The 48154-nt window shown below is 56.1% G+C and carries 43 protein-coding genes and 3 pseudogenes (1 of these 46 only partly in view); 22 read left to right on the forward strand and 24 right to left on the reverse strand.

The genetic code is table 11. The features are described 5' to 3' along the window. A protein-coding gene (gene kdpD / locus AC07U6_RS02125) for a two-component system sensor histidine kinase KdpD (protein WP_494761177.1) crosses the window boundary here: on the forward strand, positions 1-2455 show its 3' portion. 227 nt of this gene lie to the left of the window's left edge; only the last 2455 of its 2682 coding nucleotides appear in the window; its start codon lies beyond the left edge, outside the window; its stop codon occupies positions 2453-2455. Between the two features lie 169 nt (positions 2456-2624). Here the strand turns inward: kdpD and AC07U6_RS02130 are convergent, their stop codons facing one another. The 3 genes and pseudogenes from AC07U6_RS02130 to AC07U6_RS02140 all read right to left on the reverse strand — a co-directional run. Further along, a complete protein-coding gene (locus tag AC07U6_RS02130; RefSeq protein WP_123334356.1) occupies positions 2625-2840 on the reverse strand; it encodes a YdgH/BhsA/McbA-like domain containing protein in 216 nt (71 codons plus the stop codon). A 356-nt stretch (positions 2841-3196) separates the two neighbouring features. Then, complete coding sequence (locus tag AC07U6_RS02135) at positions 3197-3802, reverse strand: alpha/beta hydrolase (RefSeq protein WP_494761178.1); 606 nt, start codon at positions 3800-3802, stop codon at positions 3197-3199. 20 nt (positions 3803-3822) lie between these two features. Continuing rightward, a pseudogene (locus AC07U6_RS02140) lies at positions 3823-4014 on the reverse strand (glutathione S-transferase family protein); the annotation flags it as partial. 251 nt (positions 4015-4265) lie between these two features. On the opposite strand from AC07U6_RS02140, the gene AC07U6_RS02145 reads away from it, so the two are divergent. Further along, positions 4266-6098 (forward strand): ABC transporter ATP-binding protein, encoded by a 1833-nt coding sequence (locus AC07U6_RS02145; RefSeq protein WP_494761179.1) that lies wholly within the window; start codon positions 4266-4268, stop codon positions 6096-6098. Positions 6099-6100: 2 nt separating this feature from the next. Here the strand turns inward: AC07U6_RS02145 and AC07U6_RS02150 are convergent, their stop codons facing one another. After that, on the reverse strand, positions 6101-7228 hold the full coding sequence (locus AC07U6_RS02150; protein ID WP_494761180.1) for a GNAT family N-acetyltransferase: 1128 nt from the start codon (positions 7226-7228) through the stop codon (positions 6101-6103). Positions 7229-7432: 204 nt separating this feature from the next. On the opposite strand from AC07U6_RS02150, the gene AC07U6_RS02155 reads away from it, so the two are divergent. Further along, positions 7433-8338 (forward strand): siderophore-interacting protein, encoded by a 906-nt coding sequence (locus tag AC07U6_RS02155; RefSeq protein WP_494761181.1) that lies wholly within the window; start codon positions 7433-7435, stop codon positions 8336-8338. Between the two features lie 8 nt (positions 8339-8346). On the opposite strand, the gene AC07U6_RS02160 is transcribed toward AC07U6_RS02155, so the two are convergent. Next, entirely contained in the window at positions 8347-9249 is a 903-nt protein-coding gene (locus AC07U6_RS02160) for a LysR family transcriptional regulator (protein WP_494761182.1), read from the reverse strand. 218 nt (positions 9250-9467) lie between these two features. Here AC07U6_RS02160 and AC07U6_RS02165 point away from each other — a divergent pair, with 218 nt between their 5' ends. Both AC07U6_RS02165 and AC07U6_RS02170 read left to right on the forward strand, forming a co-directional pair. Next, positions 9468-9800 (forward strand): helix-turn-helix domain-containing protein, encoded by a 333-nt coding sequence (locus AC07U6_RS02165; RefSeq protein ID WP_200563158.1) that lies wholly within the window; start codon positions 9468-9470, stop codon positions 9798-9800. 158 nt (positions 9801-9958) lie between these two features. Further along, positions 9959-10468, forward strand: a complete 510-nt coding sequence (locus tag AC07U6_RS02170) for a TIGR00645 family protein (protein ID WP_494761183.1) — start codon at positions 9959-9961, stop codon at positions 10466-10468. Positions 10469-10498: 30 nt separating this feature from the next. On the opposite strand, the gene AC07U6_RS02175 is transcribed toward AC07U6_RS02170, so the two are convergent. Then, entirely contained in the window at positions 10499-12487 is a 1989-nt protein-coding gene (locus AC07U6_RS02175) for a sigma-54-dependent Fis family transcriptional regulator (protein ID WP_494761184.1), read from the reverse strand. Positions 12488-12673: 186 nt separating this feature from the next. On the opposite strand from AC07U6_RS02175, the gene AC07U6_RS02180 reads away from it, so the two are divergent. The 5 genes from AC07U6_RS02180 (at position 12674) to AC07U6_RS02200 (ending at position 17116) form a co-directional block, all read left to right on the forward strand. Beyond that, the gene (locus AC07U6_RS02180) at positions 12674-13687 is read left to right on the forward strand and encodes a Gfo/Idh/MocA family oxidoreductase (RefSeq protein ID WP_494761185.1); all 1014 of its coding nucleotides are present in this window, start codon (positions 12674-12676) and stop codon (positions 13685-13687) included. Between the two features lie 11 nt (positions 13688-13698). Beyond that, positions 13699-14475 carry a TIM barrel protein gene (locus AC07U6_RS02185; RefSeq protein WP_494761186.1) on the forward strand — a complete coding sequence of 259 codons (777 nt, stop codon included), beginning with the start codon at positions 13699-13701 and terminating at the stop codon, positions 14473-14475. Positions 14476-14586: 111 nt separating this feature from the next. Beyond that, complete coding sequence (locus AC07U6_RS02190) at positions 14587-15510, forward strand: substrate-binding domain-containing protein (protein ID WP_105593570.1); 924 nt, start codon at positions 14587-14589, stop codon at positions 15508-15510. A gap of 198 nt (positions 15511-15708) precedes the next feature. Next, complete coding sequence (locus tag AC07U6_RS02195; RefSeq protein ID WP_494761187.1) at positions 15709-16605, forward strand: alpha/beta hydrolase; 897 nt, start codon at positions 15709-15711, stop codon at positions 16603-16605. Between the two features lie 193 nt (positions 16606-16798). After that, positions 16799-17116, forward strand: coding sequence for a CopG family ribbon-helix-helix protein (locus AC07U6_RS02200; RefSeq protein ID WP_494761188.1), 318 nt, complete (start codon positions 16799-16801; stop codon positions 17114-17116). 133 nt (positions 17117-17249) lie between these two features. On the opposite strand, the gene AC07U6_RS02205 is transcribed toward AC07U6_RS02200, so the two are convergent. From AC07U6_RS02205 to AC07U6_RS02245, 9 genes are all read right to left on the reverse strand, one after another. Next, positions 17250-19691: a patatin-like phospholipase family protein gene (locus AC07U6_RS02205; RefSeq protein WP_494761189.1), complete on the reverse strand. Its 2442-nt coding sequence runs from the start codon at positions 19689-19691 to the stop codon at positions 17250-17252. Positions 19692-19848: 157 nt separating this feature from the next. Then, positions 19849-21336 (reverse strand): FGGY-family carbohydrate kinase, encoded by a 1488-nt coding sequence (locus AC07U6_RS02210; RefSeq protein WP_494761190.1) that lies wholly within the window; start codon positions 21334-21336, stop codon positions 19849-19851. Next, positions 21333-22226, reverse strand: a complete 894-nt coding sequence (locus tag AC07U6_RS02215) for an L-ribulose-5-phosphate 3-epimerase (RefSeq protein ID WP_494761191.1) — start codon at positions 22224-22226, stop codon at positions 21333-21335. The genes AC07U6_RS02210 and AC07U6_RS02215 overlap by 4 nt, the downstream gene beginning before the upstream one ends. Further along, the gene (locus AC07U6_RS02220) at positions 22226-23272 is read right to left on the reverse strand and encodes an ABC transporter permease (RefSeq protein WP_494761192.1); all 1047 of its coding nucleotides are present in this window, start codon (positions 23270-23272) and stop codon (positions 22226-22228) included. The genes AC07U6_RS02215 and AC07U6_RS02220 overlap by 1 nt, the downstream gene beginning before the upstream one ends. Positions 23273-23285: 13 nt before the next feature. Beyond that, entirely contained in the window at positions 23286-24272 is a 987-nt protein-coding gene (locus AC07U6_RS02225; protein WP_494761193.1) for an ABC transporter permease, read from the reverse strand. Continuing rightward, entirely contained in the window at positions 24265-25779 is a 1515-nt protein-coding gene (locus tag AC07U6_RS02230) for a sugar ABC transporter ATP-binding protein (RefSeq protein WP_494761194.1), read from the reverse strand. The genes AC07U6_RS02225 and AC07U6_RS02230 overlap by 8 nt, the downstream gene beginning before the upstream one ends. Before the next feature lie 67 nt (positions 25780-25846). After that, the gene (locus tag AC07U6_RS02235) at positions 25847-26851 is read right to left on the reverse strand and encodes a substrate-binding domain-containing protein (RefSeq protein WP_494761195.1); all 1005 of its coding nucleotides are present in this window, start codon (positions 26849-26851) and stop codon (positions 25847-25849) included. A 278-nt stretch (positions 26852-27129) separates the two neighbouring features. Then, positions 27130-27939 carry a DeoR/GlpR family DNA-binding transcription regulator gene (locus AC07U6_RS02240; protein ID WP_494761196.1) on the reverse strand — a complete coding sequence of 270 codons (810 nt, stop codon included), beginning with the start codon at positions 27937-27939 and terminating at the stop codon, positions 27130-27132. Positions 27940-28089: 150 nt separating this feature from the next. Beyond that, positions 28090-28293: a hypothetical protein gene (locus AC07U6_RS02245; RefSeq protein ID WP_494761197.1), complete on the reverse strand. Its 204-nt coding sequence runs from the start codon at positions 28291-28293 to the stop codon at positions 28090-28092. A gap of 85 nt (positions 28294-28378) precedes the next feature. Between AC07U6_RS02245 and araD the strand changes: the two genes are divergently transcribed. Next, entirely contained in the window at positions 28379-29074 is a 696-nt protein-coding gene (araD, locus tag AC07U6_RS02250; RefSeq protein WP_494761198.1) for an L-ribulose-5-phosphate 4-epimerase, read from the forward strand. A gap of 137 nt (positions 29075-29211) precedes the next feature. Here araD and AC07U6_RS02255 read toward each other — a convergent pair whose 3' ends face one another. The 4 genes and pseudogenes from AC07U6_RS02255 to AC07U6_RS02270 form a co-directional block, all read right to left on the reverse strand. Further along, positions 29212-29481 (reverse strand): helix-turn-helix transcriptional regulator, encoded by a 270-nt coding sequence (locus AC07U6_RS02255; RefSeq protein WP_494764409.1) that lies wholly within the window; start codon positions 29479-29481, stop codon positions 29212-29214. Positions 29482-29493: 12 nt separating this feature from the next. Next, positions 29494-29820, reverse strand: a complete 327-nt coding sequence (locus AC07U6_RS02260; RefSeq protein WP_494761199.1) for an autoinducer binding domain-containing protein — start codon at positions 29818-29820, stop codon at positions 29494-29496. A gap of 560 nt (positions 29821-30380) precedes the next feature. Beyond that, a complete protein-coding gene (gorA, locus tag AC07U6_RS02265) occupies positions 30381-31733 on the reverse strand; it encodes a glutathione-disulfide reductase (RefSeq protein WP_494761200.1) in 1353 nt (450 codons plus the stop codon). A 222-nt stretch (positions 31734-31955) separates the two neighbouring features. Further along, positions 31956-32279: pseudogene (locus AC07U6_RS02270) on the reverse strand (RtcB family protein); the annotation flags it as partial. Positions 32280-32504: 225 nt separating this feature from the next. Between AC07U6_RS02270 and AC07U6_RS02275 the strand changes: the two are divergent. The 3 genes and pseudogenes from AC07U6_RS02275 to rnz form a co-directional block, all read left to right on the forward strand. Beyond that, positions 32505-32768, forward strand: a pseudogene (locus AC07U6_RS02275) (RNA repair transcriptional activator RtcR family protein); the annotation flags it as partial. A 35-nt stretch (positions 32769-32803) separates the two neighbouring features. Then, complete coding sequence (locus AC07U6_RS02280; RefSeq protein ID WP_494764410.1) at positions 32804-32920, forward strand: hypothetical protein; 117 nt, start codon at positions 32804-32806, stop codon at positions 32918-32920. Positions 32921-32980: 60 nt separating this feature from the next. Beyond that, a complete protein-coding gene (gene rnz, locus AC07U6_RS02285) occupies positions 32981-33895 on the forward strand; it encodes a ribonuclease Z (protein ID WP_494761201.1) in 915 nt (304 codons plus the stop codon). Between the two features lie 140 nt (positions 33896-34035). On the opposite strand, the gene AC07U6_RS02290 is transcribed toward rnz, so the two are convergent. Together AC07U6_RS02290 and AC07U6_RS02295 are read right to left on the reverse strand one after the other, a co-directional pair. After that, complete coding sequence (locus AC07U6_RS02290; RefSeq protein ID WP_105595722.1) at positions 34036-34878, reverse strand: 23S rRNA (adenine(2030)-N(6))-methyltransferase RlmJ; 843 nt, start codon at positions 34876-34878, stop codon at positions 34036-34038. 139 nt (positions 34879-35017) lie between these two features. Beyond that, the gene (locus tag AC07U6_RS02295; RefSeq protein ID WP_494764411.1) at positions 35018-35842 is read right to left on the reverse strand and encodes a CPBP family intramembrane glutamic endopeptidase; all 825 of its coding nucleotides are present in this window, start codon (positions 35840-35842) and stop codon (positions 35018-35020) included. Positions 35843-36068: 226 nt separating this feature from the next. Here AC07U6_RS02295 and prlC point away from each other — a divergent pair, with 226 nt between their 5' ends. Both prlC and rsmJ read left to right on the forward strand, forming a co-directional pair. Further along, on the forward strand, positions 36069-38111 hold the full coding sequence (gene prlC, locus AC07U6_RS02300; protein ID WP_494761202.1) for an oligopeptidase A: 2043 nt from the start codon (positions 36069-36071) through the stop codon (positions 38109-38111). Positions 38112-38117: 6 nt separating this feature from the next. After that, positions 38118-38870: a 16S rRNA (guanine(1516)-N(2))-methyltransferase RsmJ gene (gene rsmJ, locus AC07U6_RS02305; RefSeq protein WP_494761203.1), complete on the forward strand. Its 753-nt coding sequence runs from the start codon at positions 38118-38120 to the stop codon at positions 38868-38870. 88 nt (positions 38871-38958) lie between these two features. On the opposite strand, the gene AC07U6_RS02310 is transcribed toward rsmJ, so the two are convergent. Further along, positions 38959-40155, reverse strand: a complete 1197-nt coding sequence (locus AC07U6_RS02310; RefSeq protein WP_494761204.1) for an NAD(P)/FAD-dependent oxidoreductase — start codon at positions 40153-40155, stop codon at positions 38959-38961. 133 nt (positions 40156-40288) lie between these two features. On the opposite strand from AC07U6_RS02310, the gene AC07U6_RS02315 reads away from it, so the two are divergent. Then, positions 40289-40789, forward strand: a complete 501-nt coding sequence (locus tag AC07U6_RS02315) for an RrF2 family transcriptional regulator (protein ID WP_494761205.1) — start codon at positions 40289-40291, stop codon at positions 40787-40789. 41 nt (positions 40790-40830) lie between these two features. Here the strand turns inward: AC07U6_RS02315 and uspA are convergent, their stop codons facing one another. Next, complete coding sequence (gene uspA, locus AC07U6_RS02320; RefSeq protein WP_494761206.1) at positions 40831-41268, reverse strand: universal stress protein UspA; 438 nt, start codon at positions 41266-41268, stop codon at positions 40831-40833. Positions 41269-41598: 330 nt separating this feature from the next. Here uspA and uspB point away from each other — a divergent pair, with 330 nt between their 5' ends. After that, positions 41599-41934, forward strand: a complete 336-nt coding sequence (gene uspB, locus AC07U6_RS02325) for a universal stress protein UspB (protein ID WP_314427108.1) — start codon at positions 41599-41601, stop codon at positions 41932-41934. A gap of 81 nt (positions 41935-42015) precedes the next feature. Here uspB and pitA read toward each other — a convergent pair whose 3' ends face one another. Further along, positions 42016-43515, reverse strand: coding sequence for an inorganic phosphate transporter PitA (gene pitA / locus AC07U6_RS02330; RefSeq protein ID WP_494761207.1), 1500 nt, complete (start codon positions 43513-43515; stop codon positions 42016-42018). 242 nt (positions 43516-43757) lie between these two features. On the opposite strand from pitA, the gene AC07U6_RS02335 reads away from it, so the two are divergent. The 4 genes from AC07U6_RS02335 to AC07U6_RS02350 all read left to right on the forward strand — a co-directional run bounded on the left by AC07U6_RS02335 (position 43758) and on the right by AC07U6_RS02350 (position 48046). Then, a complete protein-coding gene (locus AC07U6_RS02335; protein WP_494761208.1) occupies positions 43758-44942 on the forward strand; it encodes a BaiN/RdsA family NAD(P)/FAD-dependent oxidoreductase in 1185 nt (394 codons plus the stop codon). Positions 44943-45003: 61 nt separating this feature from the next. Continuing rightward, positions 45004-45639: a hypothetical protein gene (locus AC07U6_RS02340; RefSeq protein WP_494761209.1), complete on the forward strand. Its 636-nt coding sequence runs from the start codon at positions 45004-45006 to the stop codon at positions 45637-45639. 195 nt (positions 45640-45834) lie between these two features. Further along, the gene (locus AC07U6_RS02345) at positions 45835-47553 is read left to right on the forward strand and encodes an ABC transporter ATP-binding protein (protein WP_494761210.1); all 1719 of its coding nucleotides are present in this window, start codon (positions 45835-45837) and stop codon (positions 47551-47553) included. A gap of 40 nt (positions 47554-47593) precedes the next feature. Continuing rightward, positions 47594-48046 carry a hypothetical protein gene (locus AC07U6_RS02350; protein WP_494764784.1) on the forward strand — a complete coding sequence of 151 codons (453 nt, stop codon included), beginning with the start codon at positions 47594-47596 and terminating at the stop codon, positions 48044-48046. The last annotated feature ends 108 nt before the right edge of the window (positions 48047-48154 follow it).

The following is a 48154-nucleotide window of genomic DNA, read 5'->3' on the forward strand; positions in this document are numbered from 1 at the left end:
CGTACTGCCGCGTCGTGCCACCGGGCCGCAGCGCTACCCGGAGTTCGACCTTGATGCCGCGCTGGCCCGCCATCCGGCGGTGATCCTGATGGACGAACTGGCGCACAGCAACGCCCGCGGATCGCGGCACCCCAAGCGCTGGCAGGATATCGAAGAGCTGCTGGACGCGGGCATTGACGTGATGACCACGGTTAACGTGCAGCACCTTGAAAGCCTGAACGATGTGGTGGGCGGCGTGACCGGCATTCGGGTACGGGAAACGGTGCCGGACCCGTTCTTCGACGCCGCCGACGAAGTGGTGCTGGTAGATCTGCCGCCGGACGATCTGCGCCAGCGGCTGAAAGAGGGCAAAGTTTATATCGGTGCGGGGGCAGAGCGCGCCATCGAAAACTTCTTCCGCAAGGGCAATCTGATCGCCCTGCGCGAGCTGGCGCTGCGCCGTACCGCCGATCGCGTTGACGACCAGATGCGCGCCTGGCGCGATACCCAGGGCCGTGAAAAAGTCTGGCACACCCGCGATGCGATCCTGCTGTGCATCGGCGACAACGGCGGCAGCGAAAAGCTGGTGCGCAGCGCCGCCCGGCTGGCAGGCCGTCTGGACTGCGTCTGGCACGCGGTATACGTGGAAACGCCGCGCCTGTATCGCCTGCCGGAAGCCCGGCGGCGCGGCATTCTGCGCACGCTCCAGCTGGCGCGCGATCTCGGTGCGGAAACCGCCACCCTCTCCGACACCCGCGAAGCCCGCGCGGTACTGCGCTACGCCCGCGATCATAATCTTGGCAAAATTATCCTTGGACGCCGCCCCAGTAAGCGCTGGTGGCGCGAACGCTTTGCCGATCGTCTGGCGGAGATGGGGCCGGATCTCGATATTCTGATCGTCGCCCTCGACGATCCGCCTGTGGATGTTGGCCCGCCGCTGGCAAGACAGAACGCGGCGAACGATGGCCGCTGGCGTGCGCAGTTGCACGGCTGCGTGGCGGCGCTGCTGCTGTGCGTCGTGGTGACGCTGGCGGGGCGCTGGCTGCTGCCGCGCGTTGATTCCGTCAACCTGGTGATGGTCTACCTGCTGGCGGTGGTGGTGGTGGCGCTGCGCTACGGCCGCTGGCCGTCGGTGGTGGCCACCGTGCTGAATATTATTGCCTTTGACCTGGTGTTTGTTGCCCCTACCGGCACCATGGCAGTGTCGGACGTGCAGTATCTGGTGACCTTTGGCGTGATGCTGGCAGTGGGGGTGATCGTCGGCAATCTGACGGCGGGCGTACGCTATCAGGCGAGGGTAGCGCGCTATCGCGAACAGCGGGCGCAGCACCTGTACGGTATGGCAAAAGCGCTCAGCCGGGCACTCAGCCAGCAGGATATCGCGGCCATCCTGCAGCGCAGCCTGGAAAGCACCCTACAGGCGCGTAGCGAGCTGCATCTGCCGGATGAACAGGGCGCGCTGAAGGTGGTGGGCGAAACGCACCTCAGCACCCAGCCGGATCGCGCCATCGCCCACTGGAGTTTTAACAAGGGCCAGCCCGCCGGAGCCGGAACCGATACGCTGCCCGGCGTGCCCTGGCAGATGCTGCCGTTAAAAAGCGGTAGCGAAACCCTTGGACTGCTGATTCTTGAACCGCTGAATCTGCGTCAGCTGATGATCCCGGAGCAGCAGCGGCTGGTGGAGACCTTTACCGTGCTGATCGCTAACGCACTGGAGCGCATGGCGCTCAGCCAGCGTGAGGCGGCTTCCCGGCTGGCGGCGGAGCGCGAGCAGCTGCGCAACGCGTTACTGTCCGCGCTTTCCCACGATCTGCGTACGCCGCTGACGGTGCTGTTTGGCCAGGCGGAAATCCTGACCCTGGATCTGGCCAGCGAGAACTCGCCGTATGCACCGCAGGCCAGCGCGCTGCGTGAGCAGACGCTGAACACTATCCGGCTGGTCAATAATTTGCTGGATATGGCGCGGCTACAGTCCGGTGGCTTCCACCTTAAGCGCGAGTGGATGGCGCTGGATGAGCTGATTGGCAGCACGCTGCGCACCATGAACGCCTCGCTGGCCGACCGTACCGTTCAGCTGGATCTGCCGCCGGAGCTGCTGCTGATTGACGTGGACGCGCCGCTGATGGAGCGGGTGCTGGCGAATCTGCTGGAGAACGCGCTGAAATATGCCGGGGCGGATGCCGAGCTGGGCATTCGCGCTCGCAAGATTGGGGGGGCGGTATCACGGCTGGAGATTATCGTATGGGACAGTGGTCCGGGGATACCTGCCGGGCAGGAGCGGAAGATTTTTGAAAAATTCTCTCGCGGGAATAAAGAATCATCGGTGCCGGGCGTTGGGCTGGGATTAGCGATTTGTCAGGCGATTGTAGCGATGCATGACGGGGACATTTATGCGGAAAATCGCCCGCAGGGTGGCGCAAGTTTTGTTATTTTGCTGCCGATGACGGCACCGCCGGAGCTTGAGGATTATGAGTGAGCTTGAGGATGAAGAAGAATGTGGACGAATAAGGTGAATGAAGCAACGTACCAGTTTTTATCCTCGCTGAGCACGGCATGACTCTCGTTTAAAACATTTCCGAACGCTGAAAACCAGAAGAGGCCTCCCAACGGGCGGCCTCTTCTGGCATATCCTTATGCGACCATTTTTATTTGATCAATTCCGCAGATACGTAAGCGCCGTTTTCAACGCGTGCGCTGGTGATTTTGTAACCGGCACCCGCCTGCTGAGCCTGAGCGGCGATTTTCGCTTCAGCGCCGTCAAGGGTAGAGGAGGTGGCAGTAACGCTCTGAGCGAAGCTACCGAATGACATCAGTGAAAGAGCAGCAACGGCAGCAACAGACAGTGTTTTGATAGTTTTCATGGTCGTATTCCTTCATTTGTATGGTGAGGAGGTTGTTTGCCTCCGATGAATGAATAGTAACTTAAGTTACTATAATTTGATTAACAGTTAGTGCGATAATTGTGATCTTGCTAATTTTTCGATAAACAGATGATATCGGTCAGTCCTTGTTCAGTCAGTGAAAAAGGAGGAGTGGCTGTCGTCAGGAAAGGGTCAGGTGATGGAAATGTCAGAAGGTAAGCGTGATGCAGGGTGTGAGGCGGTAGTGATAAGACGAAAAAAAACCGACGGATGAGGTCGGTTTCTTTCCGGTTCAGAAGAGGTAACTCTGACCATAGAGGGACTATCCTCTGTTGACATCAGGATGATACATCCGCTCAGCTTAACTTCAAACGCCCGGCAATAAACTCCACCGCAAGCTGCGCACCGCGTGCCGAAATGGTGTGTCCGGTCCCCGGCTCGAAGTCGCTGCGGGCGCTGACGCCCAGATCGCGCAGCGTCTCCGCCGCCACTTCGCTCTCTGTCACCGGGATCACGCCGTCGGCCATACCGTGGATCAGCAGCACCGGGGTATTCAGCGCCGGTGTGAACGGCTGCGGTGAGGCAAGGCGACCGGAGAAGGCCACAATCCCGGCGACCGGCCAGCGCCCGGACACCAGTGTATCCAGCGCCATAATCGAGCCCTGCGAGAAGCCGACCAGCACAACCTTGTCGAGCTTATCGGTCATCTGATGCTGTTCCAGAATTGCCGTCAGTTCGCGGTCAAATGCCTCCCGCGCTTCGGCCACGCGCGCCGGGCGGTTAGCCGGCGTGATGCCGGCCAGGCTGAACCACTGATAGCCCGCGCCGTGCTCAAAATGGAACGGCGCGTCAGGGCTGGCGAAACTCACACCCGGCAGGATCGGTGCCCAGTGGCGGCCCAGCCCGGCGAGATCGTTGCCGTTGCTGCCCACGCCGTGCAGTAAAATAACCAGACCTGTCATGACATTTCTCCTGATGCAGATTACACACCGTACGCGGTCATATCGGGACCGGCAGGCACAATTCCATTCGAGTTCAGGCTCTTGATCGAGTAATAGCCCTGTTTAATATGGTCGATACTCACTGTTTCGCGCACCCCCGGCAGCGCCAGCATACGCAGCAGATAGCCGTTAAGCGCCGGGTAATCACGCAGCTGCCGCTGATTACACTTGAAATCGCAGTCCAGACGTTCCACATGCTTTTCCTGAGTTCGATGGGCTAATTCCCTGCGGGTACGATTTCCCCTGCCGCAGGTGCTGGCGTTATTAAAGCAGCCTTTGCGGCCGTTGTGCATCCATCAGCCACATTTCATCGTTCGGCCGCCGCGTCGTTGGATTTTTTACGGCATAAAGGCACTGACTGACGCCTGACCGACAATAAGATGCACTAAGCTTCAGGGTTCTGTTGGTCAACTGAGCCTGTCTTATGTTTTATCACCGTGTTGAAAGGATGATCGATACCTTCAGGGAAGCCCGGGGTACCACGCCGCCCGACAGCGTGTGGCCCTTCTATCTGTTCTATCTGCGCCAGGTGTGGCCGGTTTTTGCGCTGCTGCTGGTGATTGGCCTGGTGGCCTCGCTGATTGAGGTTTCGCTGTTTCGCTATCTCAGCCGGATAATTGATCTGGTGAACACGACTCCAGCCGCCAGTTTCTTTCAGGATCACTACGGCGAACTGCTGTGGATGGCGGCGGTGGCCATGCTGTTCCGCCCGCTGTTTATCGGGCTGCACGATCTGCTGGTGCATCAGACCATTAACCCCGGCATGACCAACATGATCCGCTGGCAGCATCATAACTACGTGCTGCGTCAGAGCCTGAACTTCTTCCAGAACGACTTTGCCGGGCGCATCGCCCAGCGGATTATGCAGACCGGCAGCGCACTGCGCGATTCGGCAGTGCAGATGGTGGATGCGCTGTGGCACGTGGTGATCTACGCGGTGACCACGCTGGTACTGTTCGCCGAAGCCGACTGGCGGCTGACTATTCCGCTGATTATCTGGATTATCGGCTACGTACTGTGCCTGAAGTATTTTGTGCCGAGGATTAAAGCGCGCTCGGTGGCCTCATCTGATTCCCGCTCGCGGCTGATGGGCTTTATTGTGGATGGCTACACCAATATCGCCACCCTCAAGCTGTTTGCTCATGGCGATCTGGAGCGCCGCTACGCGCGGGAAGCGCTGGACGATCAAACGCAGAAAACCCGCAGCCAGGGGCGGATGGTCACCGGAATGGATGTGGTGGTGACCACATTGAACGGCCTGCTGATCGTCAGCACCACCGGACTGTCGCTGTGGCTGTGGGGTCAGTCGCTGATCAGCGTTGGCGCCATTGCGCTGGCCACCGGGCTGGTGATTCGCATCGTCAATATGTCCGGCTGGATCATGTGGGTGGTCAACGGCATCTTTGAGAATATCGGTATGGTGCAGGATGGACTGCAAACCATCTCCCAGCCGCTGAGCGTACGCGATAAACCTGATGCGGTGGCGCTGAATGTCAGCCGTGGTGAAATCCGTTTTGATGGCATTACCTTCAATTACGGCGGCGAGCGGCGGGTGATTGACGATCTGCAGCTGGACATTCGTCCGGGCGAGAAAATTGGTCTGATTGGCCCGTCGGGAGCCGGGAAATCGACGCTGGTTAATCTGCTGCTGCGCCTCTATGACCTTAACGGCGGGCAGATTCTGATCGACGGGCAGAACATTGCCGACGTCAGTCAGGAGAGTCTGCGTGCGCAGATCGGGATGATTACTCAGGATACCTCGCTGCTGCACCGTTCGATCCGCGAAAACCTGCTGTATGGCCGCCCCGGCGCCAGTGAAGAGGAGATGCTGCAGGCGATCCACCGGGCGAAGGCCGATGAGTTTATTCCGCTGCTTTCCGATCTGCAGGGGCGCACCGGGCTGGATGCGCACGTCGGCGAACGCGGCGTGAAGCTCTCCGGCGGACAGCGCCAGCGTATCGCCATCGCCCGCGTGCTGCTGAAGGATGCGCCGATCCTGATTATGGATGAGGCCACCTCAGCGCTGGATTCCGAAGTGGAAGCGGCGATTCAGGAGAGCCTGGAAGGGCTGATGGGCGGCAAAACGGTGATTGCCATCGCCCACCGCCTGTCAACCATCGCCCGTATGGACCGGCTGGTGGTGCTGGAGCAGGGTCGCATTGTTGAGATCGGCAGCCACGCCGAGCTGCTGGCGAAGGACGGCCTGTACGCGAGGCTATGGCGGCACCAGACCGGCGGCTTCGTCGGCGAACAGTAGCGCTATCCGGCGTTAAGCCGGTACGGCAGCGCGTCGCGGGCTTCCTCGGCCCAGGCGCGCACGCCGTCGCGTTCCTGCTGCAGGAAATCCGCCACGGCGTCATGCAGTCCGCCGTGGCGCAGCAGGTGCCAGGATTCCGTCAACACCGGTTCAAAACCGCGTATCAGCTTGTGCTCCCCCTGTGCCCCGGCGTCAAAGCGCCGTAGCCCGTTGTCAATCGCGTACTCCATCCCCTGATAGAAACAGGTTTCAAAGTGCAGGTGGTTAAACTCCGTCAGGCAGCCCCAGTAGCGGCCGTAGAAGGTACTGCCATCAACCAGGCTTAACGCCATCGCCACCGGCTGGCTATGCTGGCTGGCAATGGTGATGCGGAGCGATCCCGGCATGCGTTCCGCCAGCAGGCTGAAGAATTGTCGGGTGAGATAGGGCTGACGGCCGCGAATAAAGTAGGTGTTGGCGTAGCAGGTGTAGACAAAGTCCCACTGCGCTTCATTCAGCTCATGGCCCTGATACCAGCAAAATTCAATGCCCTGTTGGCGTACGCCTTCGCGCTCTTTGCGCAACTGCTTACGTTTGCGCGAGGTCAGCGCGTCGAGAAAATCCTGGAAGTCGCGGTAGCCGCGATTGTGCCAGTGATACTGGCAGCCGAGGCGCGGCAGCCAGCGGCTATCCTCCGCCAGCTGAGCGCCGAGGGAAGCATCGTTAAAGTTAATATGGCCGCTGTGAAAACCGTGTTCGGCGAGAAATTCCGGCAGCGCCTGAATCAGCCGGCTGGCGGCCTGCGTTTTGCCCAGCAGCCGCGCGCCACCGACCGGGCTGAACGGCACCGCCGACAGCCACTTGGGATACCAGGGAATGCCCGCCCGCTGGCTGGCATCGGCCCAGGCGTGATCGAAGACGTATTCGCCCATGGAGTGCCGCTTGCCGTAGCCCGGCATCGCCGCCAGCACGCTGTCGCCCTCACGCCACAGTAAATGCTGCGGCTGCCAGCCGCTGTGGCCGCCGACCGAGCCGCTCTCTTCCAGCGCGCTGAGAAACGCGTGGCGGAGAAAGGGCTGGTCATTGGGGGTCAGGGTATCCCACTGACTGGCCGGGATATCGGCCAGCTGCGTCAGAAGGGTCAGCGACATCGGCATACTCCGTGATAAACAAAAACCTTACGTTGAACGCTTTCGCGACGGAGATCAACGCCTTCCGCCCGTGAAGCACAGGCGGATAAACAAGGAAGGATACGGATTAGGGTAATACGCATTCTCATTATCATTTGCCTTTGCTATTCTTGCTGCCCTTATGTGCGGCACGCGAGCACGGCTTTCGGTTAACAAGGTGGATCTATGGCTGCTCAGAGTTATCGCTTATTTAATGTCGTACTGGCGCGCAAGCAGGTACTTTCTCCTTCGATGCTGTGCTGCGTGTTTAGCGGTGAAGAAGTGTGCCAGATGAAAATGGACGCGCCGGACCAGCGCATCAAGCTGCTGCTGCCTGCACCCAGCGGCAGGCACTTTGAGCCGGTCGATAACGGCCTGACGTGGTGGGAGAACATGGGCAAGCTGCCGGTGGAAGACCGCCCGATTATGCGCACCTACACGATTCGCCACGTTAACGCCGACGCCGATGTGCCGGAGATGGAAGTGGAATTCGTGATGCACGGTACCGAAGGCCCGGCCTCGGCCTGGGCGCTGGGCGCGCAGCCGGGCGATGCCATGCAGATCGCCGCGCCAAACCGGGAATACGGTCAGGACAGCGGCGGCTACGAATGGAACCCGCACGAGCAGGTGAAGCAGGGGCTGGTGGCGGCGGATGAAACCGCGCTTCCGGCGGCGAAGGCGATCCTTGAGCAGCTGGCCGCATGGCAGAACCCGCCACAGCTACAGGTATTTCTGGAAGTGCCCGAGCGCGGTGACTGCGTCGATCTCAGCCAGTATACTTTTGCCGATATTCACTGGCTGCCGCGTGAAGCGAGCGGGGCCAGCTACGGCGAAGCGCTGCTGGCGGCAGTGCGCGAGCACGTTCGCCTGCCGGACAGTGCGCTGGCGCGGGAAGACCTGCGCGAAGAGGCCGAAGGGCAGCTGGTGTGGGACCGCGCCGACCACGACGACGTGCGCTTCCACGGCTGGGTGGCGGCAGAGTCCAGCGCGGTGAAGCACCTGCGTCGCTATCTGATCGGCGAGCGCGGCCTGGCTCAGGACTGCATCAGCTTTATGGCCTACTGGAGCCGAGGCCCGCGCCGCAAAGGCTGATTGCCGCGTCAGTTCTCCATCAGCACCGGGCAGGCCTCTTTTAGCGTGTTATAGAACCAGGTTTTAGCGGTGATGTCGCCGATCTCGGTATGGCCGTAGAGATAAACCTCCAGGTTCGGCAGCTGGAAAGGCAGTTCAACGATCCGCCCGTTGCCGCGCGCGGCATAGATTTTTGCCGCGCTGAGCGGAATAGTGACCAGCAGTTCACTGCTGGCGATAATCTCCCCCAGCGCGGTAAAGTGCGGTACCTCCAGCGCGATACGCCGTTCAAAGCCATACTCCTTAATCTGCGCCTCCACTATATGGTGCCCGCTGATGGTAGACACGATAATGTGCTGCTCGGCCTGATAGTCATGCAGCGTCAGCTCGCCGCCGATGCGCGGATGCTGGTTATTCACCAGGCAGACGTAGCGCTCGTCCATAATTCTGTCGCGCTGGGCAATCGGTGAAATGCTTTCGTTGCGGCTGCACAGCGTGGCATCCACTTTTCCGGTCAATAGCCATTCATCGATACGCATCATATCGATCGGCAGCACTTCCAGCTGCACATTCGGCGCCAGCTCTCGCAGATGTTTAACCAGCCTCGGCAGCAGCAGCTGCTCGCCAAGGTCGGAGAGCGCGAGGCTAAATTTGTGAAAAGATGTTTCCGGAGAGAAGCTGCGGGTATCGGCAACCGCCTTCTCAATCCCGCTCAGAGACTGCTTAAAAACTTTATACAGATGGCTGGCAACAGGCGTCGGCAGCATCCCTTTTCGGCTGCGCTTAAACAGCTCGTTATCCGTCACAGACCGCAGCCGGGCTAGCGCATAGCTAGCAGATGGCTGGGTGATGAACAGACGATCGGCAGCACCGCTGACGCTGCGGGTTTCATAAATAGCGATGAAAACCCGGACCAGATTAAGATCCATCATGGAGTTATATAGTTCCTGTCTATATCAGCAGATTAAAATTATCTATTTGAGCTATTTTAAACTTGCTAATAACATCCTTTCTACTTTTTATTGATATGTTCCGTTAATTTTTGCATATCACCTGTTTCAGCATATAAATCAAAAAGATAATTTCATCGTTAAATATGAATGGCAGAAGCAGATGCGGGTAATTCGCTGCCGTTGTGGAGTGTGTAGAAATGAAAAATGAAATCGTAGACGTCATCGTAGACTGGATTGATGAACATCTGGAAGAAGGGCTGAATATCGAGGCCGTGGCGGCAAAATCGGGCTACTCCAAGTGGCACCTGCAGCGCGCGTTTAAAGAGAAAAAGGGCATTACGCTGGCGAGTTTTATCCGCAGCCGTCGCCTGGATCAGGCCGCACAGTGCCTGATTAATTCCACCAAAAGCATTATGACTATTTCGATGGATCTGGGTTTCTCCTCCCAGCAGTGTTTCCAGCGGGTGTTTAAAAAGCACTTCAACGTCACCCCGCGCGACTACCGCGTGCAGTACCGCCAGTATCACTAACGCCTTTCGCCACCCGGTGGCCAGCTGCCTTCGCTGCGGGATGACCTTCCCGCAACGTAAAGTCGTTTAAATTGTTCCAATTCCGGGCTTCCGCGCCTGCTAAAGTTCATCGACCATCAGTTATACTGTGCGCCGTGTTGAACTCTGAACTGGATGCTATGGAACGTTTCGTTGAAAATCTGATTTACACCTCACGCTGGCTGTTGGCTCCAATCTACCTTGGGCTGTCGCTGGGATTGCTGGCGCTGGGCATTAAGTTTTTCCAGGAAGTCTTCCACCTGCTGCCGCACGTGATCGAGATGACCGAAAACGACATGGTGCTGATGCTGCTGTCGATGATCGATATGACGCTGGTAGGCGGACTGTTGGTCATGGTGATGCTTTCCGGCTATGAAAACTTCGTTTCCAGGCTGGATCTGGACGAGCACCGCGAAAAGCTGAGCTGGCTGGGTAAAATGGACTCCGGCTCGTTGAAGAACAAAGTCGCGGCGTCGATTGTGGCGATCTCTTCAATCCACCTGCTGCGGATCTTTATGGACGCGCGCAACGTGCCCGACAACAAGCTGCTGTGGTACGTGATTATTCACCTGACCTTCGTGCTGTCCGCCTTTGTGATGGGCTACCTCGACAGCATGTCGCGCAAAGATAAAGACAAAACCTTAATCTGATTCGCTCAGACTCTCGCCGGTAGCGCTGCGCTACCGGCGAAACTCATCCACGTTTATCGCGTACTTTTTCAGTTTGTTATACAGCCCGGCGCGCGACAGGCCCATCTGCTGTGCGGCCTGCCGCAGATTGCCGTTCAACGAATTCAGCGTGGCGATGATATGCACCCGCTCATTCTCATCCAGCCGCACAGTTTGGGCCGTTTCGCCCCGCACAATGGCCTGCTCCGGCAGCGTGCGGCCCGTCTGAATCACCTCTTCCGGCAGATCGCCAAGGTCAATATGCAGTCCGTCATGGGTATTAATCACCCGCTCGACGATATTTTCCAGCTCTCTTACGTTGCCCGGCCACGTGTAGTGGCACAGCGCCTCTATCGCTCGGGGCGTAAACTGTACGTGAACCTTCTTCAACTGGGTGCAGACTTTTTCCCTGAACCACTCGGTCAGCGCCGGAATATCGCTGCTGCGTTCGCGCAGGGCCGGAATGGGGATCGAGATGACGTTCAGCCGGTAGTAAAGATCGCGGCGGAAGGCGCCGGTTTCTACCGCCTTCAGCAGATTGCAGTTGGTGGCGGCGATAATCCGCACGTTAACCTTCACCGCCTGCGATGCGCCGATGCGCACCACTTCACTCTCCTGCAGGACGCGCAGCAGGCTGGTTTGCGCCTCCAGCGGCATATCGCCAATCTCATCAAGGAATAAGGTGCCGCCGTCGGCCAGCTCAAATTTCCCCGCCGCCCCACCGCGACGCGAGCCGGTAAACGCACCGTCGGCGTAACCAAACAGCTCGCTCTGGACCAGATCGCGCGGCAGCGCGCCGCAGTTCACGGCAATAAACGCCTCACCGCTGCGCGGGCTTTCATTATGAATTGCCTGAGCAAACAGCTCTTTGCCGGTGCCGCTTTCGCCGGTCAGCAGTACCGTACTGTCGCTGCGGCAGCTGCTGCGTGCTTTTTCCATTGCTACCATCAGCGCCGGTGCGCTGCCGCACAGCATGTCGAAGGTATAGCTGGCGTTAACGCCCATCACCCGGCGAGTAATGGCGCGAATACGCTGGTTTTCCCGCAGGGCGATAATCTTGCCGCCAGTCGGTGCGGGCATCACCGACACCAGGCAGGAGACGTGCTGATTTTCTGACGGTACAAACACCACTTCGCGGTCGTTGCAGAAGGTCATGGTCGCCAGCCGTGCGTTTTGCGGGTTCAGCACCGCATCCACCTGATGACCGGTGCAGGCAAAACCTTGGAAGATCTGCCGCGCGTAGCGGTTGATGGTTTTGATCGTACCGCTGCGATCCAGCACGATCACCCCTTCATTTAATGTTTCCAGGATCGACTTCTGCTCCGCCAGCAGGGCGCGCAGGATCAGTTGCTGGCCGACCGCTTCCGCCGCCGCCTGCACGGTGCCCAGGGTGTGATAGTGGAAGTTATCCTGAGTGGCGGTCAGCGTCAGTACGCCAATCATTCTCCCTTCGGCATCGCGGATCGGCGCGGCGGCGCAGGGATAGTGGCGGCTGCGCAGGGCAAATTTCCAGTTTTCACCACTGAGCAGATAGACCAGCCGCTGCTGCTTCAGGCAGCGCGCGGTGCAGTTGGTCCCCATCTCCGATTCACGCAGGATGCTACCCACCGGTGTGATATCCAGCCCGCAGTAGGAGAGGGTGATGCCGTTGGCGTCGGTGAGATTGATATGGCCGTCGGGATTATAGGCCAGCAGATTTTCCATAATCCCTCTCGCCACCTCAATCAGCACGGCGTTATCCGCCAGAATCTGCTTCACCTCATCCTGAGGCGGGAAGGTGTAGGCAAAAAAAGAGGGGTCGATACCGGCATCGCGGCTGTATTTCCACGAGTTCAGAATGTCGGGGCGCACGAAGTCCGGCTCTTTACCGGTATCAAAATCACGGCGGGCCTGCTCAAGCAGCGCATCCCAGCGCCGGGCTTCCTGACTGTTCTCCGGCAGGCTCAGTTTGCCGTCGCACTCTGCGCCAATAACTGCTCCCAGAACGGGTTGATGACTCATGCTCTACCCTCCGCTTATCGAGTGTCCATTTTATCGACATGTTAAGTTGACATGTTTTTTTTATGTCCATTTTGTGATCGCAGCGGGCAGAGAAAAGCGCGCCATCAGGGGTTTGTCAGGCTGGCATAGCGTTTGCTTATGTCAAAGACACAACGAATGTCTGCCAGTAACCTGAAGGGGAACAAGATGTCTGCAACAAAACAAATCGTGCGCGTAGGTCTGATTGGCGCGGGACGGATGGGGAGCTTCCATGCGACCTCTCTGGCTCAGCGTGTACCGGGTGCAGTCCTGGCGGCGGTGGCCGATCCGGTACCGGGAGCCGCACAGCGTCTGGCCGAAAAACTGGGCGTTGAGCGCTTCTACAGCGAGCCGCAGGCGATGCTCGACAGCCCGGATATTGACGCGGTGGTGATCGTTTCCCCGGCACGTACTCACACTGAACTGGTGGTCGCCGCCGCGCGCGCCGGCAAGCACGTCTTCTGCGAAAAGCCGATGGCCGTCACCCTTGAAGAAGCCGATCGCGCCATTGCCGCCGCCCGCGAAGCCGGTGTGGTTCTGCAGGTTGGCTTCAACCGCCGCTTCGCCAGCGGATTTGCTGCCGCGCTGGCGGAAATCAAGGCCGGTAAAATCGGCACGCCGCAGCTGCTGCGCTCGCTGACCCGCGACCCGGCTCCGCTGCGCGATCCTACCCCTATCCCGCCGTGGACAATCTACCTGGAAACACTGATCCATGACTTCGACACCCTGCTGCACTGCAACCCGGGCGCGAAGCCGGTAGAAGTGTATGCGATTGCCGACGCGCTGGTGCGCCCGGACTTCAAAGATAAAGGCCTGCTGGACACCTCCGTGGTGACTATCCGCTTTGATAATGGCGCGATCGCGATTGCCGAGGCCAACTTCCAGGCCGTGTACGGCTACGACGTGCGCGGTGAAGTGTTCGGCAGCAACGGCATGCTGCAAATCGGCAATATCAACCTCAATAACGCGGTGCGCTATACGGCGGAAGGTATCTCGATTGATACCTCGCGCCAGGATACCGACCTGCTGGCCGATGCCTACATTGCCGAACTCACCGAATTTGCGCGCTGCGCCGCCACTGGCGAAACCCCACGCGCCACCGGTGAAGATGCGCGTAACGCGCTGGCGATTGCGCTGGCCTGTATCGCCTCCGTGCAGCAAAACCTCCCGGTTAAATTATAAGGATCTCAACCATGTCCGATTACAGCCTGTCAGTCAGTGCCGAAATGGTCTTCCTCGATCTGCCGTTTATCGAACGCGTGCAGCGTATTCACCAGCTGGGATTCGGCGTGGAGATCTGGCACTGGGAAAACAAAGATATCGATGCGCTGGCGGCGACCGGTGCGCGCTTCACCTCAATGACCGGTTATCTGACCGGCAACCTGACCGACGATGCGGAAATTGAAAACCTGCTGAGCAGCGCTGCAGAGTCGCTGGCGGTGGCCGAGCGGCTGAACTGCCCGTCGCTGAACCTGCACGGCACCGGGCTGGATAATAAAGGCCTGCCGGTGAAGCCGGTGGAAATTGTCACCGGCGAGATGTGGGTAAAGGCGGTGAGAACGCTGGAAAAGCTGGCGGCGCTGGGTGAGAAAGCCGGGCGGGTGTTTACCCTGGAAAACCTGAATACCGCCGTCGATCACCCGGGTACACCGTTTGCCAAAGCGGCGGATACCCTGGCGCTGGTGGAAGCGGTCAATAGCCCGTATCTGAAGATGAATCTGGACCTCTACCATGCGCAGATCGGCGAGGGCAACCTGATTGAGCTGGTGCAGCGCAGCGGCAATGCGATCGGTGAAATTCAGGTGGCGGACGTGCCGGGCCGCTGCGAGCCGGGCACCGGAGAGATCAACTATCGCGCGGTGGCGAAAACGCTGCGTGCCATGAATTACCGGGGGGTAATTGCGCTGGAAGGCTGGGCGTCAGGGGGCACTGAAACTGCTCTGACAAGCTTTAAAGCGCACTTTGAGTAATGCAGGACCGATGCGGCCAGCCCTGGCCGCAATTTTTTAAGCAATCAGTCGTTCATCAGTAGTTTGCAGTTAAAAAAACAATAACTTACCTACACCTACAGGAATCACGCTATGAACACGAAAAAAATCGCACTGCTCGTTTGCGCTATGGCGCTGGCACCGGCTTCCCAGGCGAAAGACCTGCGCATTGGTGTTGCGCTGGCTAACTTCGATCTTAACTTCGTCTCCATTCTGCGTACCCAGATGGCCAATGAGATGAAGAAGGAGAATATTCAGGGGCAGTTTGAAGATGCCAAGGGCGATGTGGCGGTGCAGGTTCAGCAGGTTGAGAACTTTATTAATCAGGGCGTTGACGCGATTATCCTCAACCCGGTGGATACCCAGGGCGTTAAACGCATGATGGATGCGGCCACCAAAGCCAACATCCCGCTGATCTTTGTTAACCGTAAGCCGGAAGTTGAGCTGACCGGTAAGATGGCCTACGTCGGCTCCGACTCGCTGCTGGGTGGGCAGATGGAGATGGAAGCGCTGGCGAAAAAGATGAATTACAAAGGCAACGTCGCCATTCTGATGGGCGCGCTGTCGGCGGAGGAAGCCCGTCAGCGTACCAAAGCGACGGAAGAGGTGATCGCCAAATATAAAGATATGAAAGTGATCGAGAAGCAGTCCGCCCAGTGGATGCGTAACGAAGCGGTGGATGTGACCTCCGGCTGGCTGCTCTCCGGCGATAAGATCGATGCGATTGCCGCCAACAACGATGAGATGGCTATCGGCGCGATTATGGCCCTCGGTCAGAGTGGTAAAAAAGATATTCTGGTTGCCGGTATCGACGGCACCCCGGATGCCCTGCAGTTTATTAAAAACGGCAAGCTGGCGTTAACCGTGTTCCAGGATGCGGCGGGCCAGGGTGTGGGCGCGGTGACCATGGCGAAGCAGGTGATTGACGGTACCAATAAAGACAAATTTATGTGGATTCCGTATCAGGTGATCACCAAAGAAAACTATGAAGAGTTCACCAAAAAGAACGTGAAGTAACCTTCCCGCCGGGTCCTGAATCAACAGGACCCGCTATTGCCTGTTCTCGTCTGAGTAATCCCACATTTAGTGATGAAAAAAGTGTGACGCCTGTGGCATTTTGCCACGGTTGTGAATACTATTTCGCCACTGAGATCCGCCGTCCTGGCGCTCAACGATAACCTCCCTGTTTCCTGCTGAGAATGTTGGATATGTACGATGATTAGTCGCCGCCGCCTGCTGCTTGGCTCCGGCGCGTTTGTCCTTGCCATGAGCACCGATAACCTGTTTGCACGTCAGGACTTTTTCCCGCTGTGGCCGGAAGAGCCGCCGGGCGGAGGTGGTCCTAAGGGGGCGCTGCGCATCTCGCCTAACGGTTCGTGGTCGAATATCGTCAGCCCCGGCATTCAGCGTTTTCAGCCGGAAGTGCCGAACGGTAAAGCCGTACTGATTGCTGCCGGTGGAGGATACCGCTGGATCGGCATGGGGCGCGAAGGCTGGCCGGTAGCGCGATGGCTGGCCTCGAAGGGCTACACGGCCTACGTACTCAGCTATCGCCTGCCCGGTGAACACTGGCAGGACGGTAACCTGGTGGCGCTGCAGGATGCCCAGCGGGCGATCCGCCTGGTGCGCTCGATGGAGCGCAGCGTGCATCTGCTTGGTTTTTCCGCCGGAGGACATCTGTTCGGTATGGCTGCCGCCCGTCCCGACTACAACGTCTATCAGCCGCAGGATGCGCTGGACGAACTGTCACTGAAAGTCGATAGCGTCGGGCTGATTTATCCGGTGATCACCCTCGAACCGCCTTACACCCATACCAACACCCACCTGTCGCTGGTGGGTAATCATCCCTCTCCCGCCGAAGAGGCCAGCTGGTCGGTGCAAAACTACGTGACGCGCGCCTATCCGCCGCTGTTTATGGCGCAGGCGGAAGATGACACCACCTCCAACCCGGAAAACAGCGTGATCATGCACGATACCTGCCGCCGGGTAGGCGTTTCGGTACAGATGATCCGTATTTCCAAGGGCGGTCACGGTTTTGGTTTGGGTAAAGTGGGTACCCCTGCTGCAATCTGGGATGAGGCCTATGCGGTGTGGCTGGCGGCACGCGGGTGATTTTTCCTTTTCTGTAGCCGTTTGATTTTCGGCTGCGAATTTGCGAGCGGCCTCGGTTAATCGGTCAAAATACCAGCGCTAACGGACAAGCTGCGGCATAAATAGCGGTGTCTATTCACATGGAATCGCGCAGATTTTTCAGGCGTGTGGCACAGAACCCGACTGCTGGCGGGTGAGATCAGGATGATTTAGTATGATTAGAATTGAAGCACATTATGAGCGCTCCATTATGGGACAGGCAAAAACTCGTGCGGTTACCGCCTGTGTTACCCTGGAAATGGCAGAGAAACTCGATCGGATAGCGGCGGACTACAGTTGTTCACAGGAATTGCTGATAAAGCAGGCCCTGCAGGATTTAATTGACCGGGAAGAGCAGCGTCATCAGATGACGCTGGAAGCACTGGCCGCGGTGGATGAAGGCCGCGTGGTTGCCCATGATGATGTGATGCAATGGGCGAAAAGTTTAGGCACAGAGAACGCCTTATTGGTACCCAAATCCGGTAAACAGTGATGGTGTTGCTTTGGGCACAGGAAAAACCTGAGCAATAAAAAAGGGGGCGATTGCAATAATCGCCCCCTTTAATGAGAAGTTAAATTAGCGCTGCAGGAAGGCCAGCAGGGTAAAGTTCCCGGCCGGGAGTGCGTTATCTGACGGTATCCCTGTTCGCCGCATTCACCCAGCCTGGTGCCTTATCCAGAATCTCCCCACTCAGTCGTTCCCCCATCTTCCAGCCAAGTTCGTGGCAGGCTTCCCACTGGTTTTCATCGAAGAACTGATCGCTGGTGGGCTGCTGTGGGAATGCGGGCTGCCTGTCGGCATAGCGTTCGGTGTCCAGCCCGAGGTTTTCAATCAGGTGCGGTTTCACCACGATCAGCGCGGCGTAATCTTCCCGATCGGGGTAGACGATACGCGCCAGCATAAACGGGGCCGGGTTCTTTCTCTCGGTCAGTAAATCGGGCGTGGTAAACAGTGCCGACAGCGTGGGTTCAACCGCGTCACCATCAAGGAACTCAATGCGGGTGGCGTAATCAATATGTGCCTTCCTGACGAGGTTTTCTATATCTTCATAGCCGTAGTCCGGGTCTGCGCCGCAGTCGGCCAGCACAATCAGCGGCACCCGGCGCTTCAGCAGGGCATAAACGCCGGTGTTATCGAAATGACCACCGTCCGATACGTACCACAGGCTGCTGTTCATGCCGGGGAAAAAGGCCAGCATTTCACCGAGCAGCGCCCTGAGGCGAGGAAATTTTGCCGGCTTAATCTGCTGTTTTTGCCCGTCTGTGTCACTTTCCGGCGCGGTGTTACGATTTTTGGCGAACAGATTTTCATTCCAGTAGCCCAGGCGAATTGCTGAGGTAAACAGCAGGGCGGCGGTGCCGGTCCGGGTATTCGAGCCCATCCCCGTCCCCAGCGCCGCGCCGGAGATCGCCAGCCATTTCGATAAATGTTCCTCCCGCCAGTCCCTTGCCTGCGGCAGATGCGTGCCGGTTTCTATGCCTAGCGGGCTGAGCGTTAGCGCCATGCCTTTACGGTCGGCGTTAAAGTTACCGGCGCGATCATCGACGGTCTGGTTGATACAGCAGTTAATCAGGTGCAGTGGCCCGCCGTAGCGATGAGGATGATAGTCTCGCAGCAGCACGTCATCACCGGGCTGCACGTCGGTAATACGCCACTTCTGATTTTCACCTACCCGATCTCTTTCATAGGAGGAGAGCAGGGTTAACGGAAACCGTGCGCCGCTGGTTTCCGGCCTGCCGGGGCGAAAATAGTTACCCACTGAAATCCAGGCGCGTTCCAGCCTCGCGCGATACAAATTGTGCATCGATGACAGATTCAGGATATCAACCCGCCTGCGGGTCAGCCAGAAGTAGACCGCCATCAGCGCCACGAAAAAGGCATCCATCAGCAGCGCCGGGCAGCCGGACGATTTTTCCGGGATATACAGTTCGGTGAGCAGGATGAGCAGCACGGTTGCCCAGGTGAGGAACAGTGCCAGTAAAAACAGGTAGCCGATCTGATTGATAATGCCTGCCACCGGCTTTTTCTTTGCCGGATTTTTCGTCGGGGGCTTTACCCAGCGCCTTAACAGCGAAATTGCGGGCGGCAGCAGAGCCAGCGCGGCCAGGAAGATGAGAAAGTTCGCCCGGATTTTTATCCAGTAGCAGAATTCGGTAGCGCCATAGAAAAACAGGCAGGCCAGCGCAGCGAGCAGCGCTACGGCCAGTTTCCTGGTGCGAATAAGCCGCTGCTGTGCAACAGAAAGTGTGGTGATTTTTAATGCACAGAAATCCTGCACCAGCTTAGCGGCCAGCGGCAGGCAGGAGAACAGCAGGACGATCGGACCCAGCCAAATCGGCTTATCACGATAAATCGTGTGCGGGCTGAAAATGTAGGCCAGCAGCAGTGCCAGGATAACCAGGGGTACGGAAATCGTAGAGTAGTAATCCTGATAGCGGCCTTTTGTCGTGCTATCGCTCTTTCCACCGGCAGGCCGGATGATCCACCAGGCACAAATTTGCCACAGGGCACAGGTAAGCGGGAGAAGCATCAGCCCGAGCCAGGCCGCCGCCGCATCGCTGGCCGGACTGAAACTGGTGAGCAGCAGGCCGGGAAAGAACATCAGCGCCGCCAGGAACAGCATCACCGTCGCGGCCTCAAAGTGCGAAGCCAGCAGGCTGCGCAGGGTGTAGGCCATCGCCTGTGAGACATCGCGAAATCCTGCCGGTGCCAGGTAGCGGCCATTATTCCGCAGCCACCAGAGTAAGAATGAGCGTTTTTCTGCCAGACCTTCTTCCACCGCTTCGGCTTTCTGATCTTCGTTATACAGCCGGCCGAGCATGCCGCCGAAATAACCGCCGCCGGATACCGTGGAAAGATAATCAAACCGGCGCAGCACTTTATTCGCCGCCAGCGCTCTCACCAGGCCGAGGCAGAAGGTGGCGCTGCGAATGCCGCCGCCGGAAAGCGCCAGCGCGCTGACGGGACGATCGTCGCTGATATTTGCCTGCTGCCGTCTTTGCTGAATTAACGTATTTTCGCCGCCGTTAATATCCCGATCGTTATTTTTTATCAGGGGGTCGCTCATGATTGAAAGCTCCTGAAGACGTTGTTGTTAGGAGTGTGGCCTGGCATTACACAATAGGAAGCAGGGCTAAAAAATGACAGCGGATTGTGCGAGGAATGAGCGTATTTAAGGTAAACGTGGATAACTTTCCGGCCGCAGCAGCAGCCGGAGAGGGTGATCAGATGACGGCCTTCACTTCACTTAATGCCTGCGCAATCCGCTTAAAGCGCTCGAAGCGTTTTCTCAGCATCACGTGTTTAGCCGGGTTTGGCTCCAGGCGAAGGGTGGGTGGCTGGCAGTGCGTCATCGCCGTCTGGAAATCGCTGTATTCACCGGCGCCCACCGCCGCGCAGATCGCCGCCGCGCGGCAGCCGGACTGCCTGACGTCTACAATTTCCAGCGGCAGGTTGCTGGCGTCACAGAACATCTGCATCCAGATATCCGAGTGCGTGGGGCCGCCGGTAAAGCGAATGATGTCGCTGCCTGCACTCAGACCCTGTATGCGGTCCTGATGTAGCAGATGCGAGAAGACGATGCCCTGATAAATGGCACAGACCATATCTTCCCGGCTGTGGTGGCCGCTTAAACCAAGGAAGCCGCCGTGCAGGCTGTCGTGGAAGTTGGAGCCGTACAGCCACGGATAAAACAGGATGTTGAGATCCTTTTCATAGCCGTTTTTCGCCCACTGGTTCAGCTGACGATAGCTGTCGGGAAGATCCGGGAAGAACTGCTGCACAAACCACGCGAGGTTGCTGGCCGAGGTCGGGCTGCCTTCGTGAACAAAGAAGGTGCCGGGGATGCAGTATTTCCCCCACACGTAGGGGTAGTCAGACGGTTCAATACGGTCGAATACGCGGGTGGCGATGCTCCAGGTACCCGCCACGGCGCTGAGGCAGGAACTGTCGTGTACGCCCGAGGCCAGCGCTGCGCCGACAACGTCAAACAGTCCGCCGAACACTGGCGTCCCGGCTTTTAAACCGCACAGCGCAGCGGCCTGCTCGGTGACGTATCCGGCGCATTCGGCGGAACCGATCACCGGCGGTGCTTTCTCCGCCATCTCTGCAATACCGAAAATGTTAAACAGCGTCGGGTCGAATGCCCCCTGCTGCTGATTAAACAAATTGCTGCCGGAGATATTGGTTTCTTCGCAGGCGAACTCGCCGGTGAGGCAGTAGCGGATATAGTCGTGGACCATCAGAATATAGCCCGAACGCTGATAGTTCTCCGGCTCATGCTCCTTCAGCCAGCCGAGCAGCGCCGCCGGATGCGATGGCCACAGCTGTTGCAGGCTGCGCGCGTAAGCTTCGGCATCGCGGCCTTCACTTTTCCAGCGGCTGGCCATCGGCTGCGCGCGCGAGTCGGAGGAGACGATGCCGTTGCGTACCGGCTGCCCCTGTTTATCCACCAGGTACAGCCCTTTGCCGTGGGCAGAGAAGCTCACGCCGTGAATCGCCTCTGGCGCAATACCGCTTTCGCTCAGCGCCTGGCGAATCACCTGGCTGGTGGCGGACCACAGCTCGGCCATATCACGCTCGCAGAAACCCATTTGTTCACTGAGCAGCGGTACCGCCAACTCAACGACTTTAACCTCCTGGCCGTTGGCGGTGTAAATCCCCGCTTTGGTTACCGTTCCGCCTAAATCAACGCCCATATAGTAGTGGCTCATACTGCCTCCGGGCTGAGCAGCGCGGAGCGGGTTTCACCCCAGCCGGCTGCGGCCATTTTGTCTTCAATCCACTGACGGGCACGGATGATTTCCAGCAGCGGTTCGTCGGCTTTTTCCGTCCACATTTCAATCAGGAAGGTGCCGCGATAGTTCAGGCGGCGCAGGGTTTTAAAGAACTGGATGAAATCAACGCAGCCCTCGCCAAACGGCACATCGCGGAACTGGCCTGGTGAATCTGGCGTGACCGGCAGCGTATCTTTCAGGTGGATGGCCGCAATGCGATCGATGCCGCCGCTCAGCTCGCTGTCCACCTCATTGCCCCAGGCGGTCAGATTGCCGATATCGGGATAAACGGTGAACCACGGCGAGTTAATTTTCTCGCTCAGCGCCTTCCATTTGCTGATGGAGTTCATAAACGGCGTGTCCATGATTTCCATCGCGCACATCACCTGTGCCCCGGCGGACAGCTCAACGGCCCAGGCTACGGAGTCCTCAAAGCGGGCGATAGTGTCGTCGTCCTGCGGTTCGTAATAGACATCGTAGCCGGCCAGCTGAATGGTACGGATGCCCAGATCCTGTGCCAGCCGCACCGCTTTTTCCATAATGGCATACGCCTGCCGACGGGTCTCTGCATCGCGGCTGCCGAACGGGAAGCGGCGGTGCGCCGACAGGCACAGTGTAGGAATGCGCACGCCGGTCTGCTGAATCGCCTGGATGATCTCCATGCGCTCTGCCTGCGTCCAGTCCAGTCGCGCCAGGCGTTCATCGCTTTCATCTACCGACATCTCGACGAAATCAAACCCGCAGGATTTCGCCACGGCCAGCTTCTCCATCCAGCTGGTCCCTTTCGGCAGCGCCTTCTCGTAAATCCCTAATGGATGCTTACGCATTATCTTTCCCCACGTGTTGCCAGCAGCTGCTGGTGCTTTTTCCGGTTCAGCTTCATCGCCCGCTGCGCCTGCCATTTGTTTTTAAAGAATTTGAACGCCAGGGCGAAAATCAGCGTGATGCCCCATACCGCCAGATTGAAGTGCAGGCTGACACCCGCCAGGCTCAGCCCGGTGGCAATAACTTGCAGCACCAGCAGCGCGCAGAAGACGTGGATAACTTTGCCCACGCCGCCGAACGGATCGGTTCCGCCCAGAACAATCGCCAGCACCGTCAGCAGCAGGTAAGAGTCGCCGTAGCCCATGCGCGCCGAATTAAAGCGCGCCATCATGATCAGCCCGGCCAGAACGCACAGCAGGCTGGAAATGGCGTAAATTGCCATCATGATGCGGTCGGTGCGGATGCCGCTGAACCAGGTGGCGTTGATATTGCTGCCGCACATATAGATATTTTTTCCGAGGCGGGTTCTGCCCAGCAGCAGGGCTAAGAATACGGTAGCGACGATAAAGATAATCAGCGGGACCGGTACTCCCCAGATTACTTCCGATCCCATGCTGCGAACGATCGGCGGCATGCCGCTCAGCGCCGCGCCTTTGGTCAGATATACGCCAACGCCGCTGATGATGGTCATGCTGCCAAGGGTCACCAGAATCGGGTGCGCGCCGATGCGGGAAATCATCAGCCCGGTCAGCACGCCGATCATCACCGCGATGACCGCCGCGCCGAGCAGTGCCAACACCAGCCACATCAGCTGCACGCCAACGCTGGCATCAACCGGCACGTAGTGGATCAGCAGCCAGGCCATAAACAGGCTGGTGAGGTTGGCGGTACCGATAATCGACAGATTCAGGCCGCCGCTCAGCATGGGCACAAACATCGCAAAGGTCAGCAGGCCCAGTTCCGGCAGCTGAAACGCGATGCTCAGAAAGGTGTTTTCGGTCAGAAAGCGACCCGGCATCGCCAGCGAAAATGCCACCGTGGCGATCAGGCAAATACCGAGCAGCCCGGTGCTGGTGCCATCCAGAGGTAAAAACGATTTATTTTTCATTCAACAGTCTCCGTCAGACGAAGCCGACATCGGTTTCTTTGCGCTTCTTGTAGTGGGTGACGCAGATGGCCGCGACGATAACGACGCCAATCACGATGTTGACGAAATAGCTGGAAACGCCAATCAGGTTCAGGCCGTTTTTCAAAATGCCGATCAGGAATACGCCCATCAGCGTACCGATCACCGATCCTCTGCCACCGGAGAGGCTGGCACCGCCGAGTACCACCGCCGCCAGGACATCCAGCTCGCCGCCGACCAGCGCATTAGGCACCACTTCGCTCATGCGGTACGCCTGCAGCATGCCGCCAATCGCCGCCGCCGCGCCTAAGTAGCCATAGGCAAACAGATAGATAACGGAAACGCGGATGCCGATACGACGGGCGGATTCGTTGCTGCCGCCGACGGCATAGAGCTGCCGACCGATGTGGGTTTTATTCAGCAGTAGCCAGGTCAGCAGCGCCATGCCCAGCATCACCACCACCGGCAGGCCCACCTGATAGCTTTCCCCGCCGTATTCGAAGGGAAGGATAGTGCGCTGGTTGATCCACCAGTCGGGCAGGTCGTAAATGCTGTGGCCGTTGGTGATCCACATCAGCATGCCGAACAGCAGCGACTGCATGCTGATGGTGATAATGATCGAGACGATATTGAGGTAGTAGATCAGCACGGCGTTGATCAGACCGAAGACCACGCCGCAGACCATCGCCAGGACGATACACAGCAGCGGGCTGGCAATTACATCGTTGAGCAGCAGCGAAGCAATAAAATACTGCGCCACGGAAGCCACGGCAGCGAAGGAAATATCAATGCCCCCGGTGACCAGTACGACAAATAAACCCAGCGCGAAAATCCCGGTTACGGCATAGCTTTCGGTCAAATCCAGCAGGTTCTGAATCGATAAAAACTCACTGCTTAAGCTGGAAAACAGCAACAGCATTAACGCGATAACCCAGCCCAGCCAGCCTTCGACCGAACGTGGCATTTTAAAAATGTTAGCCATTGATGGCCTCCGCGAGTTGAGGTTCGCTCAGCGTTGAAGGGATTAACTCGTTGACGATCTTTCCCTGCTTCATATGCAGCACGCGATCGCAGTTGTAGTAGGCTTCCGGGGCTTCATCGGTGATCAACAGTACCGAAATACCGACGCCGGACAGGCGGTGGATCAGCTTGTAGATACTGTCTTTTGCGCCGATATCCACGCCGACGGTGGGCGCATCGAGAATTAACACTTTTGGCCGGGTGAGTATCCATTTAGCCAGCACCACCTTCTGCTGGTTGCCGCCGGAAAGGGTCGAAAGCGGGTTATCCGGGTTGGTCACCTTGATATCCAGATCCTTGATCCACTCCTGCACCAGCGCGTCTTTGCGCTGTTCATCGATCATATGCCACGGCGTTTTGATCTCATCGAGGATGGAAATCACCATGTTGTCGGCCACCGACTGCGGCAAAATGGCACCCAGCGTCAGGCGGTCTTCAGAAACATAGGCAATGCCCATTTCTCGTGCCTGAGTGTTGTCTTTGATCTGGACCTTTTTACCGTCCAGCAGGATCTCGCCGCTATCGGGGTGGGTGATTCCAAACAGGCTCAGTGCCAGCTCGGTGCGGCCGGAGCCCAGCAGGCCGCACAGGCCCAGTACTTCGCCGCGATGCAGCTGGAGGGAGATATCGTCAAACTGGCCTTTGCGGCTGAGGTTATTCAGCTCCAGCACCACCTTACCCAGTTCGGCGTTCGGCAGCTTCTGTTGGTGCTCAATGGCTAATCCGGTCATCAGCTCGGTGATTTTGCCGGTAGAGAGCGCGGCGGCGTCCCATGTGCCAATCTTCTCGCCGTCGCGGATCACGGTAATGCGGTCGGAAATTTCTTTCACTTCGTCCAGACGGTGGCTGACGAACACCACGGTGATGTTTTTATCCCGCAGGTAGTTCACCGTGCGCAGCAGCTGGTTCACTTCGGTGCGCGTCAGCGAGGCGGTTGGCTCGTCCATAATCACCAGCCTGGCATCGGCAACCAGCGCACGGCAGATGGCAATCTGCTGGCGCTGGGCTATGGGAAGATGCTGCACCAGTGCGTCCGGATCGATATTAAACGCCAGCTCGCTGAGGATCTGCTGCGCTTTTTCTTTCAGTTTTTTCTGCTTAAACCAGCCGAAATAGCCCTTCAGGTTGTATTCGAAGGCAATGTTTTCGGCGACGGTCAGATTCGGAAACAGCGACAGGTCCTGGTAGATCACCTGAATGCCTAAGGCCCTGGCGCGATCCGGCGTCAGGCGAGTGTGGGATTTGTCATCAATGATGATTTCGCTGCCAGAATCGGGCGCGTAGACGCCGCTGATAGTTTTGATCAGCGTGCTTTTACCACAGCCGTTGGCTCCGGCGAGGCAGTGGACTTCGCCTTTATTTAAGGTCAGCGTGATGTTTTTTAATGCCTGATGGCCGCCAAAGCTTTTTGACAGCACGTTCAGCGTGATCAGCGCGGCGGCGTTATCGACATTGTTATTATTTAGCATCGTTCTTGCCCTGGTGTTAGACGTGATTAAAGCCGGAGCACAAAGGCTCCGGCGATACGGCTCAGGGTCAGAGGCCCAGTTTCACCAGACGTTTGGTGTTTTCCACATCCAGTTTTTCCGGGTTATCGCTGAGGATGGTGTTGCCTTTGATTTTGATTTCGCCCATGTCGCCCAGCTTAACGCCGTCTTTGATCGGCTCACCGTTCATCATCGCGGTTGCCACCTGCACAAAGACCTTACCGGCGGTCATCGGATTAGAGATATAGCCGCCATCGATCGCGCCTTTCTCCAGCAGTTTGATGCCCTGGCCCGGGGTAAAGGTACCAAAGACGCAGATATCATTGTTTTTCTTACGCCTGTCGATCGCGCGGCCTGCGCCGATTGGGCCCTGAGAGCCGAAGGACATAATGCCTTTCAGATCTTTGTGTTTGGACATCAGGTCGTTGGCTGTACGCATGGAGTCATCCACCGATTCGGCGACGCCAAAACGGTCTTCAACCAGCTGCATTTTCGGGTAGTGTTCTTTCTGGTAGGCGATGGCCGCGTTGGCCCAGTCGTTTACCAGCGGAACGGTCAGGCTGCCAACGAACATGGCATACTTGCCTTCCTCACCCATGCAGGCGGCCATATCTTTCATATGGTTAGCGCCCATGGTTTGGGTGTCCAGCAGTTCGAAGTCCCAGTCTGCGTTGGCCTGAGCCGGTGATTCGTGGGTAATCACCTTAATGCCCGCTTCCTGCGCGCGTTTTAGTACCGGTTCCAGCACTTTGGCGTCGTTTGGCACCACGCCAATCACATCAACTTTCTTGGCGATCAAATCTTCAATGGCGCGCACCTGCTCGGCCGGGTCGGCGGTGGTTGGCCCCACCTGCCAGGCATTCACGCCCAGTGCTTTACCTTCTTCTTTAATCCCCTGTTCCATCACGTTAAACCAGGGAATCCCCCCCACTTTCACCACAACGCCCATAGTAAAAGGCTTGTTGGCTTTTTGAGGGACCGCTGCGTCATCAGCTTGGGTGGAAAAAGAAGCGATCAGTGAGGCGATTACACAGGGTAAGAGTAATTTTTTCATTATGAGATCCTCAGAAGGTTATTTTAATTATCATCGTTGCCGAATAGTGCATTATTCGGCTTATTTTCCTTCGCCATTACACCGCTCGTTGCTTAATAAAATGATCGGCAATGGATAACGCAAAGCATGCATTAATCCTCTGTAGTCATTTAATAAATCAATGATAATGGTGTGTTAAGGTTCAGGTTATATATTGCAACTTTCACTGGTATTGACGGTAATAACGTCGTTCTGACCGAATGCGTCAGAACGGACGGATTTTATTTTCGCTAAGGATCTCATTTATCGACTTCAATCACGTTAAATTTCGGACTGTCTCCCCAGTTTCTTTCTTCAGCCACTTTATTAGTGATTAAAATATCAATGTCGTCGAGCATGCAGATCTTACAAAACGCGAACTGATCGAACTTGCTGGAGTCGGCCAGCAGAATTTTTTTGCCGGAAACCTGCAGCATCACCTGCTTTAAGCGGGCGTTAATTTCGCTGCCGTCGCGGATGCCGTTTTCCAGATTCAGCCCCTGGCAGGAGAAAAAGAAGGTATTGATCTGAAAGTTACGAATCGCGCTTTCCGCTACCGGGCCGTGGAAATCGTCATGGCGCTCCGAGTATTCACCGCCGCAGCCGATGATACGCACCTTATCGCGGCAGGCCAGCGCCTGAATGATTTTGACCGAGTTGGTCACCACGGTGATATCAATATCCGGGATCTGTCGCGCCAGGAACCAGCAGGTACTGCTGTTATCCAGCAGGATGCAGTCACCCGGGTGAATAAACTGCAGTGCTGCCTTGGCCAGCTTCATCTTAATGTCGGGGTGTTTTTCCGTTCTTTTGCGTAAAGATTCGGCTCGATCGATGGTATCAGCTTTATAGAACGCGTCCTGCACGGGCCGGGTGCGGTCGTCATAGTCATCAAGTGAGACAGCGCCGCCAAAACTGCGAATCAGTTTTTTGTTACGTTCCAGCAGATTTAAATCGCGGCGGATGGTTTCCTGCGAAACGCTGCACATGGTCGATAGTTCGGCAACCAGCGCGGAGCCATTCTGTTGCACATAGCTACAAATCATCTTGTAACGTTCAGCCTGTAACATAAATAGCCCGATTCCATTGTTTATCACATGGTTTAATATTCTTACTTTTCAGAATTTTTTAAAGTGACTGATTTCAAGAAACCCGTTAGCTATTTTTTCCATATGCCTTAGTGTGAATCACATCACTATGTCTATATGATATGACTTCATTTAATACATTTTAATGTGATTTTTATCACGTAAAATCGGGCGCCGTCGCAGATAAAAAATCATCTGCAGATTTAAATCAACATAAACGGGCAAATCATCAATGCCCGTATGTGCCCGACTGTGACCGTTTATATTTGTTTGCTCTGTTTCGCCGTTACCAGAGGCTTTTCGCGGCAAAGTATTAGACGTAACGTAATAAGCCATTCACCCCTTCTTAATTGATGAAGTGAATATTTTCAGCGCACGAGTTTCCACCTGGAAATAAACTCTTTATTACGTGAGGTAAACAATGCTGCAAAAATTAAAACAACAGGTATTTGAAGCGAACTTATTATTACCCGCCCACAAGCTGGTGACCTTTACCTGGGGAAATGTCAGCGGAATCGATCGCGAACGCGGTCTGGTAGTGATTAAACCTTCCGGCGTGGATTATAAAGATATGAAGCCGGAGGATATGGTGGTGGTTGATTTGCAAACCGGAAAAGTGGTGGAAGGTGATAAAAAACCGTCTTCTGATACCGCGACGCATCTGGTGCTGTATCGTGCCTTTGAACATATCGGGGGCGTGGTGCACACCCATTCCCGGCACGCCACGATTTGGGCGCAGGCCGGTCAGCCGCTGAAGGCGCTGGGTACCACCCATGCCGATTACTTCTATGGCACGATTCCCTGCTCTCGCCTGATGCGTGATGAGGAAATTAACGGTCAGTATGAGCACGAAACCGGTAACGTGATTGTGGAGACGGTGAATCAGCAGGGAATGAGTGCGAAGGATATTCCTGCGGTACTGGTTAACGGCCACGGTCCCTTTGCCTGGGGCGCTGATGCGGATAACGCCGTGCACAATGCCGTTGTACTGGAAGAGATCGCCTATATGAATCTGTTCACTCGTCAGCTACAGCCCGGGGTAGACAGCATGCAGCAGACGCTGCTGGATAAACATTTTCTGCGTAAGCACGGGGCGAATGCGTATTACGGGCAGTAAATATCTGTCTCAGGGATAATATCTCACTGATTCTGGCATTGCAGCATAGTGCAGCTATGCCAGGTCGGGTAAGGATTGAGCATCTGGGGAGGACCTCAGCTCAAATAGCGGTAACTAAACATTATTGCGATTGGGTCTTATATTGCAGGTTGTATTAATCCATGTTCCATTCCAAAACGTACGGCATGTCGTGCATTTGTTACACCCATTTTATTGACAATGTTCGACATGTGAAATTTGACCGTGCGCAGTTTGATGCCAGGAATAATACTCGTTTCCTGATAGGTTTTACCCACACTGGACCAGTAAAGAATTTCATTTTCTCTCTGGATGAAAACGGTTTTATTTTCTACTTCTTTAACATTTTTCGTTGGTAGATAATTAAGAGCAAGATAGGTTTCATGTATGGAGGCGAGTAATCATGAAATATCTCCCTTTTCCTGAACTAATGCCTTAACTACCTCAGATTTACTTTTCCGTGTGATGATGAAGGTTAACGTAACGAAGTTGTTATTAAAGTCATGAATAACAAATGTGCTTACTTTAACTAAATAAAACTCTTCAGCCAGATCAAACCGTCCGGTGTAATGGTATCCGGAGTTAACTATTCGACCTTTATCCCACTCAAAAGGCGTTAATCTGTTGCGTGCAGTAATAACAACCGGGTCGGTGTAATATAATCTGTTTTCCTTATAAATGCTTACCCATTCTTCTGGGTAATTTGTCGCGTAAAAATTTAATGACATATCACTCTTTGACAGAACAACATATGCCCATGTCAGCTTACTAAAATCACCCAGTGCATCTTCAACCTAATTCTTATAAATAATGCAATTTCATTATTGCTTTTTATCGGGGATTTCAGCCTTGATAACAAGAGATTTATGATTGCTTTTATATAATAAAGAATTTTTACGTGTGGCTATTTTTATTCTTGCCGTTCACTGTTTTTATCGGGTACAGGTAGAAAGTACAGTCCGGTGACGGTTCCTTTGGACAGCTTACGTCTTTTGGTGAAGTGTGTTACTGTTCTGGCGGGTTGAGTATAACAATTATTTTAAATATTTTTTATATTTCAGCGTCATACATCAGGGAAGTTTAATTTTAGAATAATGATAATGTGAAATCAGGAGATTTTTTTATTTCCGTATTTTTATTCTTCTTCGATTGGCTGATTTTTTAAGCTACTGCTTTGTGAAATGGCATTTTAATCAACAGGTTATAGATTTCATGCTATTAACCTCAAACTCAGTAATAAACACCTGCAGAATATCCTGCAGGTGTTTCTTTAATACCAGAACAGTGCTTAACGCATAGTCACAAATTCTTCTGCACCGGTCGGGTGGATCGCAACAGTGTTATCGAAGTCTTTCTTGGTGGCACCCATTTTCAGCGCTACCGCGAAGCCCTGTAGCATTTCATCCATGCCGTAGCCGATTCCGTGAATACCGACAATCTTCTCATCGGCACCGACGCAGACCAGCTTCATTCGGCAAGGCTGGCGGTGCTGAGTGACGGCGGTGTACATCGCGGTGAAGGCGGATTTGTATACTTTTACCTGGTCATCACCAAACTTCTCGCGCGCTTCCGGTTCGGTCAGGCCCACGGTGCCGATCGGCGGGTGGCTGAACACTACGGTTGGCACGTTGCTGTAGTCCAGATGCTCGTCCGGTTTGTTGTTAAACAGGCGCTCAGACAGGCGACGACCGGCGGCAACCGCCACCGGGGTCAGCTCGACTGCGCCGGTGTTATCACCGACCGCATAGATGCCTTTCACGTTGGTGTTCTGGAACTTATCCACGTTGATATAGCCTTTGTCGTTCAGCGCAACGCCGGTAACGTCCAGGTTCAGGTTGTCGGTCATCGGCTCGCGGCCAATCGCCCAGATCAGGCAGTCAACGGTCTGCTCTTTGCCGTTTTCCAGCTGCAGGGTCAGGCTGCCGTCAGCATTCTTCACTACCGCTTTTGGAATAGATTCAGTGTGCAGCGTCGGGCCTTCGGTGTTGATTACTTCCAGCAGCGTATCGACGATCAGCGGATCGAAGGTGCGCAGCGGCGCGTGCTTACGAACGAACAGGTGGGTTTCAGAACCCAGCGCGTTCAGTACGCCGGCAATTTCAACCGCGATATAGCCAGCGCCCACCACGGCGGTGCGTTTTGGCAGCGCCTGTAGCTCAAAGAAGCCGTCGGAGTTGATGCCGTACTCGGCACCCGGAATGTTCGGCTGAACCGGACGACCGCCGGTAGCAATCAGAATATGGTCAGCGGTAATTTTTTCGCCGTTCACTTCCACGGTGTGCGCATCAACAAAACGCGCAAAGCCTTTGATCACGTCAACATTGTTTTTACCCAGCACGTTGTCGTACGAGGTGTGGATGCGATCGATGTAGGCGCTGCGGTTTTTCAGCAGCACGTCCCAGTTATGCTGGTTAACGGTGGTGTTGAAGCCGTAATCCGGGCCGTACTGATGGATGGCTTCGGCAATCTGTGCGGCATGCCACATTACTTTCTTCGGTACGCAGCCTACGTTCACGCAGGTGCCGCCAAGATCTTTCGCTTCGATCAGTGCACATTTCTGTCCGTACATAGCCGCACGGTTGATGGAGGCGATACCGCCGCTGCCGCCGCCGATGGCGAGATAGTCATAATGTTTGGTCATCGAATCTTCCAGTTCAGTAAGTGAGTTATTTTTCTGGGCATAAGTGTAACGCCACTCGGCCAAATGCCGCAAAGATTGCGTCTATGATTGCGATAGGGCAGAGGCACCGAGCCGAGCGATGCCTCTGCCATTTCACATCTGGGCCATTACTGTATCGTGCAGCAACCGATCCAGCATTGTCGCATCGCGCCTTTCACTGTCGGGCAGCGGTGGGCGATCCTGCTGCTCCAGCTGGCTGCGAATGCCGAGCAGGTTATCTGGCAGATCGGCGGCCGTTAGCGAGGTCCGCACGGCGATCATGCCGCAGCCAATATCCACGCCGACCGCCGCCGGGATGATCGCGCCTTTGGTCGGTATCACACTGCCAATCGTGGAGCCTTTTCCGACGTGAACGTCCGGCATCACTGCCAGATGTTTAAAGATAAACGGCATTTTGGCGGTATTAAGCAGCTGCTGCTGTGCCTTCGGATCGACCGGTACGCCATGCGTCCACATTTTTACCGCAGCGCCGTCAGGGTTCTGCAACTGCTGCCATTCATTTGCCATCTGTGATTCCTTTTACTTAACGTGAGTGACGACCCCCTATGGCCAGAAGCGTGCCATTGCGCGTTTTAACCGTGAGTTAATTTTTATCTTTATGAATAATATGAATAATATGAATATTTAAAAATATTTTTGATGATCGATATTGATGCCGCAAGTTAGATTATTATCTTTTTATCTCGCTTTTTATATTTAAGGATAAACATAAAGCGCCGGGTTGTGATTGGCATGCTGGGTACCACACTGGATAAACGCGGGAAACGACATAACCGCTGGAACAAATGGCGCCCCACCGTCGAGATATGCATGCAGCCGGATTTTGCCATTGACCGACTGGAGCTGCTGCACGGCGGTAACAGCCGGCAGCTGGCCGGGCAGGTGGTGGAAGATGTCGCTCAGGTGTCACCGTCAACGCAGGTTCGGCTCAACAAAATCGTGCTCCGCGATCCCTGGGACTTTGAAGAGGTCTACGGCGCACTGCTTGAGTTTGCCGAACCTCATCGTCGCTGTCGGATGCCGGCCGCAGGCTGTTTGCCGTATCCCGCCAGCAGAAAAAGCAGCCCAACGATGCCGATCGCCTACGCAAGTATCTGGCGCGTTTCGATCTGAGCTGGGAGCAGCTGCACGGTGATAGCCAGTGCTAAACTCGCCCCCTTTTCTCCTGCCCGCCGCAGGAAACAACGCTATGACGGAGTAGAAAGCGTATGGAACTGCAGTTTTTAGGTACGGGGGCCGGTATCCCGAGCCGTAAGCGAAATGTCACCAGCATCTCGCTGAACCTGAGTGAATGCAACCGTGGCAGCTGGCTGTTTGACTGTGGGGAAGGGACCCAGCATCAGATCCTGCGCACGCCGATTAAGCCCGGGAAAATCGAGAAAATCTTTATCACCCATCTGCACGGCGACCATATTTTTGGCCTGCCGGGACTGTTGACCAGCCGCTCGATGAACGGTGCCACCGAGCCGTTAACGCTTTATGGCCCGGTGGGGATTAAGACCTTTGTGGAAACCTCGCTGCAGCTGAGCGGGTCGTGGCTGACCTTCCCGCTGGAGATTGTTGAAATCACTGCCGGAGAAGTGTGTAACGACGAACAGTTCCGCGTTACCGCGTTTCCGCTGACGCATCCGGTGGAGTGCTACGGCTACCGGATTGATGAGCATGACAAACCCGGCGCGCTGGATGCGGAGCGGCTGAAAGCAGATGGCTATCTGCCCGGCCCTTACTATTACGATTTAAAGCAGGGGCGCAGCGTGACGCTCGATGATGGTCGGGTGGTGAATGGCTGGGATTATATTGGCAGCGTAATCAAGGGGCGCAGTCTGGCCATCTTTGGCGATACGGCGCCGACTGCGGCGGCCACCGACCTGGCGGCCGGTGTCGATTTGATGATCCATGAGGCGACGCTGGAAGTGGCGATGGAAGAAAAAGCCAACGGACGTGGGCATTCCTCGACGGTGCAGGCGGCCAGGGTGGCGAAGGAGAGCGGGGCAAAGCGGCTGATTATCACCCATCTGAGTTCACGCTATCTGCAGGATGACTGTGAGCGTTTACTGGATGAGTGCCGGGCGGTGTTTCCGGCGACGGAAATGGCGCATGATTTTGCGGTGTTTGTTGTCTGACGGTGGCTGGAGTGCTATCTGATAGCTGAGTGGCTGCGCTGGCGGGGCATTACCCCGTCAGCGCTGTGATCCCGGAACGGTCTTCAGGACGGAAAGCAACCGTATAATGCATGAGCGTTATCCGCCCGGCGGCGCAGCAGTTACTCCGGAACGATCCACTCAACCTTAGAATGCCCGGTGCCGGACGGCACAAGCACTTTTTCCAGCCACGGCAGCACATTCTTCATCTGCTGCTCCAGCTTCCACGGTGGGTTAACTACAATCATCCCCGACGCAGTCATGCCAAAACGATCGCTGTCCGGGCGAACGCCCAGCTCGATCTGCAGAATACGACGAATGCCGGTGGCTTCCAGCTCTTTACACATGCGCTTAATCTGCTGACGCAGCACCACCGGGTACCACAGCGCATAAACGCCGGTACTGAAGCGCTTATAGCCCTCTTCGATGCCCTTCACGACTGCCTGATAGTCGCTTTTCAGCTCGTAAGGCGGGTCGATCAGCACGAAACCACGGCGGGACAGCGGCGGCAGCTTGGCTTTCAGCTGCTGGTAGCCATCGGCACGATCGGTACGCGCACGGCTGTCCTTCAGGAACTCACCGCGCAGCAGTGGGAAATCGCTGGAGTGCAGTTCGGTCAGCTGTAATTTATCGTATTCACGCAGCAGGTAGCGCGCAATCAGCGGAGAACCCGGATAGTAACGCAGCTTGCCGTTAGGGTTCAGATCCTTGACCGCTTTAATATACGGCTCAAGCTCGGCAGGGAGATCGTCCTGCTGCCAGATACGGGCAATGCCTTCCAGATATTCGCCGGTACGCTCCGCATGCTCACCGCTCAACAGATACCGACCGGCGCCCGCGTGGGTGTCGAGGTAAAGATAGGGTTTATCTTTCTCGTTCAGCGAACTGATAATCAGGCTTTGTACGGTGTGCTTAAGTACATCGGCATGGTTGCCGGCGTGAAAACTGTGGCGATAGCTGAGCATTATTTATCCTGTTGATTTTATGCGGCTTTAATTGATGGTGAATCAATTTTCTACAATTATTACCCCACGGATTACCCTACAGAACGGCGCACAGCAACGGATGCAGGAAAAAGCATGAGAACGAATTGCGCCGATTATATCAGGTCGGCAGGCGTTGCCATACAGGATAGGTGAAGAACAGCAGGTGCAACATATTAAAGGAAAAATGCACCAGCGTAGCCACCCAAAGACGCCCGCTCCACAGCCAGGCCAGGCCGTAAATCACCCCCGCCAGCGTGGCGAAAAATACCAGCATCAGTCCACCAGAAAAGTGTGCCAGGCCAAATAATACCGAGGCAATTACTAACGCCCGCTTGTCGCCCAGCAGCTGGCTCAGGCGCTGCTGGATATAGCCACGGAACAGGGCTTCCTCCGCCAGGCAGACGAAGAACAGGTTGGCCAGCATAAATGAACCAATCCAGGCTGGAATATGAGGCTCCACCCGCAGTGCGCCGAAAACGGTTGCCACTAACAGCAGAAGAGGCATCGACAGCAGCAGTATCAGCCACCACAGCGGATTCTGAGGCTGCTGTGACGGACGGGCGATCAGCGTTGGCATGCAGCCCAGCAGCAGGAACGGGATCAGCGCTTTATCAAGGTTAAAATAGAAGGTGAATGGCAGGCTCTGTGGCCCGGCCTGCACGCCTGAAGCCGCAATTTGATTATTAAAACCCGGGATCATATGCAGCCCCAGCGCGACTGCGCCGGCGACCAGCAGGATCTCGCCCGGTAGCGCAAACGGCGTTTGCCGCTGGGGATATCCCCAGCAAATGGCAATGGAGAACATAATGCCAAGAGCAATAATGCCCGGTGGCAGCAGCGTTTGATCGATAATCGCTATTGCCAGAGCAATAAACAACAATACCAGTGAGCTGCGCAGACTAAATGACAAGAACAGCAAAGACAGCGCCAGCAAAAACCACATCATTTCACTCCCTGTTTAAATGAGTAATACGGCGTAACAAAGCGAAAGAGTATGCAATGTTGACCCGGCACCAGCAAAGCCGAACGTGCGGTGAGAAGCCGCTCCGATAGCCGATGAAGGGGAGATGTTACGCTGGCAACCATTGATTTTCGCTACACTTAGCCTCATGTTAAAGAAATCGTGCGTAAAAACGCGCTCCTTACACCGATTAAAGGACTACTGCGCTATGACCAACCCGTTACTCTCTTCGTTTACTCTTCCTCCGTTTTCTGCCATCAAACCTGAACATGTGGTTCCTGCCGTGACTCAGGCGCTGGATGATTGCCGCGCGGCGGTTGAGAAGGCCGTGGCTCAGGGCGCTCCCTACAGCTGGGATAACCTGGTGCAGCCGCTGGCAGAAGTGGACGATCGTTTAAGCCGCCTGTTCTCCCCGGTCAGCCACCTCAATTCGGTAAAGAACAGCCCGGAACTGCGCCAGGCCTATGAACAAACCCTGCCGCTGCTGTCGGAATACAGCACCTGGGTGGGGCAGCATGAAGGGTTGTACCAGGCATATCGCGATCTGAAAGAGGGCAGCCACTACGCCGCGCTCGATCTGGCACAGAAAAAAGCGGTGGATAACGCCCTGCGTGATTTTGAACTGTCCGGTATCGGCCTGTCGAAAGAGAAGCAGCAGCGCTACGGTGAAATCGCCGCACGCCTCTCTGAACTTGGCTCGACCTACAGCAACAACGTGCTGGATGCCACGATGGGCTGGAGCAAGCTGATTAGCGATGAAAGCGAGCTGTCCGGCATGCCGGAGAGCGCGCTGGCCGCTGCGAAAGCGCAGGCGGAAGCGAAAGAACAGCAGGGCTGGCTGCTGACCCTGGACATCCCAAGCTATCTGCCGGTGATGACCTACTGCGACAACCAGGCGCTGCGTGAAGAACTTTATCGTGCCTACTCGACTCGCGCGTCGGACCAGGGTCCAAACGCCGGGAAGTGGGACAACAGCGAAGTGATGGCCGAAGAGCTGGCCCTGCGCCACGAGCTGGCCCAGCTGCTGGGCTTTGACTCCTTCGCGCATAAATCACTGGCGACCAAGATGGCGGAAAGCCCGGCGCAGGTGATCGACTTCCTGACCGACCTGGCGAAACGTGCGCGTCCACAGGCGGAGCAGGAGCTGGCCGAGCTGCGCGCCTTTGCGAAAAAAGAGTTTGGCGTGGACGAACTGCAGCCGTGGGATCTGACTTACTACGGTGAAAAACAGAAGCAGCATCTTTACTCCATCAGCGACGAGCAGCTGCGCCCGTACTTCCCTGAGCAGCGCGCGTTGAGCGGCCTGTTTGAAGTGGTGAAACGTATTTACGGCATCACCGCCAGCGAACGCAAAGATGTGGATGTGTATCACCCAGACGTGCGTTTCTTCGACCTGTTCGACGAAAGCGGCGAGCTGCGCGGCAGCTTCTATCTGGACCTCTACGCGCGCGAACACAAACGCGGCGGGGCCTGGATGGACGACTGCGTTGGGCAGATGCGCAAAGCCGACGGCACGCTGCAAAAGCCGGTGGCCTATCTGACCTGTAACTTCAACCGTCCGCTCGGTGGTAAGCCTGCGTTGTTTACCCACAACGAAGTGACCACCCTGTTCCATGAATTTGGTCACGGCCTGCACCATATGCTGACCCGCATTGAAACCCCGGGCGTGTCCGGTATCAGCGGCGTGCCGTGGGATGCGGTCGAGCTGCCGAGCCAGTTTATGGAAAACTGGTGCTGGGAGCCGGAGGCGCTGGCGTTTATCTCCGGTCATTATGAAACCGGTGAGCCGCTGCCGCAGGAACTGCTGGAAAAAATGCTGGCCGCGAAAAACTACCAGGCCGCGCTGTTTATCCTGCGCCAGCTGGAGTTCGGCCTGTTCGACTTCCGCCTGCATACCGAGTTCGACCCGGCGATAGGCGCGCAGATCCTCGAGACTCTGAAAGAGGTGAAAGCACTGGTGGCGGTTGTACCCGGGCCGTCCTGGGGCCGCTTCCCGCACGCCTTCAGCCACGTCTTTGCCGGTGGCTATGCCGCAGGCTACTACAGCTATCTGTGGGCGGATGTGCTGGCCGCGGACGCGTACTCACGCTTTGAACAGGAAGGGATCTTCAACCGCGAAACCGGGCAGTCATTCCTCGATAACATCCTGACGCGCGGCGGTTCCGAGGAGCCAATGGAGCTGTTCAAACGCTTCCGTGGCCGCGAACCGCAGCTGGATGCGATGCTGAAACACTACGGCATCAAGGGATAAGCGGTTTTGAACATCTGTTTACTGGATGAAACGGGCACCGGAGACGGTGCCTTATCTATTCTGGCCGATCGCTGGCAGCTGACGCATGACGACAGTGCTGTAATGGCGCTGGTGATGACCGCCACACACCTTGAACTACGCAAGCGCGACGAGCCGAAACTCGGCGGCATTTTCGTGGATTTCGTCGGCGGCGCGATGGCGCATCGGCGCAAGTTCGGCGGAGGTCGCGGTGAAGCGGTGGCGAAAGCCGTGGGTATTAAAAGCGGCTATCTGCCGGATGTAGTCGATGCCACGGCCGGACTGGGACGCGATGCGTTTGTGCTGGCGTCCGTGGGCTGCCGCGTGAGGATGCTGGAGCGTAATCCTGTTGTGGCAGTGCTGCTGGATGACGGCCTGGCGCGGGGTTATGCCGATGCGGAGATTGGCCCGTGGCTGCGCGAGCGGCTGACGCTGCTGCATGCCTCCAGCCTGACTGCGCTGACGGATATCACGCCGCGCCCGCAGGTGGTGTACCTTGACCCGATGTTTCCACACAAGCAGAAAAGCGCGCTGGTAAAGAAAGAGATGCGGGTGTTTCAATCGCTGGTGGGGCCGGACCTGGATGCCGACGGGCTACTGCAACCAGCACGTCAGCTGGCGACTAAACGGGTCGTCGTGAAGCGCCCGGACTACGCGCCGCCGTTGGCCGATGTGGCCACGCCGAACGCGGTGATCACCAAAGGCCATCGATTTGATATTTATGCGCCGCTGACAGCGTAACGGGGCGATCGGAACAGAGGGCACAGCCTGGGATTAGCACCCGGGCTGTGCTTTTTTTTGCCTTTAGCCCGTGAGGGTCAGGCTGCGATCACACAAACGGCGCTAACGGGTCGGCGATCCTGAACGCGGTGGCTTTATCGGCTGCCGGTGGGTAGATCAGTTCGCTGACGATCGACACTTTCAGCTTTTTCGCCTCCGCTCGCGTCAGCTTGACCTGCTGATCCCAGCCTTCGCTATAGACCGCGCCCCATGCGCCAAGATCGAGGCAGGTAACGTAATTTTCCTGACGATAAGGCAGCGGTGCGATATCCAGCAGGCTCGCCGCCGCGTTATTGCCGGCAAATTTACCGAGCTGAATCGCGTGCTGGCAGGTCATCAGCGCGTGGTTGCCGCTGTCGTCGGTGGTGGCATATGCCACATCGCCGGTGGCGTAAATATCTTCATGGCCGATGACCTGTAGCTGGGCGTTAACATGCAGGCGGCCCTGGCGGTCACGCGGTGCATCAATCTGTGCCGTCAGATCGTTGGCCTGTACACCAACGGTCCAGATAACGGTCTGTGCAGCAAGGGTCTGTCCGTCTTTCAGCGTCACGCCATCCACCGTCACCTGCTCCACTTCCGCATTGACCTTCCACTCCACGCCCAGCTCGGCGGAAGCCTCGATAATCACATTGCGCAGTTCCTCGCTGTATCGTGCGGCAGGCTGAGGGCCGCGCTCAATCACCACTACGCGGGTTTTCGCCTGCGCGCCGAGGATCTCACGCAGGCGAGCCGGAAGTTCGGTCGCCATCTCAATACCGGTAAAGCCACCGCCACAGACCACGACGGTGTTGCGTGTTGCGCTGTTCGGGCGCTGTGCCAGGCCGTTAAGGTGCTGCTCCAGTACCTCGGCGCTTTCCAGCTGGTCAAGGTCGAACGCGTGCTCAGCCACGCCTGCAACCTGCGAACGATTAATGTGGCTGCCGCTGGCCAGGATCAGGCGGTCCCAGGCCTGCTGCTGCACGGTGCCGGATTCGTCACGCCAGCTGACCCGGCGAGCCGCCGCATCGATCTGGCTGACCGTGCCGCGCAGGAAATTCACCCCGGTGACGTCGAACAGCGGCTGTAAAGGGGCGACCAGCGAACGCACGGCGCTTTCATAAAAACGCGGACGCACGCGTAATTCCGGCTGTGGGGCGATCACGGTAATTTCTACGTTGGCATTGCCCTCTGCCAGCCGTGCGGCGCTCAGCGCTGACCACATCCCCGAGAAACCTGCACCGACTATCAGAATCTTTTTACGCATATTACTGTCACTCTTGTTACGGTTATTAACTCGGATTATATTTGTCGTAGTTTAAAAAGGCAAAGGTGATTTGTGCGCAAGGTGGTGCTGAAAACGCTACACTAACGCAAGTTAACGGGGTTGAGATAAGTACATGGCTTTCTATAGTTCTGGCGTTGAGTATGGCATTCACAGCCTGATGTTTATGGTTGATAGCAGCGGGGACGCGCGTGAAATGAGCGTGCGGGAGGTTGCCGATCTGCAAAATGTGCCGTACGACTATCTGGCCAAGATCTTTACCCGCCTGTCAAAAGCGGGGCTGGTGCGCAGCAGCGAAGGCAAGGGCGGCGGTTTTCAGCTGGCGATGCCTGCCGCAAACATTACGCTGCTCGACGTGGTGAACGCCATTGACGGCGAAAAACAGGTTTTTGCCTGCCGCGAGATCCGCCAGCGGACGGTCATTTTCGATGAAACGCCGCCGGAGTGGGCCTGTTCGGGGATCTGCGGCGTGCGTTCGGTGATGGAGATGGCGCAGCAGCGTATGGAAGAGTCGCTGGCACAGCACTCTATACTGGAGCTGGCGCTGAAGATGTACTGCAAAGCACCGGAGACGTTTGTGGTGGAAGTTCAGGACTGGATTGAAGCACGGCGGTAATTAAAAGGCCGGGCGTACCCGGCCTCTGCAAGACAACGGTATTAATCTTCGTCTTCGTCGTTCAGCGGCACAATCAGCATATCAACGTGCACGGTATTGATCAGCTGGCGGGCAGAAGACATCAGCTTGCTCCAGAAGTCCTGATGGTGGCCACAGACCACTAAATCCACCTGATACTGCTTAATCGCATCAACCAGCACCTGGCCGAGATCGCCGCTGCCGCTGAGGGTTTCAGCAATCGGATAACCGGCGTTGTTTGACAGTTCGGTCAGCGCGGTGTGGGTTTCTTCCGAAATCCGTTTCTGCATATCACCCAGATTAACGTCAATCAGTCCGGTGTAGAGATCGGAATAATTCACATCTACGTGAATCAACGAGACTTTTGCATCATAAGGACGAGCCATCGATACTGCTTTATCAACCAGCAGTTTACTCTCAGGCGACAGATCAACAGCAATCAGAATGTGTTTGTAAGCCATGATGAATACTCCTTTTCGCGTAAGTTCTGATACATGCGGGATACGATTAAGTATAGCGAAATTTGTTAAAAGATGTTGTGGCAGCCTGCGGTCTTTGCGAACAGGATCAACATGAATTTTCCTCCGTTTATCGCGGATGCCGTACAGAGTGCTGGAAAAATTTTGTGCAGATCTCCTACACTGATAAGAGGCGCCAGTCAGCGCTTTCTTATCGACTCATCCGGCTGACAGCCGTATCGGGTCGATATCGATAAGAGGGGCAGTTTAACCATCGCAGGGCGCAGCGGCTTGCCCGCTTTACGTTTTCTGTGAAATGGCCGGGAGGGGATCATGATCAGCACTATCGCGCTTTTCTGGGCTCTTTGTGTCGTTTGTGTGGTGAATATGGCGCGTTATTTCTCTTCGCTGCGCGCTTTGCTTGTGGTGTTACGCGGTTGCGATCCCTTGCTGTATCAGTACGTCGATGGGGCGGGATTTTTTACTTCGCACGGGCAGCCGGGTAAGCAGGTTAGGCTGGTGTACTACATCTGGGCCCAGCGCTATCTCGATCATCATGACGATGAGTTTATCCGCCGCTGTCAGCGCGTGCGCGGTCAGTTTATTTTGACCAGTTCACTCTGCGGACTGGTGGTTATCAGTCTGATTGGCCTGGCTATCTGGCATTGAGCGCGGTGCAGCTATAAAAAAAAGCGGACCGAAGTCCGCTTTCTACACTTTTTGCGTGACGGGCAGCCCCGCCGCGCTGGCTTAAATCAGCTTCAGTGCAATCCAGTACAGTACACCGGAAAGAACAATCGACACCGGCAGAGTAAAGACCCACGCCAGAAGGATGTTCTTAATGGTTTTACCCTGTACACCGCCACCGTCAACCAGCATCGTACCCGCCACCGAGGAGGAGAGAATGTGAGTGGTTGAAACCGGCATGCCGGTATAACTTGCCACACCAATGGAGACCGCCGCTGTCATCTGCGCCGACATTCCCTGAGCGTAAGTCATGCCTCTCTTACCGATTTTTTCACCGATAGTAGTGGCAACACGACGCCAGCCAACCATGGTGCCCAACGACAGAGCCAGTGCCACCGCGACGATAATCCACACCGGGGCATACTCAATGGTATTGAGCAAATCGCCTTTCAGCTTGGTCAGGAAGCGTTTATCTTCCGCGCCGGTTTCCGGCAGCTTCGATGCTTTATCCGCCGTATCCGAGATACACATCAGCATGCGACGCAGATGGCTGCGCTGCTCAACGGTCAGTGAATCGTAGCTGGACAGGTCGTTCAGCAGCCCCTGAGCACGCTGGATAACCGGCAGCGCGCGCGCGGCATCACAGTGGAACTCCTTAGGACCGGACGGCACTTCTTCCGGCGACGGGATCGCCGGTGGCGACATCTGAATGATGTGCGTCAGCGAAGCGGCATGCTGCTGGTAATACTGCTCCAGATGGTTAACGGCATCACGCGTACGGGCGATGTCATAACCGGTGGAGTTCATATTGACCACAAAGCCTGCCGGCGCCACGCCAATCAGCACCAGCATAATCAGACCAATGCCTTTCTGGCCGTCATTTGCACCGTGCGAATAGCTGACGCCAATCGCAGAAACGATCAGGGCGATACGGGTCCAGAACGGCGGCTTTTTCTTGCCATCGATCTTTTCACGCTCTGCCGGCGTCATGTGGACACGCAGGCGCTTCTTGTTGCCGCTCCAGTAGCGACGCAGCAGAAACACCAGGCCGCCAGCAATGACCAGGCCAACGATCGGCGAGATAATCAATGACATAAAGATGCCAATCATTTTCGGCACGTTCAGCGCATCAACTACCGAGGTTCCGGTCAGCAATGCGTTAGTCAGGCCGATACCGATAATGGCACCAATCAGGGTGTGGGAGCTGGAAGCCGGTAACCCAAAATACCAGGTTCCGAGGTTCCATACAATGGCGGCAAGCAGCATGGAAAAGACCATCGCCAGCCCGTGAGCCGATCCAACGTTCAATAACAGATCGGTGGGTAACAGATGGACAATGGCATAAGCTACGCTCAGGCCGCCCAACAGTACACCAAAGAAGTTGAACACCCCCGCCATGACGACCGCTAACTGCGAACGCATTGCACGAGTGTAGATCACGGTTGCGACCGCGTTGGCTGTATCGTGGAAGCCGTTAATCGCTTCATAAATCAATACAAACAACAAAGCCAGAACCAGTAACAAGCCGGTATGAAAATCAAGACCAGCAAATAGATGTAGCATAAGCGTTACGCCATTTTGGAGGACATGAACGCGGCGCATTATCAGCGACAAACCGCACTGGGGGAAAGTGAAATATAGACTTTTTTTGACATTAATGTGTCACTATAGTGACAATACCCTAATAAAACTATGTTAAATCATTAGGTTACAAATTGTTTCCGCTGAGGTTTCGCCTGATGCTGGCATCCCTCTCGCCAACTCTCTACAATCAGCGTTTTTGTCGGGCAGTGCCGGAGTGAGCAGTGGAAAAATATGACGTTATCGTAATTGGCGCGGGTGCTGCGGGCCTGTTCTGCGCGGCGCAGGTGGGCCAGAAAGGGCTTCGCGTACTGTTAATTGATAATGGCAAAAAGGCCGGTCGCAAGATCCTGATGTCCGGCGGTGGCCGCTGCAACTTCACCAACCTCTATACCGAACCGGCGGCCTACCTGTCGCACAACCCTCATTTTTGTAAATCCGCACTGGCGCGTTATACGCAGTGGGATTTTATCGATATGGTGAACCGCCACGGCATTGCCTGGCATGAGAAAACCCTCGGCCAGCTGTTCTGCGATGATTCTGCTCAGCAGATTGTCGATCTGCTGCTGAAAGAGTGCGAGGTGGGGAACGTAACGCTGCGGCTGCGCAGCGAAGTGATGTCCGTGGTGCGTGGCGATTCGGGCTATACGCTTCAGCTGAATGGCGCTGAGGTGCAGGCGGAAAAACTGGTGATTGCCAGCGGCGGTCTGTCGATGCCGGGACTGGGCGCATCGCCGTTTGGCTATAAAATTGCCGAACAGTTCGGACTTAAAGTGTTCCCGACCCGCGCCGGATTGGTGCCGTTCACCCTGCACAAGCCGCTGCTGGAACAGTTGCAGACGCTCTCCGGCGTGTCGGTGCCGTCGGTGATGACGGCGGAAGACGGCACGGTGTTTAAAGAGGCGCTGCTGTTTACCCACCGCGGCCTGTCCGGCCCGGCGGTGCTTCAGCTTTCCAGCTACTGGCAGCCGGGTGAGTTTGTCACCATCGATCTGTCGCCGCAGCAGGATATCGATGCGTTTATTAATGAAGAGCGTAATCAGCACCCGAACCAGAGCCTGAAAAATACCCTGGCGAAACTGCTGCCGAAGCGGCTGGTCGAGTGCCTGCAGCTGCTGGGCTATGTGCCGGAATGTACCCTGAAGCAGCTCAACAGCCGCCAGCAGGGCGAGCTGGTGACCACGCTGCACCAGTGGCGCGTGCAGCCAAACGGCACCGAAGGCTATCGTACCGCCGAAGTGACCCTGGGCGGCGTGGATACTACGCAGCTTTCATCCAAAACCATGGAAGCCCGTGACGTACCGGGGCTGTACTTTATTGGTGAAGTGGTGGACGTTACCGGCTGGCTGGGGGGCTATAACTTCCAGTGGGCGTGGAGTTCGGCCTGGGCCTGCGCGCAGGCGCTGTGATGTTTTAAGGGAAAATGCTAAGGTGCTCGGCTGTTAAGGCGATTTTGAGATGAAGGGCTGAATGATGGAAGTGCTAAGCTCCAGCGATCCACTTTACACCTTATTCATGCACCCGAAGTCAAAGCTGATCGTCAGCCGGTTCCGTAGCCTGGCCGGTGAAAAGAAGATGAGCGAGTGGCAGGTTTTTAACGTGCTGCTGGCGGGCTTTCTGAACTGCTGGGCCGTTAAATCTGACAACTTCAGAATTCATATCGACTTTGCCAAATCGAGTAACTTCGATTTCCTGTTTGATAAGATCAATGTGACAGTGGCGATTGAGGGGATGTCGGGCGATATAAACCTTCTGGGGCCGGACTTCTCGTTGCCGCAGTACGATTCACCGTATGAGTTTTGCCGGCTGGTGAATAAAAAAGAGTACGACTCGCGCACCACCTATTTGGGTATGCACGGCAAGGCGTACCATAAAGCTAACTTTCTCAGCCTGCCTCAGCCGAACGGCCAGCCTGCCCTGACCTGGGAAGGCACGGTGATGGTGTACGACAAAGCTTTCTTCCATCCGAAAAACTACGCCACGGCGATAGGCTTTTTACAGGATGATCTTCATCGCACCGTTTCTGAAGCGTTAGTCAAAAGGTTCACCCAGTTCTCGGCGCTTTATGATTATGTCTTCCGACCTTTGCGAAACCGGGAAGCATAAGCCTGGTCGGCCCCCCGTATTACTCGCGCTGAGATTATTCCCGGTTAATTCTCCGGGAATATGTTGAAATTAATCCCTACATTTTTTACTGCGTAATTAAACGACTTGGTATTCCCGCACAATGTTATAATTCCGCCTCATTTTACCGCACCCGCCGTCCGGCATTAAAAAATTATAGTGAATATTGAGGGAGTTATGCTTAGGCGTTTTTTTAGTTATTACGTACCTTACAAGAAGCTTTTTCTGCTCGATTTTGGCTGCGCCATTCTTGCCGGGCTGCTGGAGCTTTCCTTCCCGATGGCGGTTCGTGCCTTTATTGACAAGCTGCTGCCTGCCCAGGACTGGGTGATGATTATTGTGGCTTCGGTGGCACTGCTGGCGATCTACCTGATTAATACCGGGCTGATGGCGGTGGTGAACTACTGGGGGCACGCGCTGGGTGTTGGGATTGAAACCGATATGCGTCAGCAGGCGTTCCAGCATTTGCAGAAGCTGTCGCTGGGCTATTACGACAACGTGAAAACCGGCCACATTATTACCCACGTCACCAAAGACCTGGAAGAAGTGGGGGAGATCGCCCACCATGGCCCGGAAGATCTGTTTATTGCGGTGATGACCTTTATTGGTGCCTTTATTCTGATGGCGACGGTACATATGCCGCTGGCGCTGATGACCATTATTATCGTGCCGTCGATGACCTGGCTGGTCAGCCGACACGGCAGCCAGATGACCAATACCTGGCGCAAGCTGTTTGGACAGATCGGTGATTTCAACGCCCGTATCGAAGAGAGCATCGGCGGCGTGCGCGTGGTGAAGGCGTTTGCCAATGAGCATCAGGAAGAGAAGCTGTTTGCCCGCGATAACGTGAACTACAAAACCACCAAGCTGCAGGCCTACCGCATTATGACCGCCAGCATGACGCTGAGCTATCTCAGCACCCGTCTGGTTCAGCTGGTGATTATGGTCGCGGGCACGTGGTACGTGCTGAAGGGTGAGCTGAGCTACGGCGGGTTTATCGGCTTCCTGCTGCTGGTTGAGGTGTTCTTCCGTCCGGTGCAGAAGATTTCGTCGGTGATGGAGAGCTATCCGAAAGGGATTGCCGGTTTCCGCCGCTTCACCCAGCTGCTGAACACCGCGCCGGATATTACCGATAAGCCGAATGCACGCGTGGTCAGCGAGCTGAAGGGCGATATCGAGTTCGATAACGTCACCTTTGGCTACAGCGCTGGTTCGACGGTGCTGAAGGATTTGAATCTGACTATCCGCGCCGGTGAAACGGTGGCGTTTGTCGGGCCGAGCGGGGCGGGTAAAACCACGTTGTGCTCGCTGCTGCCGCGTTTTTATGATGTGCAGCAGGGTGCGATTCGCGTAGATAGTCTGGATATTCGCGATATGACTCAGCAGTCGCTGCGCGGTCAGATCGGGATTGTGCAGCAGGACGTGTTCCTGTTCGGCGGTTCGATTCGCGAGAATATCGCGTATGGTCGTCTGCACGCGACGGAAGAGGAGATCTGGCAGGCGGCAACCCGTGCGCGTCTGGCGGATTTGATCAACAGTTTGCCGGATGGTCTGGATACGATTGTGGGTGAGCGCGGCGTGAAGCTGTCCGGCGGTCAGAAGCAGCGTATTTCGATTGCCCGCGTGTTCCTGAAGAACCCACCGATCCTGATTCTGGATGAGGCGACGTCGGCGCTGGATACGGCCACCGAACAGGCGATTCAGCAGTCGCTGTCCGAGCTGTCGGTAGGGCGTACGTCGCTGATTATTGCCCACCGTCTGACGACGATTCAGAATGCCGATCGAATTATTGTGGTGGACGATAACGGGATTGTGGAGCAGGGCAGCCATAAGCAGCTGCTGGAGCGCCGGGGGCGTTATGCGCATTTGTATGATGCGCAGCTGACGCGGGCGTAGTTTTTTCGGCGGTTTGGAGGCGGGTGTATATGCCTCCCGTTTGTTGTCTGGCACCGTGGTGCTTGAGGTGCTTGAGGTGCTTGAGGTGCTTGAGGTGCTTGAGGTGCTTGAGGTGCTTGAGGTGCTTGAGGTGCTTAGGGCGACTGCGCGGACGGGTCGCGGCTACGACTGGCGGTCCTCGCGCCGCTTCGCGGTGCCTTCACTGCGTTCGTCAGCCTGTCGGACCGGCTCAGACGGCACATCCGTGTGCCGACCGAGCCTTGCGCCCGCGTCCTGCGGGCTTATCCTCGCTTCCTCTCTCCGTTCAGCGCTGCGGATTGCCCGTTGTAGCCGCGACCCGTCCGCGCTGCAAATTCTGTGGCTGGCGAAAACGCTCTATCCGGCGCGTTTCAGCGGCATCGACATGAACTATGAAGTTACTAATTTTTATCATGACTTCTTCGGTATATCACTGACTCCCGATCAGGTGAAGGCGATCCTGAATCCGGTTTAGTTTCAAAGGGGGGATTCCCCCCTCATACTCTCGGCTACCGGCTACCGGCTACCGGCTACCGGCTACCGGCTACCGGCTACCGGCTACCGGCTACCGGCTACCGGCTAC

The sequence above is a fragment of the Erwinia sp. GW821-FHT03D09 genome (assembly GCF_059420805.1).

Coding starts and splice junctions, on each gene's coding strand:
- AC07U6_RS02130 (WP_123334356.1), bottom strand. CDS start 2,840: ATGAAAACTATCAAAACACTGTCTGTTGCTGCCGTTGCTGCTCTTTCA.
- AC07U6_RS02135 (WP_494761178.1), bottom strand. CDS start 3,802: ATGACAGGTCTGGTTATTTTACTGCACGGCGTGGGCAGCAACGGCAAC.
- AC07U6_RS02145 (WP_494761179.1), top strand. CDS start 4,266: ATGTTTTATCACCGTGTTGAAAGGATGATCGATACCTTCAGGGAAGCC.
- AC07U6_RS02150 (WP_494761180.1), bottom strand. CDS start 7,228: ATGTCGCTGACCCTTCTGACGCAGCTGGCCGATATCCCGGCCAGTCAG.
- AC07U6_RS02155 (WP_494761181.1), top strand. CDS start 7,433: ATGGCTGCTCAGAGTTATCGCTTATTTAATGTCGTACTGGCGCGCAAG.
- AC07U6_RS02160 (WP_494761182.1), bottom strand. CDS start 9,249: ATGATGGATCTTAATCTGGTCCGGGTTTTCATCGCTATTTATGAAACC.
- AC07U6_RS02165 (WP_200563158.1), top strand. CDS start 9,468: ATGAAAAATGAAATCGTAGACGTCATCGTAGACTGGATTGATGAACAT.
- AC07U6_RS02170 (WP_494761183.1), top strand. CDS start 9,959: ATGGAACGTTTCGTTGAAAATCTGATTTACACCTCACGCTGGCTGTTG.
- AC07U6_RS02175 (WP_494761184.1), bottom strand. CDS start 12,487: ATGAGTCATCAACCCGTTCTGGGAGCAGTTATTGGCGCAGAGTGCGAC.
- AC07U6_RS02180 (WP_494761185.1), top strand. CDS start 12,674: ATGTCTGCAACAAAACAAATCGTGCGCGTAGGTCTGATTGGCGCGGGA.
- AC07U6_RS02185 (WP_494761186.1), top strand. CDS start 13,699: ATGTCCGATTACAGCCTGTCAGTCAGTGCCGAAATGGTCTTCCTCGAT.
- AC07U6_RS02190 (WP_105593570.1), top strand. CDS start 14,587: ATGAACACGAAAAAAATCGCACTGCTCGTTTGCGCTATGGCGCTGGCA.
- AC07U6_RS02195 (WP_494761187.1), top strand. CDS start 15,709: ATGATTAGTCGCCGCCGCCTGCTGCTTGGCTCCGGCGCGTTTGTCCTT.
- AC07U6_RS02200 (WP_494761188.1), top strand. CDS start 16,799: ATGATTAGAATTGAAGCACATTATGAGCGCTCCATTATGGGACAGGCA.
- AC07U6_RS02205 (WP_494761189.1), bottom strand. CDS start 19,691: ATGAGCGACCCCCTGATAAAAAATAACGATCGGGATATTAACGGCGGC.
- AC07U6_RS02210 (WP_494761190.1), bottom strand. CDS start 21,336: ATGAGCCACTACTATATGGGCGTTGATTTAGGCGGAACGGTAACCAAA.
- AC07U6_RS02215 (WP_494761191.1), bottom strand. CDS start 22,226: ATGCGTAAGCATCCATTAGGGATTTACGAGAAGGCGCTGCCGAAAGGG.
- AC07U6_RS02220 (WP_494761192.1), bottom strand. CDS start 23,272: ATGAAAAATAAATCGTTTTTACCTCTGGATGGCACCAGCACCGGGCTG.
- AC07U6_RS02225 (WP_494761193.1), bottom strand. CDS start 24,272: ATGGCTAACATTTTTAAAATGCCACGTTCGGTCGAAGGCTGGCTGGGC.
- AC07U6_RS02230 (WP_494761194.1), bottom strand. CDS start 25,779: ATGCTAAATAATAACAATGTCGATAACGCCGCCGCGCTGATCACGCTG.
- AC07U6_RS02235 (WP_494761195.1), bottom strand. CDS start 26,851: ATGAAAAAATTACTCTTACCCTGTGTAATCGCCTCACTGATCGCTTCT.
- AC07U6_RS02240 (WP_494761196.1), bottom strand. CDS start 27,939: ATGTTACAGGCTGAACGTTACAAGATGATTTGTAGCTATGTGCAACAG.
- AC07U6_RS02245 (WP_494761197.1), bottom strand. CDS start 28,293: ATGGCTTATTACGTTACGTCTAATACTTTGCCGCGAAAAGCCTCTGGT.
- araD (WP_494761198.1), top strand. CDS start 28,379: ATGCTGCAAAAATTAAAACAACAGGTATTTGAAGCGAACTTATTATTA.
- AC07U6_RS02260 (WP_494761199.1), bottom strand. CDS start 29,820: ATGTCATTAAATTTTTACGCGACAAATTACCCAGAAGAATGGGTAAGC.
- gorA (WP_494761200.1), bottom strand. CDS start 31,733: ATGACCAAACATTATGACTATCTCGCCATCGGCGGCGGCAGCGGCGGT.
- rnz (WP_494761201.1), top strand. CDS start 32,981: ATGGAACTGCAGTTTTTAGGTACGGGGGCCGGTATCCCGAGCCGTAAG.
- AC07U6_RS02290 (WP_105595722.1), bottom strand. CDS start 34,878: ATGCTCAGCTATCGCCACAGTTTTCACGCCGGCAACCATGCCGATGTA.
- AC07U6_RS02295 (WP_494764411.1), bottom strand. CDS start 35,842: ATGTGGTTTTTGCTGGCGCTGTCTTTGCTGTTCTTGTCATTTAGTCTG.
- prlC (WP_494761202.1), top strand. CDS start 36,069: ATGACCAACCCGTTACTCTCTTCGTTTACTCTTCCTCCGTTTTCTGCC.
- AC07U6_RS02310 (WP_494761204.1), bottom strand. CDS start 40,155: ATGCGTAAAAAGATTCTGATAGTCGGTGCAGGTTTCTCGGGGATGTGG.
- AC07U6_RS02315 (WP_494761205.1), top strand. CDS start 40,289: ATGGCTTTCTATAGTTCTGGCGTTGAGTATGGCATTCACAGCCTGATG.
- uspA (WP_494761206.1), bottom strand. CDS start 41,268: ATGGCTTACAAACACATTCTGATTGCTGTTGATCTGTCGCCTGAGAGT.
- uspB (WP_314427108.1), top strand. CDS start 41,599: ATGATCAGCACTATCGCGCTTTTCTGGGCTCTTTGTGTCGTTTGTGTG.
- pitA (WP_494761207.1), bottom strand. CDS start 43,515: ATGCTACATCTATTTGCTGGTCTTGATTTTCATACCGGCTTGTTACTG.
- AC07U6_RS02340 (WP_494761209.1), top strand. CDS start 45,004: ATGATGGAAGTGCTAAGCTCCAGCGATCCACTTTACACCTTATTCATG.
- AC07U6_RS02345 (WP_494761210.1), top strand. CDS start 45,835: ATGCTTAGGCGTTTTTTTAGTTATTACGTACCTTACAAGAAGCTTTTT.